This is a genomic window from Janibacter sp. CoH_79_TC_3, assembly GCF_058197955.1.
Genome location: NZ_JBXWIV010000018.1, coordinates 1 through 54,808 on the forward strand (window position 1 = coordinate 1; position 54,808 = coordinate 54,808).

Annotated in this window: 42 protein-coding genes; 15 read left to right on the forward strand and 27 right to left on the reverse strand. The window is 41.1% G+C overall.

Going from position 1 to position 54,808, the window contains the following annotated elements:
* Positions 1 to 182: 182 nt before the first annotated feature.
* The 6 genes from AC2FA3_RS12375 to AC2FA3_RS12400 form a co-directional block, all read right to left on the reverse strand.
* Complete coding sequence (locus AC2FA3_RS12375) at positions 183 to 3,329, reverse strand: tyrosine-type recombinase/integrase (protein WP_413501490.1); 3,147 nt, start codon at positions 3,327 to 3,329, stop codon at positions 183 to 185.
* Positions 3,322 to 5,640: a hypothetical protein gene (locus AC2FA3_RS12380; RefSeq protein WP_200663534.1), complete on the reverse strand. Its 2,319-nt coding sequence runs from the start codon at positions 5,638 to 5,640 to the stop codon at positions 3,322 to 3,324. The genes AC2FA3_RS12375 and AC2FA3_RS12380 overlap by 8 nt, the downstream gene beginning before the upstream one ends.
* 2 nt (positions 5,641 to 5,642) lie before the next feature.
* Positions 5,643 to 6,248 (reverse strand): hypothetical protein, encoded by a 606-nt coding sequence (locus AC2FA3_RS12385; RefSeq protein ID WP_413501489.1) that lies wholly within the window; start codon positions 6,246 to 6,248, stop codon positions 5,643 to 5,645.
* Positions 6,249 to 6,335: 87 nt separating this feature from the next.
* Positions 6,336 to 7,643, reverse strand: coding sequence for a replicative DNA helicase (gene dnaB / locus AC2FA3_RS12390; RefSeq protein WP_200663530.1), 1,308 nt, complete (start codon positions 7,641 to 7,643; stop codon positions 6,336 to 6,338).
* A complete protein-coding gene (locus tag AC2FA3_RS12395) occupies positions 7,643 to 8,545 on the reverse strand; it encodes a hypothetical protein (protein ID WP_413501488.1) in 903 nt (300 codons plus the stop codon). Before AC2FA3_RS12395 ends, dnaB begins: the two co-directional genes overlap by 1 nt.
* A gap of 119 nt (positions 8,546 to 8,664) precedes the next feature.
* On the reverse strand, positions 8,665 to 8,934 hold the full coding sequence (locus AC2FA3_RS12400) for a hypothetical protein (RefSeq protein WP_413501487.1): 270 nt from the start codon (positions 8,932 to 8,934) through the stop codon (positions 8,665 to 8,667).
* Between the two features lie 237 nt (positions 8,935 to 9,171).
* Here AC2FA3_RS12400 and AC2FA3_RS12405 point away from each other — a divergent pair, with 237 nt between their 5' ends.
* On the forward strand, positions 9,172 to 10,071 hold the full coding sequence (locus tag AC2FA3_RS12405) for an XRE family transcriptional regulator (RefSeq protein ID WP_413501486.1): 900 nt from the start codon (positions 9,172 to 9,174) through the stop codon (positions 10,069 to 10,071).
* 61 nt (positions 10,072 to 10,132) lie between these two features.
* Here the strand turns inward: AC2FA3_RS12405 and AC2FA3_RS12410 are convergent, their stop codons facing one another.
* The 11 genes from AC2FA3_RS12410 to hppD all read right to left on the reverse strand — a co-directional run bounded on the left by AC2FA3_RS12410 (position 10,133) and on the right by hppD (position 20,893).
* Positions 10,133 to 10,654 carry an IS630 family transposase gene (locus AC2FA3_RS12410; RefSeq protein WP_201541241.1) on the reverse strand — a complete coding sequence of 174 codons (522 nt, stop codon included), beginning with the start codon at positions 10,652 to 10,654 and terminating at the stop codon, positions 10,133 to 10,135.
* A gap of 29 nt (positions 10,655 to 10,683) precedes the next feature.
* A complete protein-coding gene (locus AC2FA3_RS12415) occupies positions 10,684 to 11,169 on the reverse strand; it encodes an IS630 family transposase (RefSeq protein ID WP_490509829.1) in 486 nt (161 codons plus the stop codon).
* 331 nt (positions 11,170 to 11,500) lie between these two features.
* Complete coding sequence (locus tag AC2FA3_RS12420) at positions 11,501 to 11,650, reverse strand: lycopene cyclase family protein (protein ID WP_490509830.1); 150 nt, start codon at positions 11,648 to 11,650, stop codon at positions 11,501 to 11,503.
* 109 nt (positions 11,651 to 11,759) lie between these two features.
* Entirely contained in the window at positions 11,760 to 12,092 is a 333-nt protein-coding gene (locus AC2FA3_RS12425; RefSeq protein ID WP_068408108.1) for a DUF779 domain-containing protein, read from the reverse strand.
* Between the two features lie 176 nt (positions 12,093 to 12,268).
* On the reverse strand, positions 12,269 to 13,297 hold the full coding sequence (gene adhP, locus AC2FA3_RS12430; protein ID WP_197488903.1) for an alcohol dehydrogenase AdhP: 1,029 nt from the start codon (positions 13,295 to 13,297) through the stop codon (positions 12,269 to 12,271).
* Positions 13,298 to 13,435: 138 nt separating this feature from the next.
* Positions 13,436 to 14,962, reverse strand: coding sequence for an acetaldehyde dehydrogenase ExaC (gene exaC, locus AC2FA3_RS12435; protein ID WP_490509831.1), 1,527 nt, complete (start codon positions 14,960 to 14,962; stop codon positions 13,436 to 13,438).
* 783 nt (positions 14,963 to 15,745) lie between these two features.
* A complete protein-coding gene (locus AC2FA3_RS12440) occupies positions 15,746 to 16,444 on the reverse strand; it encodes a hypothetical protein (protein WP_490509832.1) in 699 nt (232 codons plus the stop codon).
* A gap of 250 nt (positions 16,445 to 16,694) precedes the next feature.
* Positions 16,695 to 18,119 carry a Na+/H+ antiporter NhaC gene (nhaC, locus tag AC2FA3_RS12445; protein ID WP_490509833.1) on the reverse strand — a complete coding sequence of 475 codons (1,425 nt, stop codon included), beginning with the start codon at positions 18,117 to 18,119 and terminating at the stop codon, positions 16,695 to 16,697.
* A gap of 96 nt (positions 18,120 to 18,215) precedes the next feature.
* Entirely contained in the window at positions 18,216 to 18,557 is a 342-nt protein-coding gene (locus AC2FA3_RS12450; RefSeq protein ID WP_490509834.1) for a 4a-hydroxytetrahydrobiopterin dehydratase, read from the reverse strand.
* Positions 18,558 to 18,677: 120 nt separating this feature from the next.
* Positions 18,678 to 19,616, reverse strand: coding sequence for a phenylalanine 4-monooxygenase (phhA, locus tag AC2FA3_RS12455; RefSeq protein ID WP_490509835.1), 939 nt, complete (start codon positions 19,614 to 19,616; stop codon positions 18,678 to 18,680).
* Between the two features lie 164 nt (positions 19,617 to 19,780).
* On the reverse strand, positions 19,781 to 20,893 hold the full coding sequence (hppD, locus tag AC2FA3_RS12460; RefSeq protein ID WP_490509836.1) for a 4-hydroxyphenylpyruvate dioxygenase: 1,113 nt from the start codon (positions 20,891 to 20,893) through the stop codon (positions 19,781 to 19,783).
* A 154-nt stretch (positions 20,894 to 21,047) separates the two neighbouring features.
* On the opposite strand from hppD, the gene AC2FA3_RS12465 reads away from it, so the two are divergent.
* From AC2FA3_RS12465 to AC2FA3_RS12480, 4 genes are all read left to right on the forward strand, one after another.
* Positions 21,048 to 21,977, forward strand: coding sequence for a LysR family transcriptional regulator (locus tag AC2FA3_RS12465; RefSeq protein WP_490509838.1), 930 nt, complete (start codon positions 21,048 to 21,050; stop codon positions 21,975 to 21,977).
* Between the two features lie 188 nt (positions 21,978 to 22,165).
* Positions 22,166 to 23,362, forward strand: a complete 1,197-nt coding sequence (locus tag AC2FA3_RS12470; protein ID WP_490509839.1) for an amino acid aminotransferase — start codon at positions 22,166 to 22,168, stop codon at positions 23,360 to 23,362.
* Positions 23,363 to 23,628: 266 nt separating this feature from the next.
* Positions 23,629 to 24,918 carry a fumarylacetoacetase gene (gene fahA / locus AC2FA3_RS12475; protein ID WP_490509840.1) on the forward strand — a complete coding sequence of 430 codons (1,290 nt, stop codon included), beginning with the start codon at positions 23,629 to 23,631 and terminating at the stop codon, positions 24,916 to 24,918.
* Positions 24,919 to 25,034: 116 nt separating this feature from the next.
* The gene (locus tag AC2FA3_RS12480; RefSeq protein ID WP_490509841.1) at positions 25,035 to 25,610 is read left to right on the forward strand and encodes a VOC family protein; all 576 of its coding nucleotides are present in this window, start codon (positions 25,035 to 25,037) and stop codon (positions 25,608 to 25,610) included.
* Positions 25,611 to 25,690: 80 nt separating this feature from the next.
* Here AC2FA3_RS12480 and AC2FA3_RS12485 read toward each other — a convergent pair whose 3' ends face one another.
* Entirely contained in the window at positions 25,691 to 26,572 is an 882-nt protein-coding gene (locus tag AC2FA3_RS12485; protein WP_490509842.1) for an IclR family transcriptional regulator, read from the reverse strand.
* A gap of 120 nt (positions 26,573 to 26,692) precedes the next feature.
* On the opposite strand from AC2FA3_RS12485, the gene maiA reads away from it, so the two are divergent.
* On the forward strand, positions 26,693 to 27,334 hold the full coding sequence (gene maiA / locus AC2FA3_RS12490) for a maleylacetoacetate isomerase (RefSeq protein ID WP_490509843.1): 642 nt from the start codon (positions 26,693 to 26,695) through the stop codon (positions 27,332 to 27,334).
* An 86-nt stretch (positions 27,335 to 27,420) separates the two neighbouring features.
* On the opposite strand, the gene AC2FA3_RS12495 is transcribed toward maiA, so the two are convergent.
* Positions 27,421 to 27,810 (reverse strand): hypothetical protein, encoded by a 390-nt coding sequence (locus tag AC2FA3_RS12495; protein WP_490509845.1) that lies wholly within the window; start codon positions 27,808 to 27,810, stop codon positions 27,421 to 27,423.
* A 312-nt stretch (positions 27,811 to 28,122) separates the two neighbouring features.
* Here AC2FA3_RS12495 and dinB point away from each other — a divergent pair, with 312 nt between their 5' ends.
* The 7 genes from dinB to infA all read left to right on the forward strand — a co-directional run bounded on the left by dinB (position 28,123) and on the right by infA (position 36,480).
* Entirely contained in the window at positions 28,123 to 29,208 is a 1,086-nt protein-coding gene (dinB, locus tag AC2FA3_RS12500; RefSeq protein ID WP_490509846.1) for a DNA polymerase IV, read from the forward strand.
* Between the two features lie 175 nt (positions 29,209 to 29,383).
* Complete coding sequence (queA, locus tag AC2FA3_RS12505; RefSeq protein WP_490509847.1) at positions 29,384 to 30,634, forward strand: tRNA preQ1(34) S-adenosylmethionine ribosyltransferase-isomerase QueA; 1,251 nt, start codon at positions 29,384 to 29,386, stop codon at positions 30,632 to 30,634.
* Positions 30,635 to 30,745: 111 nt separating this feature from the next.
* Positions 30,746 to 32,338, forward strand: a complete 1,593-nt coding sequence (locus AC2FA3_RS12510) for a type IV pilus assembly protein FimV (protein WP_490509848.1) — start codon at positions 30,746 to 30,748, stop codon at positions 32,336 to 32,338.
* A gap of 57 nt (positions 32,339 to 32,395) precedes the next feature.
* Entirely contained in the window at positions 32,396 to 33,907 is a 1,512-nt protein-coding gene (locus AC2FA3_RS12515) for a FimV/HubP family polar landmark protein (RefSeq protein WP_490509849.1), read from the forward strand.
* 193 nt (positions 33,908 to 34,100) lie between these two features.
* The gene (locus AC2FA3_RS12520) at positions 34,101 to 35,201 is read left to right on the forward strand and encodes an asparaginase (RefSeq protein ID WP_490509851.1); all 1,101 of its coding nucleotides are present in this window, start codon (positions 34,101 to 34,103) and stop codon (positions 35,199 to 35,201) included.
* Positions 35,202 to 35,294: 93 nt separating this feature from the next.
* Positions 35,295 to 36,134 (forward strand): tRNA pseudouridine(38-40) synthase TruA, encoded by an 840-nt coding sequence (truA, locus tag AC2FA3_RS12525; protein WP_490509852.1) that lies wholly within the window; start codon positions 35,295 to 35,297, stop codon positions 36,132 to 36,134.
* Positions 36,135 to 36,258: 124 nt separating this feature from the next.
* Positions 36,259 to 36,480, forward strand: a complete 222-nt coding sequence (infA, locus tag AC2FA3_RS12530) for a translation initiation factor IF-1 (protein ID WP_010199824.1) — start codon at positions 36,259 to 36,261, stop codon at positions 36,478 to 36,480.
* A 188-nt stretch (positions 36,481 to 36,668) separates the two neighbouring features.
* Here infA and AC2FA3_RS12535 read toward each other — a convergent pair whose 3' ends face one another.
* From AC2FA3_RS12535 to leuC, 5 genes are all read right to left on the reverse strand, one after another.
* Positions 36,669 to 37,790: a L,D-transpeptidase family protein gene (locus tag AC2FA3_RS12535; RefSeq protein ID WP_490509853.1), complete on the reverse strand. Its 1,122-nt coding sequence runs from the start codon at positions 37,788 to 37,790 to the stop codon at positions 36,669 to 36,671.
* A 421-nt stretch (positions 37,791 to 38,211) separates the two neighbouring features.
* Positions 38,212 to 39,315: a 3-isopropylmalate dehydrogenase gene (gene leuB / locus AC2FA3_RS12540; RefSeq protein ID WP_490509854.1), complete on the reverse strand. Its 1,104-nt coding sequence runs from the start codon at positions 39,313 to 39,315 to the stop codon at positions 38,212 to 38,214.
* A 183-nt stretch (positions 39,316 to 39,498) separates the two neighbouring features.
* Positions 39,499 to 40,266 carry a hypothetical protein gene (locus AC2FA3_RS12545; protein WP_490509855.1) on the reverse strand — a complete coding sequence of 256 codons (768 nt, stop codon included), beginning with the start codon at positions 40,264 to 40,266 and terminating at the stop codon, positions 39,499 to 39,501.
* A gap of 243 nt (positions 40,267 to 40,509) precedes the next feature.
* Positions 40,510 to 41,160, reverse strand: a complete 651-nt coding sequence (gene leuD, locus AC2FA3_RS12550; RefSeq protein ID WP_490509856.1) for a 3-isopropylmalate dehydratase small subunit — start codon at positions 41,158 to 41,160, stop codon at positions 40,510 to 40,512.
* 54 nt (positions 41,161 to 41,214) lie between these two features.
* Positions 41,215 to 42,633, reverse strand: a complete 1,419-nt coding sequence (leuC, locus tag AC2FA3_RS12555) for a 3-isopropylmalate dehydratase large subunit (protein WP_490509857.1) — start codon at positions 42,631 to 42,633, stop codon at positions 41,215 to 41,217.
* A 373-nt stretch (positions 42,634 to 43,006) separates the two neighbouring features.
* On the opposite strand from leuC, the gene AC2FA3_RS12560 reads away from it, so the two are divergent.
* Together AC2FA3_RS12560 and putP are read left to right on the forward strand one after the other, a co-directional pair.
* On the forward strand, positions 43,007 to 43,879 hold the full coding sequence (locus AC2FA3_RS12560) for a LysR family transcriptional regulator (RefSeq protein WP_201612550.1): 873 nt from the start codon (positions 43,007 to 43,009) through the stop codon (positions 43,877 to 43,879).
* Between the two features lie 517 nt (positions 43,880 to 44,396).
* A complete protein-coding gene (gene putP, locus AC2FA3_RS12565) occupies positions 44,397 to 45,896 on the forward strand; it encodes a sodium/proline symporter PutP (RefSeq protein ID WP_490509858.1) in 1,500 nt (499 codons plus the stop codon).
* 89 nt (positions 45,897 to 45,985) lie between these two features.
* Here the strand turns inward: putP and AC2FA3_RS12570 are convergent, their stop codons facing one another.
* From AC2FA3_RS12570 to AC2FA3_RS12580, 3 genes are all read right to left on the reverse strand, one after another.
* Positions 45,986 to 47,539 carry a surface lipoprotein assembly modifier gene (locus AC2FA3_RS12570; RefSeq protein ID WP_490509859.1) on the reverse strand — a complete coding sequence of 518 codons (1,554 nt, stop codon included), beginning with the start codon at positions 47,537 to 47,539 and terminating at the stop codon, positions 45,986 to 45,988.
* Positions 47,540 to 47,678: 139 nt separating this feature from the next.
* Positions 47,679 to 52,280 carry a transferrin-binding protein-like solute binding protein gene (locus AC2FA3_RS12575; protein ID WP_490509860.1) on the reverse strand — a complete coding sequence of 1,534 codons (4,602 nt, stop codon included), beginning with the start codon at positions 52,278 to 52,280 and terminating at the stop codon, positions 47,679 to 47,681.
* Positions 52,281 to 53,066: 786 nt separating this feature from the next.
* Positions 53,067 to 54,808, reverse strand: a 1,742-nt coding sequence (locus tag AC2FA3_RS12580; RefSeq protein WP_490509861.1) for a transferrin-binding protein-like solute binding protein, incomplete at its 5' end; no start/stop codon positions are given.

Here is a 54,808-nt window from a genome sequence, read left to right on the forward strand (position 1 = left end):
TGCTTTGTTTATACCAACTTAGTTTACTCTTTCTCATAGTGCTATCCTAAATAATTTTACTTATCTAGGACAGCCCCTTAATTTATTTCCTAATTCTACATAGGAATTAAGCTTGACTAAAATTTTTTAGTTATAATATGCTTTCAAATTATTCAAGTTAATTTAGAGTAGTTAAAGCTAAATTACTCTATATAAATCAGCACACTCAATAAATATCCAAGATACTTCAGCACACCTGATGAAGCATAATAATTCTCAGATATAGCCATATTCTTATCTGATCGTTTGATTTTTTTCTGTACTACCCTGAGCTCATAGCCATGAAAATTTTGACGACTTCCAGTACGTATCTGACTATCTAGCTTCAAACATCGTTTTAGTTGAGTTACTTCGTTTTCACTTGAAGCTCTAATTTGCCAGTGTGGTGCATTAATAAGTTTACATCCTATCTCTAAGAACTGCTCTAACATTTTTTTCTGACTAGATTTAATCCCAAAATGGATAGATGATGTTTTTATATTCTGTTTCGCTGCAAATATTTCAACAAACATTTTTAGTTGATCGGGTTCATGAATAGACATCTGGTATGCCTTTTCTAAAGCTCTAACTAATAACTCTTGATTCTTACTACCATTCGGTGAGCTTAATAACAGTTTCTCATCGCTAGTAAAAACCTGACTTGCATTGTCATATAACTGTCTAGCTTCGACTATATTAATGCCATGTCTTATAGCAACCTCAGGTAGTAATATATCCCGCTTTTCTAAGTTAAGTCTCTGTAGCTCTTCTAAATAGGCAATCACATCAGAATACTTTTGATGAATGAAAATAGATTGTGATGCTAATCTATCAGATTCTATGATTGGCGAATTTGTAGAAACATTAAGACTATCAACAAATAGAGGGTTCTTACTAGTTACTAAGCTTTTAACTAGATACGATCTTAGCAGACCAAGTCTCACCTTTTTAGACTTTGCATCGTAAGCGTCTCTGTTTTGTCTATGTATAGTCTGATACTTTAAACCTGTAATTTGCTGAAAAACTGTATAAGGAAGTTGTAACTTAGCATCAGCTAACTGTATTCCTGTCTGCAGGTGGGCAGTATGAATGTAGTGCTCAAACGTCGTATCAGGTGTCAAATGCCCTGCAAAACTTGCCAGCCCAAACCATGTTCCTTGTGCTTTATGATAGCCAAGGATACCCTCAATAATAGTCTCGCGCTGCTTAGCATCATAATCTGTCATTATTGATGCTAATGAAGACTTACCTAGCACTAAAGCCAGTTGGCTTATGGCTGTATGTCTAAAGCTATGAAAAGTAAAGTCATGCTCTCCAAGCAATCTATCCCAAATTAACTTCATCATATTACTAAAGAACGTACTCGGTAATGGCTGTTTACCTGAACCTTGTGAGAACAAGTACTTCCGTTTCAATCGTTTTTGATGCTTAAAAAGCTCGATAAACAAATCCATCTCATCTTTTTTTAGAAGGCAGTTAATAGGTATTACACGACTTGCACTGCTACTTTTAAGCCTACGATAACGATTTGGTCTTATCCAAATCTTAGGCTCATTAATCTCTTGGTTATAATTATCAGTATAAATATCTACAATATCTGAAACTTTAATACCAATGAGCTCTTTTATCCGTAGCCCTGTTCTATAGGCAAGACTCAGAACCACTAAACAAATTATTTTCTGCTCAAGCTGTAACTTTGATTCGTCAATGTATACTTTCATAGCACGATAAATGCGAGGAGAGATGATATTAGCTTTGACGACTTGCCTATTATGATGCCACGAAAAATATACATAGGGTGCATCATGACACTCACGCTGGTAATCATGAAAAGCTCTCAAACGACCATACGTAAACCCTTGACCATCTTTAAGCTTATTCATGTACGAACGATCATTACTACCTATTAGCTTGTCATCGAAATTAGAGTCTTTATTTATGACTGATTTTTTTCGACCATCACTAGTTTTGCTCTGAATAATTTGCTCATAAATAATCTCAAAATCTTCGCCGTCCCATTTATCTATATTCTCACCGATTGTCAGCATCAACCAATCACGGCCTATACAGCCCACATACTTGCTTATGCTCTCTTGGTTTATACTTTTATCATCTAATAACTGACGTACCCATCCTAGTATGCGCTGTGCGTTTGGTTGAGGAAATTCATTCTGTAACTGCTCCATACCATCTATGGCATTTACTCTAGTATTTTTGAGTTCTTCCTGAATTGCTCTAATTAGATTTTTACTAAACGCAGGATAACTTATACTTTCTCTATTTGCATTTATAGGCTTAGAATAATCAAGTTCAAAGAACTCATCCCATTGAAGTTGTTTAACATTAGAGTTAATTTTTTCTCTGTTGTAATTAAGCAGCTTATTCTTAGGTAGGCCTGTAGTTTTAATCCTACCTTGTCTAATTGTAGCTAATGCATTGTCGATATTAGTGCCTTCTAATTGCCTCCAATGATAGTTGGCGTATTTGATCAGGTGTGAGAGGTATGGCTTTGTTTTATCTTTATTTTTCAGTGTGAGCCTTTTACTAATATCATTAATTAATGTATCAAACGATTTAGTAAGTCCCTTTTTAACAATTTCATCTTTTAGTGCGTATAAAAAGCATAGCGTCATGTCATCTGGAACATACTCAACATAGCGTTTTAATTCGCTGTCAGGAGTATCACTTGAATTTCTACTAGATGACTCCCAACACCCGTAACTATTATCGTTAATAACTAATATAATAATCGGTACACTCTCAACACCTACCGTATTACCTTCACTAGGTAAATCTATTCTATAGACTACGCGTTCGGTCAAAAGCCATTCGTAAAATGCTTTTAATACTTCAATATCATTAAGGCCACCGTAGACAATGCTACAAAATATCGCTGATTCGACCAAATCATTGGTAGTGAACCTTATCTTTCTTTGCCATATTTCTATAATTTCTCGGCTGGCTTGACTAACTTTTGACCCCTGTACGAACCAATCATAACCAATGCTCAAGCTGTCTCTTTCTGCTAAGACAGGAACAACTGGCTCATCAAGATAAACTTTATGATTTTTATTATATATACGAATAACTTCTAAGAATCCTTGACGTGCTAGCTGAAAACTAAGAGGGGTGTCGAAGTTGATTTCTAAAATGGTATTTATATCTTGGTAATAATCAAACAAATCTGTATCTTTATAGAGCGGATTCGAGTTCATATAAGACTCAACAAGGCTTATAGCTTTGTTCTTAATGCCTTCGTGAGCGCTATTACGATTCTCGGCTCTTAACTTATGTGCAACTAGATCAGCCATATACTGTTACCTCAACTTGTTTCAGATTGAGTTCACAAGCAATTTCATCCAAACAGCCACTTATCCCCTTCAGCTCATTAATTGATAGTGAGGACATTGGATGCATCGCCTCCTGATCAGGATGTTCATGACCGTAAAGAGCGCATATCAAGTGCTCTGGCGCTCTATCTACTAGCATTGATCGCAGCTGATGTCTTAACCAATTATCTTGATGACTAAAAAAGCTCTTTAACTGGTAGCGAACCCTACTAGGTGTAATGCCTGAAAACTCCTTAGGGTTTTTACTAAAGGTTTGAATAAGAGGCTGGCGAGAGTTTAAAATTTCATCTATGGGAAACTGCTCAGAGGGATATATAACGTTATGCAGTGAAGCAAATTCTTTTATATATTCAATATAATTTTGTATCGCTATAATCAAAAATTTGCTTAAAGGTATGAGTCTTCCCTGCTCTTGTCCTTGACGCTCTTCTTTATCAGAAACCCAAAATAACCCTGCTATAAAATCAAACTGGTTTAACATACCTGGCGCATGTACAACAGGTCTTATACCTGTCTGAATCATGATAATATGCCATAACCAAATACCATAGGCATTAAACTGCTCTATATAACGATCCTTTCGAATACTTAAGTTTCGCTCAAGGCGTCCATTAAAACTATCGGCTCCATTCGCTAGTTCTGAAAAGAACTTTTGACATGTCAGCTTATTTAAAGTCATCTCACTACCGATGTAACTCTGGTGCTCTATATTTTCTGATTTAGGTTTGTAGTCTTGACGAAGCTGTGAGCGGATATAAAAATGGCAATGTTTGCTCATTAACAAAATAGCACTTCTATATGTATTCTCAATACTATTAGCATCAATGCTTGTGTAGTAAAGAGGCGAGCTATGTTTAACGTCAACACCAGTGATTAAATCAGCGTGCAATGGCTCATTTAATTCATTTTTTATGATGAGATATAGAGCTGAATTTATGTGTTGATAACTGAGTGCAGGCAGGTCTAATTGTTCTTGTAGGTCTTTTAGTATTTCAGATATATCTGTATTTTCGATATTGACTGTGTTTTCTATAATGGAATATAACTGAGTAGGTAAAAGAAGTATAAATCCGTTATCAACGCTCTTACGATGTTGTAATAGATGGCTTCTACGATTCATAGTGACATTTATTATAATACTCAAAGCGTAGTATCTCCCACCTACCCCTTTCATATTACTTAGCCATGTTCGCTGGCTTTTCTCTCTACCAAGTTCATTAATGACTTCTTGAACCTTACGTCCACTAAGCAATGACATTAAGATAACTACATAGCCAAAACGACTATCATCATCCGTAACCATTGAAAGTTGCCAGACTCTATCAAACAATATTTGAATACTCAGTAAACTTAGCTGCCGCAAACTTGTTGGAAAGCCAAATTGATTGCGCCTAGTGTGACGAAAGTTATTTTTAAGTTTCCATTGCTGTAGCTCAGCAGACTTAGCAGTATACTTAGAGGGTTTAAAGTCATTATCTAAAAGCTTCTCTGGGTCATCATCAGCTAAATTTTCATTGGAAGACACATTATCGTTTTGGTGACTTATCCCAAATATAGTGGCTCTAAGTGGTTCATCATCACTATCAAGAAAAACCTTGTTTAAACCAACACTATTATTGTCAGTATCATCAGACTTGGAGTAAGTCTTGCTAATAAACGTCTTATCTTTCGCCACAACTTCATAAGCGAGTCTAATGCGACCAATCTTTCCTGCTAACTTTTTATTGACAACCTTACTTGAGGCTTCTGACTGCTTAGTTAAAACCTCATACTGGCGAATAGCATGTAGTACACTTTCTAATGAACTCTGCTGGGCATGTATACCAATAAGCTCCTTTACTATTTCAGATTGTGGATTGTTCGCATTTAACCCCATTCTGACTCTAACACCTAACTGACTCACCTTAGCAAGATGACCATCTCCACGCATTGTGATTCTTACAATGATCTGTAGATATATGCTCATAAACTGCCAGGCAATGCTTTTTCTATCTACCTCACCATACTTCTGATAAAAAAGTATCAGCATATAAGAGACAGCCCATTCTTCAATTTTCTGCTCTTTAATAATTCTAGTTGCTATGTCAGAGCATTCACCTTCTGTAAAATTAACCTCAAATACATCTATAGCGAAGTTTATATTCAAAGCAAAATTTGGTCTAAAGCCCAAAACGTAAATAATCAAATCTTGTATTCTTACAACATCAGGAGACCCTTCAGGTACTAGCTTATCAAGAACTATATCCAACTCATTCTTATTTAAATTCATCATAATTAGTTCACCAGCCAATCCATGTTTTTTGGAATACCTATCACATTGTTCTGAATAGCTTTTCTACATTGTTGATACTCAAAGTTTGCCTTTTTAATACCGGCAAATTTACAATACGACTCAACGGATAAAATATCTATGCGCATCAATTTACAAATAACTGAGCTGGGCGCTTTCTGCTTAAGCGCCTTAAATAAGTCAGGGTGATTAATATTTTTTAGGTTGACGAGTTGCACTACCTCAGCCCATGCCAGCATTTGAATATCTTTAATACTTTCTGGTGTAACAAGACATGGATAACTGTCCACGTCTCTTACTCTTAATAAGTCATTAACTCTCTCAAAATCATTAATGAAATAATATGTATCACTACTGTTTTTGATCACCCTAATAGGTGGACAATAAAACTTATCTAGATGGCTAACACTCATAGAAGATGAGCTAAGCCTAAGTTTTTGCCAAACTATTAAAGCTTGCTCAGCTTGCGGATGTACAAGCAATTTGTCTCTATTCAAATTAATGAGCTTTTGATTCGGTTTTAAGTTTGTAGTTCCCATTGTTGACTTCATTCCATAAGTTTGATTTATTATTCCTGTCTGTTCAGCCATAAATTTTGAGTGCTTGTTGATAAAGTAATATATTCCTCACCATTTTCAGAATTAATCGTAAATAGGTTAAAACGAATTTTCATAACACTAGCTTGAAGCAAAATCAGCGAAACGACTGTATTCTCCCTCAAACTTAACTTTGATAGTACCAATCGAGCCGTTACGCTGTTTGCCAATAATCAACTCAGCAATGCCTTTTTGAACTGATCCTTCGTTATAAACCTCGTCACGATAGATAAAGATTATATGATCAGCATCTTGCTCAATAGAGCCTGAATCCCGTAAGTCGCTCATAATCGGACGTTTGTCAGTTCGGTTCTCTAAACTACGATTAAGCTGCGATAGCGCAAGCATTGGACAATCAAATTCTTTAGCGAATCCTTTTAAAGCTGATGATATATCTCTAATCTGCCCTTCTCGATTGTCTTTTAGATTAGTGGCCTGGATTAACTGAATGTAATCTACTATGATTGCCGATATTCTGCCGTGTTTTTGGCGTATTCTGTTTAATGTGGCTCGCATCTGTCCTGTAGTGATGCCACTACGGTCATCAAAAATCATCGGCAACGCCTCGATACGCTTTTTGTTACTCATGATACTTTCCCAATCTTGTGCATCTAGATTTTGTCCACTAAACACTTTGCTCATATGTATGTTAGCCATACTGCTTACTAAACGCTTAACAATACTAGCTTTTGGCATCTCAAGGCTAAAGAATACAACGACACCGTCTTCATTTTGAGAAATGTTTATAGCGATGTTCTGCCCTAAAGTGGTTTTACCCATTGAGGGACGAGCTGCAATAACAACCATCTCACCATTCATAATCATTGTTTTATTATCGAGCTCGACTAACCCTGTCTTAATGTTTGGTGCAACGCCTGCAGTGGCATCGTGCTTTAAATCCTCTAAAAATTTTTCTATGAGTTGGTCAATGCTTGAGTAACCCTCACTGACTATTCCCTGCATTACTGCATTAACATCTTCAGCCGTTAAGCTCCAAGAATCGATAGGCGCTAAATCAAAATTAGAAATTCTAAGTTTTGCTCTTTCATAACATTCACTGATTTTTCTACGTTGCGATAAATCAATTAAGCGTTCTATGTAGCTTTCAATATTAAAAATCGATGGTGCAATTGTTTGCAGCTCATTCGATATATATTCGATAATAGCCTTATCTCTCTTATCGGCTAATAATTTATCGATAATCATTACTCTGTCGTATGGCTGCCCAGATGTAGCTAGTGACTCGATAGACTCATATATTAGTCGATGCGCACCTGCATAAAAGTCATCAGCTTTTACTTTTCCTACAACCTTGTCGTAGGCATTATCTGTTGAGATAAGCGTAGAAATTACAGATTGCTCAAGACCTGTGTTATATAAATGATTCATTATTTCCTCTCAATTTTTGTTTCAGCGGCAGCAATCATGGCAGCTATACTTTTAGGGTCATGCTGTTTTTTGGCTGTTGAGATTGTTTCAACAGGTATATGACTAGGGTGTAATGGAGTATGCTCATCAAGGTTGGTTTTAAATTTGTTGATTCGCTTTTTATCCATTTTCTGAAATAGGTTGACTAGCTTAGCAATGCGTACCGACTCACTAAGATTTTTTTCAAACCAGTATGAATGAAAACCATAAAGTTCTAATCTTAATTCTTGCGCATTGATGAATCCAGATAGGGGTAATACACCTGCCGCCTGTAAATGCGTTTTGTATATTTCATATTGACTATCAAAATCATCGAAAGAGGCGACAACGCTTTCTTCTGTATTTTCTTTATTAGTCTCTTCTTTATTCTCTTTAACATCACGACAGTCTGTCGCTATGATAGATGGTGCCAAGTTGACGTTATCCGCATCGTCAATCTGTCGAGATCCATCATGACAATCTGTCGTATTGGATTTAGACAATTTGTCGTTATGCTTATTTTCGGTACTTTCAAGCGGTTTTTTACCTAAGTCTGCACTAATCCTATTTAATTCTTCATAATTAATCGTATAAAAATTAACTCGGTTTTGTTTGTTGTCCGCTAGTTTTTCTACTAATAGTAAACCCATGTCAGTTAAATTTTTAAATATACGCTCAATTGTTCTTTTACTCCAAAACTTAAAATCTTGCTCACGCCATCGTTCAAACGTTTTGTAAATCCACATTTTCCCATCATATTTTGTCTTAGCGTGAGCAAGCCAGTAATGTACTTGTTGCAAAACAATCGCTTCATTAAGCCCTATCTTATTGGCAAGTGAGGGCAATACTTGTAATGGCGGTTCGTTTATCAGTAGATTACTCATATTTCCACCTAGCCTGATCTAATGATTTTAACTATAAGCTATTGAAAGTTATCGGATATTTTCTAAAACACTCCATTTTCAACCTCTTAAACTTATATTTTTATAAATCGATTGCATATCTAATAACTGCTTGTAGATGATTGTTCACAGTTATCAAGATACTCATCTAGATGTCTTTTACGATATAGAACATGTCTGCCCGCTTTACTATATGTAATAGCTTGGGATTGGTGACAGCGCATATGCTGCAATGTGTGCAATGATTTGCCAATATAAGCGGCGGCGAATTCAGGTGGAAAAGGAGTTTCTGGGGCCGCTTCAATAACTTTTTGTTTTAAAATCTCTTTTTCATCATCTGTATATTCTGACCAAGTTTTTTTGCGATACATAACTTCTTTCCTTGTCGATATAGATTATTACTTCTAAATACTAGTAAGTATAGTTTACTCTCGAAACTACCAAAATCAATCGAAACCTAAATTATTATTGTTAAGTAATGTAACTTTCATGTATAGCAGGGTACAAGTAGCTATGGCATAAGAAATCACTATTTTATGCTATTTCTTTTAAAAGTTTCTCGTGATAAAATAAATACAAGAAACTTTTTATGAGTTAAGGGGAAATTTGTGAGTGAAGATCTAAAACAGATGGCTAATAGAATTAAAGAGTGCATGAAGGCGAAAGGACTTAAACAAGTAGATATTGTTAAAACTACGGGGGTTTCTAAAGGAAGCATATCAAAATGGTTAGCTGGTAAAGCCAAACCAAGTGGCGAATATTTACTCCGCCTTTCACAGGTTCTAGGTGAATCAGAATATTGGTTATTGAATGGTGAATATCCTTATAGTTCTTATGAAGATATTGAGGACGCTATGGACTATATGAACGCTTACGAAGAAAGTATGAGGGATCATTACATTACAGAGCTCGGTTTAGAACCTAGACTTCCGTATAGTATTAGATTTTTAAAAGAAGAGTTTGAGAATAAGATTTTTAGTGAGCATGAAGAGTTTGAAAAACGATACGAGCCTTCTGCTGAACAAGAGCGTCAAATCGAAGAGTATGAAGAGTGGCTAGAATGGGAGGAAAGAGCGGATGATTTTATTGAAAATAGGTCGACCTTAGAACAGATAAAGAAATATCCCAATTTAAGTGTTTTTATAGAAAATTTTAAACATGTAGAACAACCATTAAGGTCGCAATCTGAAATTGCTGAACGGACGAACAGTGACTTAAGTAAGACCCTATTCTATAATCAAGAAGACCATAGCATGCAGCCGATAATCACTATTGGTGCACAGTGCTCAGTAGATTTAACTAAACGCACTATAAAAAACGGCAAGTTTTACTTGATAAGAACGGATAGCTTTTACGGGGTAAGAGCACTATTTAGTCAGTCTGATGGTGGCCTGCTACTACAATGTAAGAACAAGGAATATCCAGATGAGAAAATTTCTAAATCCAAAACAGACAGCTTAGAGGTTCTCGGTTATGTTTATGCTTGGACTAATATGGATCCTTGGTAAAGAAATGTCTTAACGTGACCTTAAAGCTACTTATGAAGAGTACTAATACCAAACCCAACAATTAAAGTTGCGCCCAAGCACGAGCAGTTAACGACCGAATTCTTTGTGGCTGTTTAAGTAAATTATTCCAAGCCAAGCAAGTGGCATCGACAATAGCCTCATAACTGTCATAACAACGATTAGATAGCTCATTTTGCTTAAGGTACTGCCATACTCTCTCAGAGGGATTGAGCTCAGGTGAATAAGGCGGTAGTTTAAGCATAGTGACATTAGCCTGATTCAAGCTTGGTTGATGCCATAATGCGCCGTCCATCACCACCACCGCATGACGTCCTTTTGGTACGGCTTTACTAATCTCTTGCATATGCAATAACATAGTATGTTTATTCACTGAAGGCAGTACTAAGCCGACCGCCTTCTTTGTCGCTGGACAAAAGGCACCAAACAGATAAGCGGAATGAAACTGTTGCTGTTTGATCAGTCGAGGTCGCCCACCGCGGTAATGCCAAACTCTGGTCAATGAGCCTTGTTGTCCTATTCGAGTTTCATCTTGAAACCAGATGTCCACTTGATCTAAGCTCACATCAGTAGGCAGTGACGCCTTAACCTGTGCTATAAAGTTTTTTTAAAAGCGTCTTGAGCTTGTGGGTCGGCTTTTGGATGCTGACTACGAGCACTTATCCAACTCATACCAATACGCTTGAGTAGCTCGTAGATACCGTTAACGGTGTAGTGAGCGTTGTAGTGTTCTTTAGCCAATTGCTGAACGTCTTTGCCTGTTAGACGACCGCCTGCTCGCTTGGCTTGTTCAGAGACTATCATGGCTTTAAAAGCGGCTGTGTCTGCTTCTGCAAGCTTGCTGTGACGGCCTCGACGATGACGATCGTAGAGACTTTCAAGTCCTCGTTCATGATATCGCTTCAATGTACGTCTGGCAGTTTCAGGATGTATGCAGAGGTCTTTGGCAATATCTTTAGTGGCTTTGCCCATACTGTATTGGTATAAGATGAGCAGGCGTAGTCGGGCTCTGGGATTGCGCTCAGTCTTTGAGTGTTTGCCAAAGTCATGGTCTTCTAGGTTATGTATTGGTATGGTCATCAGTAGACTATACTATATATTTTGGGTTTGGTATAAATATTAAAAAAAGGTCATCTGCACCTTTAGGAAGCATAAGCAAATAATAAGCTCGACTATCCAAACGCGCTAAATCAATAGTTTAATGACAATCGCTCGAATCTGAAGAGGATCAGTGATATTAAATGCATTTGGACTACTAAGGACTGCTTGTATCTAATGTATAATAAAGAGTTATGTACTAGAGAGCTTATTGGCTAAGCAATAAATAAATGTACGCAGCTGATTCGATATGCTGCGCATTCAATGTAATAATTAGGGATAAACGGTTGGGTCAAAGTTTAATTATTACAATCTATACGCGAATAGCAAGATCTTTGCCCTCATCGCCGTACTCTAACAAGCAAACACTGATGTCGGGGTTTTCTGTCAGCCGGCTAGCGAGCACACAACCTGCAGAACCGCCACCAACGATGACGTAATCAAATTTTGCGTCAAATTCCATTTTTATATTCCTTATAGCTTCCATGCCAATCAAACTGGAGAGCTAGCTTTCCAGTATATAGGTCATTGATTAGTATAGACCTAACAGAATACTGACGCTAGGCATTCATTCAATCTTCAATGGCGCATATTTCAGAGCGCACAATAAAGCGTTTGCCTTCAGGTATTTCCAGTGAAAAACTCGCACCACGACCATCGACTACATCGATAGTTAAATCAGTATGTTGCCAGAGTTTATACTGGGCTTTACCCATATAAAATGGACAACCAGCAAGCTCACCGACGAGTACGTCTTGACCACCAACTTTGAACTCACCCAGCGGATAACACATCGGTGAGCTGCCATCGCAGCAGCCGCCAGATTGATGGAACATCAGGTCACCGTGTTTGGACTTTAATAGCTCAATTAACGCAACGCAGGCTTCTGTCGCTTCAAGTTTCATAACGTGCTCCTTATTTTTATATTTTACCCAAACTAATCGGTAAAATATAAAAGGTCGTATCATCTTCACTCACATCATTCATAGCATGTGGCTGAAAACGATACGACCTAGCTAGCGTTAGTGATTAAGTGATGTTTTGTGACTAAACGTACCAATCACTGAGACAGTTGCAATGTCTACATAGCGTAGTCAATCACGATACGTCCCTCAATCTTGCCATCACGCATACGATCAAGAATATCATTGATATTCTCAAGCGGCTCAGCGGCAACGGTCGCTTTTACTTTACCTTCCGCTGCCATATCTAGCGACTCTTGTAGGTCTAGACGTGTACCAACGATTGAGCCACGAATGGTAATACCATTTAGTACCGTATCAAAGATAGAAACAGGGAAGTCGCCTGTTGGTAGACCATTACAGACCAAAGTACCACCGCGGCGCAGCATGGTCAGCGCTTGATCAAAGGCCTTAGAGGAGACGGCTGTCACTAGCACACCATGAGCACCGCCGATCTCTTCTTGCAGATACTCACCAGGATCGGTGTTTTTGGCATTGACGGTGACTTTTGCCCCCAGTTTTTTGGCAAAATCGAGCTTTTCATCGTCAATATCGACGGCAGCAACGTTCAGTCCCATGGCAATGGCGTACTGTACCGCCATGTGACCAAGTCCACCGATACCTGAAATGACGACCCAATCACCTGGTTTGGTGTCTGTCATTTTCAGACCTTTATATACCGTCACACCCGCACATAGAACTGGTGCAATCTCAACAGAGTCAACGCTCTCAGGAATAATGCCAACATAGTCAGCATCTGCCAATACGTATTCTGCAAAGCTACCATTCACTGAATAACCAGAGTTCTCTTGACTTAGGCACAGGGTTTCCCAGCCACCTAGACAGTGCGTACAGTGACCACAGGCAGAGTAGAGCCAAGGCACACCGACACGGTCGCCTTCTTTAACATGCTTAACACCTTCACCCACAGCAGTGATCAGGCCGACACCTTCATGACCAGGGATAAACGGGGGGCTTGGTTTGACTGGCCAATCGCCTTCGACAGCGTGCAGGTCGGTATGACAGACACCTGATGCCTGCATTTTTACTACAATTTGACCAGGACCTGGGGTAGGGATATCAACTTCTTCAATCTGCAGAGGTTGGTTGAACTCATGCAGAACCGCAGCTTTCATTTTATTAGCCATGTTACTTTCTCCTTATTACTAGCAGTCACTAATGCTCGACTTAGTCTTTTAAACTGCCAATTATTTTACATGTAGATGCTTAGTAAGCATCGAGTTTGCACCTTACGCTTCCTTGTAAGGTGCTTTAGCAAATAGTGTTTAAAAGAACCCCATCGCTTTTGGACTATACGATACCAGCATGTTTTTGGTTTGCTGATAATGATCAAGCATCATTAGATGGTTTTCGCGGCCGATACCCGATTGCTTGTAGCCACCAAATGCAGAATGCGAAGGATAGATGTGGTAGCAGTTGGTCCACACGCGACCTGCTTGGATGCCACGTCCGAAGCGATAGGCTTTGTGTACACTGCGTGTCCAGACTCCAGCACCAAGACCATATAAGGTATCATTGGCAATGCTCATGGCCTCTTCGTCGTCTTTAAATTTCGTGACGGCAAGTACTGGTCCAAAGATTTCCTCTTGGAACACGCGCATATCATTGGTGCCTTCAAAGATGGTCGGTTTCACATAATAACCGTCGCCAAGCTCGCCATCGTGTTTGGCTTGCTCGCCGCCAACCAAGACTTTCGCGCCTTCTTTTTTACCGATATCCAGATAAGATAAGATTTTTTCTAACTGGTCTGAGCTGGCTTGTGCACCAATCATGGTGTCAGTGTCTAATGGATTGCCCATTTTGATGGCTTCAACACGCTCGACACAGCGTTTGATAAATTCATCATAAATACTCTCATGTACCAGCGCACGCGACGGACAGGTACAAACCTCACCTTGGTTTAAGGCAAACATGACCAAACCTTCAACGGCTTTATCCAAGAAATTATCGTCTTCATCCATGATATCGGCAAAGAAAATGTTTGGACTTTTACCACCAAGCTCTAGGGTAACTGGAATGATGTTTTCACTGGCGTACTGCATGATTAGGCGACCAGTAGTCGTCTCACCAGTAAAGGCAACTTTATTGATACGTGGATTGGAGGCAAGCGGCTTACCAGCTTCAACTCCGAAACCGTTGACCACGTTGAGGACACCTTTTGGTAAGATATCAGCAATCCCGATCGTCTCTAGCATAAATAGGATAGAGGCAGGCGTTTGCTCTGCAGGCTTGAGTACTATACAGTTACCAGCAGCAAGCGCAGGGGCTAGCTTCCATACTGCCATGAGGATCGGAAAGTTCCATGGGATAATTTGGCCGACGACACCAAGTGGCTCATGGAAGTGATAAGCAACCGTGTCATCATCAATTTGACTGAGGCCGCCTTCTTGTGCACGAATGGCACTGGCAAAATAGCGAAAGTGATCGACAGCTAATGGAATGTCTGCTGCTAGGGTTTCACGTACAGGCTTGCCGTTTTCATACGTTTCGGCAATGGCGATGGCTTCTAAATTGGCTTCCATCTTATCTGCAATTTTGAGCAGTAGATTGGCACGTTCAGCGACACTGGTTTTGCCCCAAGCGTCTTTGGCAGCATGAGCAGCGTCTAAGGCTTTTTCAATATCCGCTTCTTTTGAACGGGCGACTTGGCAGATGACTTTACCGTCAATGGGGCTGGTGTTGTCAAAGTATTCTCCATCGGCTGGTGCGACCCACTCACCATTGATAAAGTTGTCATATTTTTCGCGGAATTGGACGGGGCTGTTTTCTGTATTGGGATAGGCGTGTAGCATTAACGACTCCTTGTTGTATTAATTTATAAAGCAAATAAACGTTCAAGCCTTTGATATATGATCTTTTGAGGTCATATCTATAAAGTCACTTGCACGGTTTTGCTGGATCTTCCTGATCAAGTTGACAGTCTATCCTACTGAACTTTTATACATAAAGATACCCCATTCTCAACTTATTTTTCTAAGGTATTGGTTTACTTAGTTTTTAAAATTACAGTTAAAACAATTAGGATTTTAAATTCTATAAAAATCAAAAACCTACGATAAGTTGAGATTGGCGTAATCTATATAATTTAATATTTTGTACAATCTGCTGATAACTTTTTTGGTACTCTTAACTGAATCGAAGTCCGTTACATAAATGCGTTTCATCATATTAAAATTAACGACGAGATCTAAAACTAGTTAAACAAACCAATTTTTAAAAGTAATTTTGATACTTATTTGATACTTGAAAAATATTGTTACATCTTTTTAGTTATAGCTAAATATAGTTAACTTAACCCTAAGTCATTGTTTATAAATATATTTTATCTCTACTCATTGCTTATTATCGTTAAGTATATCTAGTTATTTGAGATAGCCAAAGGATTCAAAATCCGTTGCCTTTAAAAGCGTGTCGGTTCAAGTCCGACCACCGGTACCATATACGAAACCCTCGCAATCTATCAATTGTTAGGGTTTTTTATTGCTTGCTGTTTAAAAATATTCTTTTTATCAAAAAAACGACCACGCTAATTAGCTTAGCGTAGTCGTTTTTAACAATGGACAGTATATTCAATTCTACTCGGCTTCATCCAATAGCTTGTTAACCGCATCTGCCATGGCGTCATCTATGATGCTGTCTTCTATATAGTCCACTAGCTCATGAATAGTATTCAGATCCATGTCCCGAATACCCAAGCTTGCCAGCTTCTCATTAATAGATGCCAAGCTCTCAGTATCTTCAGGATTATCTAATAACTGCTCATCAAAACTGTCACTGACAAACCAGTACATTTTTTCTAACACGCTCTCTCTTTTAGTCAAGGTAGAATAATTATCGCCATGAATAAATAAATTAAAATGATAAGGCATTTCTATCTCATTAATAAAAAAAGTACGCTTACATTCTAGGGTATAGGCTTGTACTTGTTTCTCTTGAGTGTCTTCTTCATCACTTTCCTTTTCTGCAATATCTTCTTTTACCAAGCCTTCTAATATCTGATAACGCCCGACTTTGACTTTGTGATTATAAATAATGCAAGAGTCAGCAATAGCATCGAAAATCACAGCACTGATATCTAAGGTATGGTCGTCGATATCATAAAAAGCTTTTAAAAAAGGTAAGAACTCTGTAAGTTTGTCTTCTGGCACTTCGGTCAGAAACTGCTGCTCGTAAATCGTAATCATGTCTTCAGGCGAATAGGTATTAGCAGTATTGGTCTCATTTCTGCCCGTAGGTCGCAAGGGTATGAGATTATATGGATTATTATTAGTCATGCAGGACTGCCTTTTTATTTAAGTAAAGTGTATGAAATTTCTGCTATTAAAAAACGCTAGTAGCATCTAAAACCACGCTTTCTATACGTCTTTTGTGGGCGGAAATCTATGTTATCTATTATCTCTTATTCAGCTACTTTTAGATATATCGTTTACTGGTTCAAATTAACCAAAAAAACCACCCTAATCAGCTTAGAGTGGTTTTTGGTTCAACTAATAGTATCTGAGTTTATTTTAAAATAGTCTCTTGTTAATTAGCCATTTGTACTTTATGTTGCTTACGAATGCTGGACCCATCTTTGCAACTGATAGTGATACCTGTGAATCCAAATAGTATCGTGAGCAATAGCGATAAATAACAGAAGAAGGCATAAGGCAAATAATCAAGTACGGGAACGCCTAATGCTTGGCTGATAAACACACCGCACACGCTCCAAGGTACTAATGGATTGATAACCGTGCCCGCATCTTCAATAGTACGCGATAGGTTTTTAGGGTGTAAATTTAAACGCTCGAACGTCGGGCGAAACGCAGTTCCTGATAATAAAATACTCAAATACTGCTCACCGATCAGCACGTTAATGCTTAGAGCCGCCATCGCCGCGGCAAAGATAGCACGACCTGAGCTTGTCAGCATATGTCTAATACCCAACAATAACGCTGGCAAGATGCCCAAGGCACGTAATAAACCGCCCAAACTTAACGCCAATATCACAATAGTCTGCGTAAAGAACATACTTTGCATACCACCACGTGAAATCATACCTGCCACTTCGCCTAGCTCTAAGTTTTCGGCAGGCGTATAACCAGCAAATAGATAGCCGCCTAGCTGACCAATACTTGGGCTACTGTGCAGATAAGTAATCACTAAAGCGGTCGCAATCGTACAAATGATGGTATAGATGGCGTTGACTCGGCATAACGCTAACACCACTAGCACGACAAACGGCAGCACGGCATAACCATGCACTAAGCCACTATCGACCAATTGCGATTGCAATAAGGTCACTTGACCCAAATCGCCGGTACCCGTCTGCCCAGAGAAATACCAAAATAGCCCCGCTGTAATGAGCCACGCTGGTACCGTGGTATACATCATATTGCGAATATGCTCGAATAAATCGATACCGACGACAGAAGAAGCAAGCGTACAAGTATCTGACAAAGGCGACATTTTATCGGCAAAAAAGGCGCCCGAAACCACCGCGCCAGCAGCAATGGCGACGTTGGCATCAAAGGCATTGCTCATACCAATAAAGGCCACACCTAGCGTCGCGGCTGTGGTCAAACTACTGCCTAAAGCCACACCAATAATAGAAGTCAGAACAAAAGCAGAAATATAATAATACTGCGGCGAGATAAGATCGAAACCATAATACATAATGGTAGGAATAGCGCCTGACATCATCAGCGCTGCGACCAGCAAACCAATAAAAAATAATAAATAAATAGCACCGATACCACTGACAACGCCCGATGACATCTGCTCTTGCATCTTCTCAAAGCTTAGACCTTTATACATACCAAGGCCTAATAAAACAACGATAGCAAGCATCAATGACAGATGCGGAACCCAGCCAAAGCCGATCATGGTCACACCCATAATCGCGATGACAACGCTAGCAATGATAAAAGCTACCTTAGGAGATAGCTCGGTAAGTACTTGTGGAGGCATAACACATCCTTATGGTGCCATCATATATATTCTGGCGTTAGGGTTGGTTTTGGGTAGGACAAGTTTAATGAGTTGCAATGCTTATTGCCACCCTCATCACTTACCCGTTAGGGTATCGGTCTTGGCTGCCATGACAAAATCATTGCGATGCAGACCTTTAATGCTATGTGACCACCAAGTGACGGTCACCTTGCCCCACTCTACCAAAATACCCGGATGATGCCCTTCTGCTTCAGCGATGTCTGCAAGCTCGTTGGCAAATGCCATTGCTGTAACGAAATTCTTGAATTTATATTGACGCTGTAATTGCTTGATGCCGTCGACTTCGATGAGCGACCAATCAGGGATTTGTTGTAATAGCTCGCGTGCCTCTGTGTCATCGACGGTTGGAGCGCCGATACGGCAGGCTTCACAGCTGGCTTGTGATAATGTCGTCATTATAATGTCCTTTTAAGTTAACTATTATTTTTTTAATACCGTTACGTCCGTGTTAATGCTGTTTTTTGCAGCATGATTTTTTACCACATCGTTCATTCAACAATGCAGGTTTTTTATTCATTAAGAGTTTTTTGGCGCATAAGTCGGTTCAAACAATCCTAGTGACATCGCTTGTTTGACCATGCGCATGATGTCGCTATCGACGATATCGAACAGCGTATCCAAATCATCAATGACATAATAAATCGGCTGAATATGATCAATGCGATAAGGCGTACGTAACACGTCAAGCAAATCAAATGGACGGTGTTCTGGCTGATTTTGGGGTTGCTGCTGATGCTTAGATTGGTGTAATTTCTCGCTACCACTAAGCGCATAAACCGTTTCAGAAGGCGAGCTTAAAATACCGCCGCCATAGATTCGGCGATTTTCAGGACGACTACCAACCAAACCAAACTCGATGGTAAACCAATAAAGCCGTGCTAAAAACCATCTTTCCTCTTTACTGGCATTCAAGCCCAGCTTGCCATACGTCTCATTAAAAGCCGCAAAGGCAGGATGGGTCAGTAGCGGACAATGGCCAACGATTTCATGAAAGATATCAGGCTCTTCTATATAGTCCATGTCTTCAAAGCGACGAATAAAAGTCGCCACAGGAAAGGATTTATTTGCTAAGAGTTTGAAAAACTTACCAAAGCTGATAAGCGCAGGAACGGCAGCGGTTTGCCAGCCGGTAGTGGCTTGCAGGATTTCGTCAATGTCATGTAGCTGCGGGATATGCGTCAATGGCAGGTTTAGCTTTTCTAAGCCTTCTAGATAAGCTGAGCAGGCACGGTTGGGTATTTGCGTGGCTTGACGTTCAAGCAGCGCCTGCCACATAGCATTTTCATCAGCACTATAATGAATATGACCCTGACTGTCTGGCTGATGCGAGACATAAAGGTGCTTTTTAGCAGGTGAATCGGTATAGCTAGAACCATTAGCGCCGAGAGCTTTAGAAGTAACACTCTTGGCACTAAGAGCTTGATGGATAGAATTGTTAGCTTGTAGGCGTTCCATGCCTGTGTTCCTTTTATTAGCGTTAGCACATTTACTTTTCGTCAGTAAACCCTAAATCTAGGTGTTTTGGACTTACCCTCTTAAGCCATACTTTGCTTATTAAGGACAAGACAAATTCCTTTTGCCCTGCCCATTTATCGTACTTATAAACTATGAATCAAAAACTATGGCGTTTCAGTCTCTGGCTGACCAACCTTACCGCGACGAACTTGATCACGCTCGATAGATTCAAACAGCGCTTTAAAGTTACCTTCACCAAAACCATCCTCGTAATCACCTTTACGTTGGATAAACTCAAAGAAAACTGGACTACCCAGAATAGTTTCAGAGAAAATCTGTAGCAATAAACGTGGTTTGCCGCCTTCAGTCGTACCATCTAACAAGATGCCGCGCATCTGTAGCTCAGAAATATTCTCGCCATGGTTTGGTAAACGCTCGCTTAGCATGTCATAGTAAGCCGCATTTGGTGCAGTCATTAATGGAATACCGGCAGCTTTTAGCTTATCGATACTGGCGAATAAATCATCACTGGCTAAGGCAATATGCTGGATACCTTCACCATTAAAGTGCATCAAATATTCTTCGATTTGTCCGCCGCCTTGCTTGGACTCTTCATTTAACGGGATACGGATTTTACCATCAGGAGCGGTCATCGCTTTACTGGTCAGTCCGGTATACTCGCCTTTGATATCGAAATAACGGATTTCGCGGAAGTTAAAGATACGCTCATAAAAGTTTGCCCAATAAGCCATGCGACCACGGTAAACGTTATGGGTTAAATGATCGATGACCTTAAAGCCATAGCCGATAGGGTTTCTGTCTACATCGGCAAAAAATTCAAAGTCGACGTCATAGATAGATTCGCCATCTTGATAGCGGTCAATTAAGTAGATAAGAGAACCACCGATACCTTTGATAGCAGGCAGTCTTAATTCCATCACCCCTGTTGGTACATCTACTGGCTGCGCACCTTTTTCAATCGCCAGCTCATAGGCTTTTTTGGAATCCTTGACACGAAAACCCATGCTGCAAGCACCAGCGCCATGCTCTTCAACGAAGTAACTGGCTTGGCTTTTTGGCTCACGGTTGATGATAAGGTTGATATCACCTTGACGGTATAAAGCCACGTCTTTTGAGCGGTGATTGGCCACATGGGTAAAACCCAGCTGCTCAAATAATTCTGCGACGGCTTGTGGTTGAGGTGAGGCGAACTCGACAAAATCAAACCCTTGCAATCCCATTGGGTTTTCAAATAAATCTGCCTTTAACTCTGACATTGTCATCATCCTTAATTTCAATTGGTGGTATAAATCGCTAAAAATTAGCAAAAAATAAGTTTCATCAAGTATTCCTATTGACGAGTGAGTTATATTAGATTAGCTTGATTTATAAGACTAATCGTTTTTTTTGATTTATTTATCAGGTTTACTTATGAATATCAGTATTCGCCAATTGACCGCTTTCGTCAGCGTCGCCGACAATGGCAGTTTTACCCGTGCCAGTGAGCAGATGCATTTAACCCAATCTGCCGTCAGTGGTTTGATTAAAGAGCTCGAATCTAGCCTCGGTATCGTGTTGTTTGACCGAACCACACGCCAGCTGTCTTTATCCGTCGTCGGGCATCATTTACTGCCACAAGCGCGGCGTATCTTAAATGAGATGCAGCTATTTGAAAATGAGGCTAGTAGCTTGACAAGTTTAGCGCAAGGTCAAGTCAGGCTTGCCGTCTCGCAGTTTGCCGCATCTTCCATGCCAGCGGTCATTGCCCAATTTGCTAAAGTCTATCCCGATATCAGCGTATCTTTGCTTGATTGTTCGGCAGAAAATGTCTTAGAGCACATTCAAAACATCGAGGTAGATTTAGGCGTCGGAACTGAGCGTGGTTTTATGGAGTCTGAGGATGACATCAGCGCTGATTTGTTATATCAGCTACCGTTTTGTGTGGTGATTCCTGATAGCCACGCACTGGCGCAACAATCAGAAGTTGTCTGGCAAGACTTGGTAGACATTCCACTTATTACCTTACAAGGTCCCTTTATTGAGCAAGTAACTGCCGAGCTTGATGAGAATATCGCCAACCACATCCAGCAAGCGCGCTATAAAGTCAACTTTATGTCCACCGCCCTTGAGATGACCCGCCAAGGTTTTGGTATTACCTTGTGCTTGCCTTATATGCCAGAGGTGATAGATTGGGTCAGCGCCAACGGCTTGCAAATGCGCCCATTGGCACAACCAGTCAAAATGCGCCGTTTTTTTATTTACCAACGCTCCTCACGAGGATTATCGCCGGCCAGTATTGCCTTTAAGAAATTTTTGCAGGCTTACTTCGCCAGTCATTTTGATGATTTGCAAAGTGTTTAAGTGTATTCAAGACTCCTTTAACCAAATCATTACTTAAGTTTAGCAAAGACCAAAATTCAGCAAAAAACTTGCCAATAAACAAAAAAATGCGTTAATTAATCAGTATCACTGAATCTAACGTTGAGTTAATCGCCAAACTGGTTTATGCTTTTTAACGCCTTAACTCATCTCCCTTGTAAGGAAAAAAAATGTTTGAACGTATCGATTATTATGCCGGTGACCCGATCTTAGGATTGATGGACAAATTTGCCGCCGACACCAACCCAGATAAAGTCAATTTAGGCGTGGGCGTTTATTATGATGAGGATGGCAAATTGCCAGTCCTTGAGTGTGTCAAAACGGCTGAAGAGCGTATCGCCGACCCAATCTCTCCTCGTCCTTACTTACCAATGGCCGGTTTACCAGGACACCGTAAAGGCTGTCAGGAATTGCTGTTTGGTAAAGACGCTCAAATCTTACAAGACGGTTTGGTGGCAACCATCGCCACTATCGGTGGTTCTGGTGCCTTAAAAGTGGGCGCAGAATTTATCCATGAATGGTTCCCGCAGTCTAAGTGCTATGTCAGCGACCCAACGTGGGGCAACCACATTGCCATCTTTGAGGGCTCGGACGTCGAAGTTGGTAAATATCCGTACTACGACAAAGCCAGCAGTAGCATCAAATTTGATGAGATGATTGCTTTTTTTGAAACCTTGAACAAAAACGATGTAGTCTTACTGCACCCTTGTTGCCATAACCCAACCGGTATGGATTTAACCCGTGAGCAGTGGGATACCGTGCTAAATGTCATTCAAGCGCGTGAGCTGATTCCATTTATGGACATCGCTTATCAAGGCTTTGGCGAAGATATGGACGGCGACGCTTACGCTATCCGTAAAGCGGTCGAAATGGGTCTACCAGTATTTGTCAGTAACTCATTCTCTAAAAACTTATCGCTATATGGCGAGCGTGTCGGCGGCCTATCAGTCGTTTGCCCAACAGTAGACGAAACTGAGCGCGTCTTTGGTCAGCTGAACTCTACGGTACGTCGTATCTACTCAAGCCCACCATCACACGGTGGTCGCGTGGTCGATATCGTTATGAACGACGAAGCACTACATGAGCAGTGGGTTAGCGAAGTATATGCGATGCGTGACCGTATCAAGTCTATGCGCTCAAAGCTCAAATCGGTATTGGAAGAAAAAATTCCTGGTCGCAACTTTAATTACTTAACTGAGCAAAACGGCATGTTTAGCTTCACGGGTCTAACGCCTGAACAAGTCGAGCAACTACAAAGCAAGTTTGGCATCTACATGGTATCGAACTCACGTATGTGTGTTGCCGGCCTAAACAGCAGTAATATCGATTATGTTGCTAATGCGATGGCCGACGTCTTAAAAGATTAATTATCTGACGCGATTAAATAAAAAACTAATTAAGAAAAAGGCTGAGTTATTTCTCAGCCTTTTTTTATGCCTTAAATTCATGTTGTCTAATATTGAAAACAGCCGTAATAGATACGCTATCTCTAGTAAGAGAGGACAGTATAAGATTCAGCCTTATAAAAAATACTGCACAAAAAAACCTTGCAATCTATTTGGCTATAAATTACATTATACGTAAGTAGTTAATTATAACGTAATTCAATACATACTTTAGCAAGGAGCTCCCTATGTCAACGATTGACAAAAACCTCACTTCATTTATCGATATCGCCGCTGATTCTGACTTCTCTATCCATAACCTGCCTTATGGCATCTTTAGCGATACTGTCGATGGCAAACGCCGCGCTGGTGTTGCTATTGGTGAGCAAGTATTAGACTTATCGGTACTTGAAGCTGAAAGGCTATTGAGTTTGGAGGGCGGCCCGTATTTTGATCAACCAACGTTAAATGCCTTTATTGATTCTGGTCGAGATAACTGGACCAAAGCACGTAAAACTATTCAAACGCTACTCTCTAGCGACTGCGATACTTTACGTGATAACGAAGACTTGCAGAAAAAAGCCCTATTTAAGCAAGCAGATATCACCATGCATCTACCTGTTCAAGTACCTGGCTTTACCGACTTTTACTCTTCTAAAGAGCATGCGACCAACGTCGGCACCATGTTCCGTGACCCAAATAACGCCTTACTCCCTAATTGGACTGAAATGCCAGTCGGCTATAACGGACGCGCCAGTACCGTTATCGTTAGTGGCACTGATGTGATACGCCCATCTGGTCAGCTGAAACCCAATGCTGATGAACGCCCTATTTTCTCCCCTTGTAAGCGTTTGGATTTTGAGCTTGAAACCGCGTTTGTCGTTGGTAAAGGCAATAATATTGGTCAACCGATTGCAGTCAATGAAGCCGCGGATCATATCTTTGGCATGGTATTACTCAACGATTGGTCAGCCCGCGATATTCAAAAATGGGAATACGTACCTTTAGGTCCATTTAATGCTAAAACGTTTGCCTCTGAAGTATCGCCTTGGATTGTGACCATGGATGCCTTAGCACCCTTTAAAACCTCATGCCCAACGCAAGAGCCAAAACCACTGGCTTACTTAAATGAAAAAGCCTCTGATAGCAGCTTTGATATTACTCTATCGGTTGAGTTATTGCCTGAAAATGCTGACGTAGCAACGGTGGTTTGTGAGACCAACTTTAAATATATGTATTGGTCAATGGCGCAGCAGCTAACTCACCATACCATCACGGGTTGTAAAGTAGAAGTCGGCGATATGATGGGCTCAGGTACGATTTCAGGACCGACGCCAGACTCTTATGGCTCGATGTTAGAGATTGCGTGGAATGCGACCAAGCCCGTCACCCTTAAAGGCGGCGAGACGCGCAGTTTTATCGAAGATGGCGATACCGTGATTATGAAAGGCTATAGTGAAAAAGACGGAATCCGTGTCGGCTTTGGTGAAGTGCGTGGCAAAGTACTGCCTGCGCTGACATTTGATTTTGACAAATAGCAGTCGAATATAAACTGGGCGTACAAACAAACGGAACACACTGTCAGATAATTATTACCTGTTAATGATGCTCTGACAGTCTATTAAATCGCACGCTTTATCAAAAGGACATTGATATGAGTTTTAAAATAGAAAAAATCCATCATGTGGCCTATCGCTGCAAAGATGCTAAAGAAACCGTTGAATGGTATAAAAAATACCTAAATATGGATTTTATCTTAGCATTTGCTGAAGATCATGTGCCTTCGACCAAAGCCTTTGACCCTTATATGCATGTGTTTTTAGATGCTGGTAATGGCAATGTCTTGGCGTTTTTTGAAGTACCCAATCAACCGGAAATGGGCTTTGACCCTAATACACCAAACTGGGTGCAACATTTAGCCATGAAGGTAAAAGACCGCGATGCCTTAATGGCGGCAAAAAAGCATTTAGAAGAAAATGGTATCGACGTGGTCGGCGTGACCAATCACGGTATTTTTCATTCTATCTATTTCTTCGATCCTAATGGACATCGTATGGAACTCACCTACGATGATACTACCTCGGAAGAAAAAGTCTCGATGATTACTGAAGAGATGAAGTATGAAATGCTAGATGAATGGTCACGTACTAAAAGGGCACCTGCTCACACTCAGTTTTTACATGCAGAAGAACTGGCTGAAGCACGAGAAGTCGCGCCTGCTGGTGAGTAATAGCGTTAATTTATTGGATGGTTAAATTTTACTTTATTAGGTAGCGAAATTAAGTAGCTAAGTTAAGTAGCGAGTCTTGGCTACGCTATTTGATAACGCTGCGCGATTGCTAGTATTTGCTCAACCACGTTATATTGATCACTCATTGGTAACTGTTCTGTGGTGCCAATAATAGTAATGGCATATTCTAATGGCAAATTATCAAAAGATGATTTGTTATTATTAGATAGCTTGTTATCGACAGTCGCAGTGTTGGCCAGTTGAGGCACAATCACTGGAATGGTAATGGCATTAATCCCCATCAGCATATCGCCGCTGACCGTGGCATAGCCTTGGGTACGAATCTTTGCTTGCAGCTGGTTAAAGTCCTGCCATTTTTCTGCGAGAACTGCTTTATCTTCTATACGCCATTCAGCTTTCACCAATGACTCGATAACGGCATCTGGCTGATAGCTAGCAAATAATTGCCCTGTTGCTGACGTCGTCAGCGGCATACGGGAGCCAATTCGAGTAATAATGCTTATAGGGCTATCCGGTTCGACCGATTGAATGATAATCGGACCTTCACTAAACCATTTGGCAATCTGCACGCCGCAATTTAGCGTATCTTTAATCTCATTGGCAATATGGGTTAGCCGCTCCAAAATATTGTTTTGATTAAATCCAGTATGCCCAAGCGCATTGACTCTGTCACCTAATCCATAACGCCCATCGCTGAGCTGGCGCGCATAACTTTTTCGGATAAGACTGACCAAATAGCGATGACACTTGGCTGGATGCATTTGTATCGCTTGAGCAATATCTTTTAGCATCATAGGTTCATTGTGATCGATAAGGACGTCTAATACTGATAATCCAATTTCAAGTGACTGTACGCCACCTTGGTTTTTAGTAGTTGTCATAGAATGGTCTGTCAGGTTTTCAGATACTGGCATGTTTTGCTCAATCAATGGTTTACTCACGGAAATTTCATAATAATACGACTTAATAATACTTATCTTTGATTATATAACATAAGCGTGCTATCAATAATTATAACCACTTATGACACCAACAACCTACCATTATAAAGGGAATTGATAATGATGAAGTTATACAGCTACTTTCGCAGCGGAACATCACATCGCACTCGTATCGCGTTAAACCTTAAAGGTTTAGCGTATGAATATATCGCTGTCAATTTGGCAAAAGATCAGCAGCTTGAATCAGCATTTAAAGCTATTAATCCACAAGGGTTGGTGCCTGTATTAAAAGCAGATGATTTGCTGCTATTTCAGAGCCCCGCTATCTTAGAGTGGTTGGAAGAGGTTTATCCTGAGACGCCGCTATTGCCTAAAGACGCCGCTGGTCGTATGAAGGTACGCGCGCTAAGTGCCATGATTGGCTGTGATATCCATCCCATTAATAATCGTCGTATTTTACAATATCTGCGTAATGAGCTGTCGGTAGACGAAGATGAAGTTATAAAATGGTGTAATCGCTGGATAAATGAGGGTTTTGCAGTGTTAGAAAAACGCTTGGCACAAGATAACAGCCGTGGGAAATTTTGCTATGGCGACAGCCCTACTTTTGCAGATTGCTATTTGATTCCGCAAATCTCATCGGCAAGGCGCTTTAAAGTAGATTTAAGTATTTATCCCAATATCGCCCAAATTGATGCACATTGCCGCACACTTAAAGCCTTTGCAGATGCTGACCCTATGGCTCAACCCGATGCAACCTAATGCACTAAGCGCTTAATATTGACAAAAAAATAGCCCCTATATTAGGAGGCTATTTTTTATAAATGAGTGCTTGTGTAAGATTCTTATCAAATTTTCATCTCATGCTGCGTAACTGCACTTATTTTAATCGGTACCGCAAATAGCCAAGTTGTGCCGCAACTACAATAAAAGCAGCCATTTTTAAAAGAAACGATATAAGCTGTAAAATCGTTACCACAATGATCCATCATTGCTTGCTCATCACTTTCATCATCTACCGCACACCAGACTTGTTTATCACCACGCTCAAGTAGCGCACGCGTCAGATCGCTTCCTGTTATCTCACCATTCATGCCGAGCTCCTTAACTATATGCACCATCGCTAAACCAACTGGCTTTTTGATAGTGGCTTTTATCCCTGCTCGCTTCCTGAGCATGATATGAGCTATAAAAATCTTTTTTCTGCCGACAAATAAAAGCAAAAAAATATTACCCATTTATTTAACCGATATTGACTTCATTGGATACAGTATTGTAAAACGATAGCAGCAAAACTGTAACATAAAAAATCTTTAATCCCGATAGACGGTATGGATATACCGATGAACGGTAAAAAACCTTTATTCAAACTACAAATAAAATATTAATAATACTGAATTCATTAGTTGACAAGGTTTACCTTATTTTCAAAAATATTTCCATAAACCATTTTAAACGTACTGAAAGACACTAATACCACAGATGATAAAATTAAAGGATTGAAATCAAAGCACTAAAAACAAGCTATAAAATCAGGTAAAATAGTGGCTATGACTGCTCCCACTCAACCTAGCCTTCGTAAAATCATTCATATAGACATGGATGCGTTTTATGCCAGTGTAGAACAGCGCGACTTTCCTGAGCTGCGCGGTAAGCCCTTAGTCGTCGGTGGCGACCCAAATGGTCGCGGGGTGGTTGCGGCGGCCAGTTATGAAGTACGTAAATTTGGTGTACGCTCCGCTATGTCGTGTTATGAAGCACGCAAACGTTGTCCAGAGGTTATATTCGTGAGACCACGCTTTGATGTCTACCGCGCGGTCAGTCAAGATATACGACGAATTATGCACAATTTAACCCCGCATGTTGAACCTTTATCGTTAGACGAAGCCTATCTCGATGTGACAGGACTAAGCGCGCATCACGGCTCAGCCACGCTAATGGCAAATTGGCTACGAGCGCAAATTTTGGCGCAGACAGGACTTAATGCCTCTGCGGGCGTGTCCTTTAATAAAATGCTGGCCAAGATTGCCTCTGATATCAATAAACCCAATGGCACGGCAGTGATCACGCCAGCAGATGCCGATGCTTTTATTAGTACACTGCCCATTGAGCGTTTTCATGGGATTGGCAAGGCGACTACTAGGCGCTTACATGCGATGGGTATCAGTAACGGTGCTGACCTGAGGCGCACGCCTGCTGCAGTATTGGTCAATGAATTTGGTAAGCGTGGACAGTTTTATCATGACATTGCGCATGGTCGTGACGAACGCCACGTTAAATCGCAGCGTATTCATAAGTCGGTTGGTTCCGAGACCACTTTTAGAGACAATTTAAGCCGCGATGATGAGCTACGTCTACAAATCTATGAGCAAAACGCCGATGCCTTTAATCAGTTGAATAAAAAACAGCTCATCGCTTATACGATTACCCTTAAAATCAAATACGCCGACTTTACCCAAGTCACGCGCTCACATACCTTATCTACTGCTTTTGATAGTGCCGAATCTGCCCACTACTGGCTTGATAAGCTGTTTTTAGATATTCCGCGACTGTTACCTATCAGGCTAGTCGGTGTGACTTTCTCTTCGTTAACGCCCGCTACTCAAATTTTGCCTCAGCTAAATTTATTTGAATAAAGTCGTTCAACCTTTCTAAGCAACGCCACGACTTTTCCAGATTCCAAATATTTTACTTAGGCTATTTTGATTAGTTGTCTTTATTTATGAATGGTAAGCGCTTAGGAAACCGTTATCTCATATCCACATTTCTGCTACAATTACCTCAAAACTCCTATCTATTGAAAGACCGACTATGACTGACTCTCAACCTATAAGCTTAGATGTTAATCTTGATAATACGGTTAATAACAGCACTGATAAAAGCCTGAATAACGATATTAATAAGAACGATGACGTTTTAGACTATCTTAGCGTTGATGATTACGATTATGAGCTACCAGACAGCTTAATCGCTCGTTATCCACTAGCGCAGCGTTCAGCATCAAAGTTGCTATATTTAGCTAAAAATACGCAAAAAAATAATGACAGTCAGATTTTAGACAAACAATTTTCTGAGCTCCCCGACTTGTTAAATACGGGTGATTTAATCGTCTTTAATGATACTAAAGTCATGAAAGCCCGCTTGTTTGGGCAAAAAGATACCGGCGGTAAGATAGAAGTGCTTATTGAGCGTTTGGTTGATTTCTCAAACTTAGATAGGGCGGCTCTGCATTTACAAACGACAAATGGCGAAATCGTCAACCAAGAGCACATCGCCCTTTGTCATATTAAAGCCAGTAAAGCACCCAAACTTGGGCAAAGGTTGCAGATTGCCGATGGTCAGATGCACGCTGTGATGATTGGTCGCCAAGAAAATTTATTTATCTTGGCTTTTGAGGCGTCTATTTTGCCTGATTTAGAGCGTTATGGTGAGCTGCCTATTCCGCCCTACTTTGAGCGCCACGCCGATGCGACTGACAATACCCGCTATCAGACGGTTTTTCATGACCCAGCCAAACTTGCCAGCGTCGCTGCACCTACAGCCAGCTTACATTTCGATGAGCTCATATTAGATAAGCTTACCGCCAAAGGTATTCATACTGCTTTTGTTACCCTACATGTTGGTGCTGGTACCTTTGCCCCTGTAAAAACAGACAATTTGCTCAATCACAACATGCATAGCGAATATGCTCACCTGCCCCAAGCCACCGCTGACCTCATTAACCAAACACACGCCAATGGTAAGCAAGTAATTGCGATTGGAACAACGGTCACTCGCGTCCTTGAAACTGCTTATCAAAAAACAGCGGTCAATGGTCAAGCGCTTTCTAGCTGGGCGGGTGATACCGATATCTTTATTTACCCGGGGTTTAAGTTTGGTGTGATAGATAAATTGCTCACAAATTTTCATCTACCAAAGTCTACGTTGCTGATGTTAGTCTCAGCCTTTGCAGGTAAAGCAGCGATTGAACAAGCATATCAACATGCCATTAACACCCAGTATCGCTTTTTTAGTTATGGTGATGCCATGCTGCTAGATAAAAAAGTAAACTTGCAAATATAAACATTAAGTAAACAATTCATATATTGTTGACAACACCGGTGAAATAAACTGGTAAACTAAACGCTATTTTGATATAACAACACAGATAACTCTCATTTTAAAGGGCTGCAAATGTCTTGTCATTTATCTCATCGTTTGACTACGGTACATCGCGCGGTATCAATGGCATTACTTTATTCAGTCGGCTATGCAGCTGTTATGTCTAACGCACAAGCAGCCACTATTGGTAAGACAGTCATTACTTCGGCGCAGCACGAACCTTTAGCCGCTAGTATTATGGTCACTGACATTAAGACCGCTGATTTTTCAGCAAGTTTGGCGAACTCTAGCATCTATCAGCAAATGGGCTTGACACCAACTGACTCAATGACAGTTCGTTTCCAACCAACGTCAGCCACTAGCGGACAAGTTTTTATCACGACCACCAAACCTATCTCTCAGCCTTTTGCAGATGTCGTTTTAGCGATTAATGATGGTACTCAGCGTAATGTTATTCCTAAGACGTTATTAATGCCTCTGAAAGACAGCTTACTAGTTACACCTCAAGATACCGTTACTGCAGCAAAAAAACCTAACTTACCTGTGGTTTCTACGACTAATGCACAACCATTAATTGTTAAAAAGGGCACGCCTCCACCGTTGCTATTAGCACCTACAGTTGTCATTACACCCGCCATACAGAGTAATACGACGGTATATTCTCCTAATCGCTTAGACAACAACCCCTTAAATAACGATGCTAATAACTATGCAACAGGGAGTCTAGGTAGTAATGAATCTTCTACTAGTTTTACGAGTCCGAAATTCGATACATTAAATATTAATATTACCCGTCAGATACAGCCTAACAAAGCAAGCAACACTAATATGATCGCTGCTACACCTATGGCAACAATAGCAGCCAATCCTTTGTTGACGTCGACTACTAAAAACGCTTCCAATGAAGCCGCTACCTATGGCAATACCTCATCGAATAAAATCACCTCAGAGCAAAATGTATCATCTAGCAATCTATCTACGCTAGGTTCCAATGATAAAGGAGTTATGAATCCTGACAATAACAGCAGTGGCTCAGACTTCAATTACACAGTACAGCGTAATGATAATTTATGGATTATTGCTCAGCAAATCGCAGATAAAAATAACCTTGATGTACAAATCGTGATGAATGAGATTCAAACACAAAACCCCAACGCATTTATTAATAAAAATGCGGATCAGCTAAAAGCCGATGCTCAGTTAAGTCTACCCAAATATGATGTCGTGCCATCACAAAAAAAGCTACAGGCCGCTATCAGTGAGCAAAGAAACAATCATAGAAAAGCAAATACACCTATCGTCAAGAAAACCACAACAGCAAAAGCTGCACCTAAAGCAAAAACTGAAAGCGCGCAAGCGAAAGGAACTGAGAAACCAGCTGTAAAGAAAACGCAGACACTACCAACCGCTCAGTTTTCTGTTCTCGCTCCTGGTCATGACGGTAGCGCAGATGGCACTAAAACTAAAGCAGGTATGCAAACGGGCAATGGACTTAGCACAGATGTGTTAGATATCCTGAAGTCATCTCGACAAAGTACCGCCGACCAAGCACAGCGTTTATCAAAGACCAACAGTACACTTGGCAGTTATACTAAAAAGCTGCAATTACAAAACCAAAAACTGGCGGAGCTACAAGCTCGTCTCGAAAAACTACGCAATCAATAATTGCCTGATCGATCAATGCCTTATGTTGCACTATTGATCTTAGGCGTGGGAGTAACTATGGACAACATGCTATATATTATCGCCGGCTTGGTACTTATTGTACTGATAGCGGTGTTGGTCATGCGCAAAAAAAAAGCGCAAAAACCATTAGAACAGCCACGTATAAATGCTGAAAAAAGCACGCTTAAAGAAGCCTCTACTTTAGCAGAAACCACTACTGACAAAAAATTTAACCACATTGAGATTGCGCAACGCTTCATGGATCAACAGCGTTACGATAAAGCCATTGAAACACTTAACCGCGGTCTCACTGAAACACCTAATGACAGCCAATTATCCCTTAAGCTGCTTGCCATATATGCCACGATAGATCAATCTGATAACTTTAATAAAGTCTATGATTCTATTAAAACTCATGCTGACGCAAAAAGCATTGCTCAAGCTGATGAATTAAAAGCCTTGTTGACTGAAGAACAAAATCAAGCAGCTATACGCGCTTTGCCAGCTGATAATGACCAAGACGCGGGCTTTGAAAGTATTGATTTTGATATACCGGCAAATAAAGTTGAAAATCAACACTCATCTGTCGATGTCGATTTTGAAAAAGATGCTAGTCAGTCTACTACTTATAGCCCGGACTTGGCTGACAGCTCTGACAACACTTTAGCGACTTCTAATAATTTCGATAATATTGAGCAAGTTTTTGAGCTTAGTCTGGATGACTTAGAAGAAGATAGTAGCGAGCCAGCCGCTACTATCATGACATCTATTACTGAGCTAGCTATCACTGATGAAGAATCTCTATCAACTTCTAATGCTAAAGAGGTAAATAGTAGCGAAAGTGCCAGTGACTCCGATTTTGATTTTGATTTCGACTTAGCGGAATCGCATGATACTTCTTCAGAAGCGCCCATCACAACTTTGTCTAATGATTATTCTAACGATATTACATTAGATAATAATGAAGACTTTGTCTTAGATTTAGCGGATTTAGAAATTCAAACTATTGATGAAAACGTCAATGTAGAGCAGGAAGATTTTACATTATCTCTCGATCCTAATGATAGCAGTGATGCTATCGATATCTTTGCTGTAGCAGAGACAACGCCTTCAAGTGAAACCCCTGTTCTTATCGCAGACGATTTTGAAGATTTTAGTTTTGACGACAATGAAGCGCAAGAGACGAATGAAGCGATCCGTGAAACACCAACCACTGTAGTGTTCGATGACAATACCTTAATCGATGATGATTTTGACTTTGGTTCTTTGTCAGATGCTCCAACAGCGACGACGCCAGTTGACCTTGCAAGTGAAATTGAAAGCAACGTTGATAGTGAAGTTATTGCTGACACCGAGATTGAAAGCGCAGAAGATTTCTCATCACGCTTTGCCGCTGACTTTGATTTTGTCAAAACGTTAGACAGCAATCAAGTGACTTTAGACTTAGCCGGTCAGTACGTACAGCTAGGCGAATATGACAGCGCCAAACGCTTACTTAATGAAGTTATAAGTCAAGGTACGAGCGAGCAACAAAGCCAAGCGCAAGCATTATTAGATCGCACTGCGTAAAGAGTAACATTTTCTCTTATCAGCAAGTATTCTATTATTATAAGAATACTTGCTGATTTTTTTTGCATTGAACCTTTATACTATTTAATATTAAGTTATTATTAAGCGTCCTATCATTACTCATTACTTTTGCTAGAACGCCCTAAGACTTAGCCTCATTTTCTTCTCCAATTCTCTTTAATGCGCCTATACTATGCCTCCCTCTGCTATGATAAAAACACTCTCAGACCCTATTCGACTCATTTATGCTGGTGGTACTTTTGGTAGCTACGGGCGACCTTTGGCACCATTATCAGCAGATATTTTTTTACCGACCTTACAGCAACTACTGGCTGAGCCAGATAATGCTAATAATCTGCCTCAGGTTTTATTGCTTGATAATGCTTTAATTAAAGACAGCAGCCAACTTACCCCTAACGACTTTATACATTTTTATCAGCTTTTGCTGACCGCTTATGCAGAAGGCGACAGACGTTTTGTGCTTATTACTGGCACGGACACCCTAAGCTATTTGGGTGCGTTTTTAGCAGAGGCTTTTTCGGGTAGTGATATTTGCGTGGTCGTTACAGGTAGTATGCGCCCATTATTAGATAGTGAGATATTACATTCCTACGCGATTGACACTCATAGCGACGCTTGGGATAACCTTACCGACTCATTAAAACTGGCAGCAGCTGGTAAGTCAGGCGTAAAGATTAGTTTCAGCGGTGAGTCTTGGCCTGCGCAAACAGTACAAAAAATCCATAGCCACGATTTAATGGCATTTACCGGTCACTCTCGAGCGGCATATCCTGCCAATAGTTATATCAAAAGCTTACCAGATACCCGTCGCCAACATTGGCTAGATGATCAGCAAGAATGGGTTAGCAATATTGAAGCTCGCGCTAAGCACGCGCGCATTCATGCTTTATATTGCTTACCTAATGATACTGAGGTAATGAGCAATCAGTTACAGGCATTATTATCACAGCCGCCTTGTGGGATTATCTTATTGGGTTTCGGCGCCGGCAACGTTCCTTATTCGCCAGCGCTAGCAAAGTCATTAGAGCTTGCTTATGAAAATGGCCACATGGTGGTATGCGCTAGCCAGTCGCCATTTGGCGGGGTCAGTGATAATTATGCGGCGGGAAGTTGGCAATATGATTATCACGTGATTAGTGGCGGACGTTTAACGATTCCTGCTATCTATGCAAGGCTATTATGGTTATTACTGCGTTATGATAGTCCTGCAAGACGTCGTCAGCGTTGGCTCAATAATGTCAATCAAGCTGGCACTACTATCAAAAAACGCTAGATGTTCATTAATCAGTCTTTATGTATCAGCGCTAATACTAGAATATAAGTGCCAATACTGTAATATCCAATATTATCCATGTCTGAGATTAACATGTCCGAGATTAACAGCATCGAAGCTCAAACTCCTCCAACCTACACCTTAGCAATTGCCATTGAGTTTTTAGGTACAAACTATCATGGCTGGCAGCGACAACGAGAAGTATTGGGCGTACAAGCAGCGTTAGAAACGGCCATCAGTAAGGTCGCCAATGAAACAGTAGAGGTCATCGCCGCCGGTCGTACCGATGCAAGCGTCCATGCCAGCAATATGATTGCCCATTTTACGACGTACGCCTATCGTCCCCCTAATAACTGGCTGCGCGGCGTCAATAGCTTATTGCCTGATGACATTGCTCTACGCTGGATACAGCCGATGCCTGATGACTTTCATGCTCGTTTCGGTGCTATTGCCCGTCGTTATCGATATATCACGCTTAACCAAGCCCAGCGCCCTGCTATTTTAAATCATCAAGTGACTCACATTTATGAGCCGCTTGATTTAGCAGCGATGCAACTGGCTGCTGCCGACATAGTAGGTACTCACGATTTTAGCAGCTACCGTGCCGCTGCCTGTCAGTCTAATCAGCCCATACGTAACGTCAGTCATGCAAGGCTATTTGCCCATGGTCAATTTATTGTGTTTGATATTCAAGCTGATGGATTTTTGCATCATATGGTCCGTAACCTGATGGGAACGCTATATGCGATTGGACGACATGAATTGCCGCCAGAAGCATTTTTGGATATTTTAGCTAAAAAGGATCGCACGATAGCGCCGCCTACCGCTTCTGGTGATGGGCTTTACTTTATTAACGCCTATTATCCTGAGCATTTTCAAACCTTATTGCCCAATGCGCCGCTTACTCCTATTTGGCTAAACCTCCTCGACTAAATCAGCATGAACTGATATACATATCAGTTAAAGGCTGTCAAGTAAAAATCAGGTTCTGTATTGCTTTAATCTGCTAACTTACGTATAATATGGGCTTATTTTAAATTGATTGATGACACAAATTATGGCAAAAGACGAGATTATTGAATTTGAAGGCGAAGTCATTGACACCCTTCCAAATACATTGTTTAAAGTTCGTTTAGAAAACGGACACGAAATTATTGCGCATATCTCAGGTAAGATGCGTAAGCACTACATTCGCATTTTGACTGGCGATAAAGTTAAGGTCGAGATGACGCCTTACGACTTATCAAAAGGTCGCATTACTTACCGTGGTAAAAACTAAATTCTTATTGGCTAAAATGGTTATAAAAGCATGCTTATAATGCTTGAGTGGTTTAACTGATAATAATAATGATACTGCTAACCTACTCATTATTGCCTATCATATTTTAGCCTAATAATTTTTTTTGCTTTTATCATAAAAAATACCGCTAACTATCAGCGGTATTTTTTATGTCTAAAATTTATTGATTATTTAAATTCAACGCTTGCCCCATTTTGTATCACACCCAGCAGCGCAAGCGCATCCCAGTTCGTTAAACGTATACAACCTGCCGATGCTTGGCGGCTGATACGAGCAGGGTCAGGTGAGCCATGAATGCCGTATGATGGCTTACTGAGACCTATCCATACTAATCCTACTGGATTATTAGGACCCGGCGGCAAAATAGACTTGCTGCCATTTTCTGCTGTATAAGTATAATTAGGTTCATGCACCTTTACTTCTACCGTATGCGTCCCTGTTGGTGATGGCGTTGCCGTACTGCCTACCGTGGTCGGATAACTGGCAACTAAGTTATTTTTATCATCATAAGCGTATAACGTTTCAGTAGCTTTATCAGCAACGACTCGGCTCACAGGCTTGGTATTAGGATTGCCTGGATTATAAACGGTAATGGTTTCGCCTACCGCAAATTTAGCGTTTGGATTGAGTGCTTTAAGATAGTTTTCACTGATATGAAACTTTTCTGCTAAGCCTTCCATCACGCTTTCATAATACATGCCATCGAGTTTGGCTTTGGCTTCTGCGCCTGCTGGAATGGTTGTGGTTTTGATATTAATGTCAGCATCAGTAAGCTGATAGCTCACTAACACTGGTTGCTGCATCAATTTATCGTTTTTGGTCAATGCTTGCCAGGTCTCAGTATTTAACGTATCAGTCACTGCCAACCCATTTGCCATTTGAAAAGCTTGCATCGCTTTACGAGAATTCTTGCCCCAAGAGCCATCAACTGCACCAACGCCGTTTTGCTGCCAGTTTAATAGCGCTTGCAGCTTGGTAGTAGTATCACGATCTCTCTTCATACCTTGTTTCCAAGTAGCACTATTTACCTTTTGCGCCTGCACTGGCAGATTTTCAGTGGTATATTTAATAGTAGGTAACAGCTTATTCAAAGATACAGCCGTCTTGCTTTTACCGGTAACCTGTTGACTCACACCATTAGTCACTGGACTTATATCACTAGTATTGCTAGCTGTAGTTTTATTGGCGACATTTGCGTTGTCAGTCGCAGCAATACTTAGATTCATAAACAAAACTGTTGATAAACCAATCGCTGCTATTGCCGCGCTGATTTTCGTTAATTGATACATGTAACACTCCTAATTTTTAAATGATATTTTTATTACTCTTAAATTTTTATAATTTTCGAAAACATTATTTACTCAAATGACTACTTTTACAGGTCGATATTTAGATAAATATAAATACCTATATATCTTTAATTAGCTAGGTTATTCATCTCAATTACAAGTGACCTATGTTGCCACACGCTTTTGTAGGCTTATAACGGCATTGTGTTAATAAGCGTCTTACAATGCAGCGTCTGTGTTAAAACAAAGGTCTTTATACAGCTTTATAGTGAAAAGCGTTAACAATAATTTTGTATAATAGCAAGATGTATAATAAAGAGCACATAAAAACCCATAAATTGCTCGGCAACTTATGGGTATATAATGGTAGGTTTACTATTGTCAATATTTAATAAGGCAGCTCATGTTAAGTCGATATCAATTAGAGCAGTTTTGCCAGTACCGCCTGCCCCATTTCTTGACAGCCTACTTGTTTGAGACCAGTTTCGCTGCGATCTAGGATATCGATGGTACGTAAACCATCGTCAAGCACGTCACTGACCGCTTGCTCAATCGCTTGCGCAGCTTCTTCTTTCTTAAAGGTATAACGTAGCATCATCGCCACAGATAAAATGGTCGCCAATGGATTGGCTTTGTCTTGACCAGCGATATCAGGCGCTGAACCATGGCAAGGCTCATACATACCTTTACCGGCCTCATCTAGGCTCGCAGATGGCAACATACCGATAGAACCGGTCAGCATCGCCGCTTCATCAGATAAAATATCACCAAACATGTTGCCGGTGACCATCACATCAAACTGCTTAGGGTCTTTGATAAGCTGCATACAAGCATTGTCCGCATACATGTGCGATAACGCCACATCGTTATAGTCTGCTTGCTGCAGCTCAATCATGGTCTGCTTCCACAGCTCAGTGACTTCTAAGACATTGGCTTTATCGATTGAGCAAACCTTAGCTGGCGTACCTGCTGCTTGCGCGCGCGTTTTTGCCAATTCAAAAGCGACTTTACCGATACGCTGAATCTCACTGGTGCTATAAACCATGGTGTTATAGCCTTGCTGCTCGCCATTTTCTAACGTACGAATGCCGCGCGGCTCGCCGAAATAAATACCGCCAGTTAATTCACGCACAATCAGCAAGTCCAAACCCGAGATAATCTCAGGCTTGATGCTTGAAGCATTAACAAGCTGCGGGTAAAGTTTTGCCACACGCAGATTGGCAAATAAACCAAGCTCACTACGAATTTTAAGCAAGCCGCGCTCAGGACGTTTGCTACGCTCAATACTGTCCCATTTAGGACCACCAACCGCACCTAATAACACGGCATCCGCTGCACGCGCACGTTGTAGCGTTTCGTCTGGTAGTGGTTCACCGGTTGCATCAACTGCCACGCCGCCGATTAATCCAGATTCAAGGGTTAAGCCTAATTCAAACTTATTATTGACCGCTTCGAGCACATCGATGGCTTGAGTCATGATTTCAGGGCCGATGCCATCGCCTGCTAATGTTAAAATCGTTGCCATACTAATCCTTGTGGGTAAATGGGTAAGTAAGTTGTTGTTTATGGTATTGCTAGTTATATTATTGCTAGAAAGGCTTTTAATAGCCTGTTAAAAAACAACTTCTTGGGCAATGAGCTGCACAAGAAGTCGTGGTCTATCCATCTAAATGAGTTTTAAGTTGTCAATATTTTAGAAATCTATTTATCAAGCTTTCGTTTTTACTTTGTTTTTTGCTGGTAGCTTTGATGGCGACTGAGCAGGTTTAGGTTTAACCACACGGGCTTCTACAAACTCTCCTTCATGCTCAGTTCCGACCTCTTTACAAAAACGGCGTTGGACATTATTGCCTTGATATAACTCAACACATAACGGCTCTGGTGAAGCACTATCAAGCAAACTACCTGAGTTTGCGCTAGATTTTTTTTGATAAGCACGTAGCTGATACGTACCTGCTTCAGCAAAGTCATGAATCATCGCAAACCGCTCGACATAGCCCAAATTATTTTCTGGATAGAAATTTACTTGCACTTCACGTTTTGCAGGTTTTACCCGCGCATAATAATTGGTTAGCCCAGGCATAGCAGACGCCGACAAAGGGACAATTTTAATCGCGTTTTTATGAATGAGCGGTGTCATGTCCATACTCATTGCCGCTGTCGCATGCTTATTAATAGTGCGACTTTTACTGTCTGTATTCACGTTTTGCATCGCTACCAACATGGCAGGATTGATAGGTTCATGACTATCACTACCTATAATGCGCGTCTGATCAATGCGAGCAATTTCGCAGTGATAAGTCCCCACGCAGGCAATATTTACTTCACCGGCGATAGGAGTAATTTTTCCTGTCCATACCTTGGCATTTTGCGCTGTTTCTATTTGTTGATAACCCGTCAATGCCTGACAGCCAGATAATAATAAGCTTGCGGCAATAGCGGTGCTTGTCCATACAGCAAAACGTGTTTTATTCATAATGGCGGCTACTATTTATAAGGTAAAAAATACGATAAGGTAAAAAATGGATTACCATTCATTTTAGCCACTTAATTGCCATAACTCAACGCCGTATTAGCGCTGAGCACTTTTATATATTGAATAAGTTTATGTTGAATACGATTTTCCTATTAAAGATTTTTATCAACCTTATTTTCAAGGCTCTTATGATTCATAAACTTTGCTGTAAAAGGCTTTGTTGTCAAAAGCTTTTTTTAAATATCAGGCTCTAACATCATTAAATATCCAAGGTGTTTTTTGCATCATTTTATGCTCATAGTCTTTGATAGCATCGCTTTGCTGCAAAGTCAGCCCGATATCATCAAGACCATTCAGCAAACAGTGCTTACGAAACTCATCGACTTCAAAAGCGTACTCTTCACCAGTTGGGGTAATGACCACTTGGCGCTCAAGATCGGCGGTCAACTCATAGCCTTCATTGGCAAGCGTCGCTTTCATCAAGGTATCAACGATGGATTCATCCAAGACGATTGGCAGCATGCCATTTTTAAAACAGTTATTATAAAAAATATCAGCAAAGCTTGGCGCAATGATAGTACGAAAGCCATATTCTGAAAGCGCCCAAGGGGCATGCTCACGGCTCGAGCCACAACCAAAGTTTCTGCGTGCCAGCAATATAGTCGCGCCTTGATAACGGGGTTTATTCAAGATAAAATCTGGGTTAATGACGCGGGTGCTATTGTCTTGACCCGGATAACCTTCGTCGAGGTAACGCCAGTCATCAAATAAATTGACGCCAAAACCAGTACGTTTAATGGATTTCAAAAACTGTTTGGCAATAATTTGGTCGGTATCGACGTTTGCGCGATCGAGCGGACAAACGATACCGGTTTGAGTGTTATAAGCTTGCATAAGATTTCCTATCAAATATATTTATTATTGATAAATAAAGCATAAGGTCAAAGATTAGAACGTGCGCACATCAACAAAGTGACCGGCTAAAGCGGCAGCAGCTGCCATCGCTGGGCTCACCAAATGCGTACGACCGCCATTACCTTGACGACCTTCAAAGTTACGGTTAGATGTTGAGGCACAATGCTCTTGCGGCTCAAGTTTATCGGCATTCATCGCAAGGCACATAGAACAACCCGGCTCACGCCATTCAAAACCAGCATCCGTAAACAAAGCATCTAAGCCTTCTGCTTCCGCCTGTAATTTCACTTGCCCAGAACCGGCTACGACAATCGCTTCTTTAATATTATCGGCAACTTTACGACCTTTAATCACTGCCGCCGCGTCACGTAAATCTTCGATACGTGAGTTGGTACACGAACCAATAAAAATACGATCAAGCTGAATATCGGTAATTTTTTGCCCAGCTTCTAAACCCATATAGGTATAAGCGCGTAACCAGCCTTCTTCTTGCGCTTCATCAACTGCTTGATCTGGTGTTGGCACCGACTGAGTAATATCCACGACCATTTCAGGAGAAGTACCCCAAGATACTTGCGGCGCGATCTCGCTACCATCCATCTCAATCACGGTATCAAATACGGCATCATCATCTGAATAAAAAGTGCGCCAGTAATCTTCCGCTTGCTGCCACTGTTCTTCAGTCGGCGCATAAGGACGACCTTTGACGTAATCAATAGTCGTATCGTCGACAGCAACCATGCCGACGCGCGCACCCGCTTCAATCGCCATATTACAGACGGTCATACGACCTTCCATGCTCATGTCTTCAAATACTTGCCCAGCAAATTCAATCGCATGCCCGGTGCCGCCAGCAGTGCCAATTTTGGCAATAATAGCAAGTACCACATCTTTTGACGTCACGCCAGCACCGAGTCTACCGGTGACCCGGATTTGCATATTTTTTGATTTCTTTTGAATCAAACACTGAGTTGCCAATACATGCTCAACTTCTGAGGTACCGATACCGTGTGCCAAGCAACCCAATGCACCATGGGTAGCGGTATGTGAATCACCGCAAACGACGGTCATACCAGGCAATACTAAACCTTGTTCAGGACCCACTACATGCAAGATACCTTGACGCGCATCATTAATGGTAAATTCAGCGATATCAAACTTGGCACAGTTTTCATCCAAGGTTAATACCTGCAGGCGCGATACCTTATCTTTAATACCAGCCACGCCTTCTGAGCGCTCTTTAGTCACCGTTGGTACGTTATGGTCTGGGCTTGCGATATTAGCCGACAGACGCCACGGCGCACGATTGGCAAGCTCCAAGCCTTCAAACGCTTGCGGACTTGTCACTTCGTGCAGCAAATGGCGGTCGATATAAATCAGGCTCGAACCATCATCACGCTTGGTGACTTCGTGAGCATTCCAAAGTTTGTCATATAACGTTTGACCGGCCATACTGCTATCCTTTTTAGTTGCTAATGACTTAATATTTCACTGGCTTACTCGGTGTAAGCAAAAATTTTGTTCAATATTTGATTATATCTACGTCTAATTATCTATATTCTGACTATATATACAGTTGTGCATTCGCCTCATGCTTAGATATTTATTGTTGCAATGAGCTTTTAAAACAAGGGTGATGCTACTGATTACCAAATTAATAAAATAAATATGTCACAATACGTCTTGATGTCTTGTGATTATAGCAGGCTAATCCTATAATAATAATTGATGATTTTTGCATAGTCACAAACTTTTATTTCTAATTCATTATGATTAGGCTAGCCAACTTTTATTTATAGCTCGCTACGTAGCTAAGGACATCGGTGTGAATACCACAAATTTGACGACATTTGTCACTGTTATGCAAACAGGCAGTATTTCAGGTGCAGCAGAAAAACTGTTTATTACTCAGCCTGCGGTCAGTAAACGCATCAAAAACTTAGAAGATGAATTTAACATCACTCTATTTGATACAGTCGGACGCGGTATTGTACCGACCCAAGCCGCCAGTGAGATGTTACCTCACGCCAAACGCTGGCTTGAAGATTATGAAAACTTTAAAATAAACCTCCAGCATTCGAAGCATATCGTATCTGGTAAACTCGTTATCGGCACCAGCCATCATATCGGCTTGCACCACCTCGCCCCTGTGCTCAAGCATTTTATCCAAGCCTATCCTGCTGTACAACTAGAAGTGCATTTTGTCGATTCAGAAACGGCTCATAAAGCGGTACTCGATGGCGATTTGTCATTGGCATTTTTAACCTTGCCGCCCGTCTATGATAAGCGTTTGACCTATCATACCTTATGGTCAGATCCACTGTATTTTATGACCGGTACTTTATCACCTTTGGCAACTAAGTCTAATGTGACGCTCGAGCAATTGGCGCGCTACCCTGCTATTTTGCCGTCTGCCAATACTTTTACCAGTCAGATTACCTTAGCGGAATTTGCTAAGCATAATCTAAAACCCTATGCCACCATGAGTACCAACCCATTAGAATCTATCCGGATGTTGGTTTCTGTGGGACTTGGCTGGTCAGTACTACCGCAAACCATGGTCAGCCAAGATTTAGAACGTATCGATATGGCAGATAATATTGAATTGCAACGTTATTTGGGCGTGGTTATCAACCCAAAACTTACCCAATCAAGCAGCGTGACGGCATTGTTAGATTTGCTTGCTCCAATTGATTAAACATTGAGCAAGCGATTTTAAATTATTTGCTAATAGAGATATTTATTCGACAAATTAGCGCGTTCGCATTTGTGCTACTCATACGTTATAATACGGCTGACGTTGTTTAGATAACATTAATTTACCTTAACCACACTGATAATCATATATTGAAGACTTCTAGTAATATATGATAGTAAGCAGTAGGTTGAATGGTTTTAAATGATTGGTTATATAAACGACTAATATTTATAGATGATGAGCAGATGCGAGCAATGAAGATGTGAAATTGAACTATGTACTGCCGTTTGTGTTTCATCATGATTTTATAAGTATCAGTCCTAGAACAGCATCAATCATATAAAACTAATAGAAGCATTTGAATAAAAGCCATTATGTCCTACTTAATGGCTTTTTTCGTCTTCAGATTTTTATCTTAAAATATTTTGAGATATGGTTTTTAAGCAACGTCTTGTAAGACTTAATTTTTCTCGTTAAAAATAATGACAGCCAACTATGTTGGTTAAGGACAGTTTATATGAACGGAGTTTCTAGTGGCGTGCTGATATCACTCGGCGCCTATTTCTTAGTGATGATTGGTATTGGAATTTACGCTTATTTTAAGCAAGCCAATGATACCGAAGGCTACATGTTAGGAGGACGTAGCTTAGGACCAGCAGTAACTGCTCTTTCGGCAGGTGCCTCAGATATGTCAGGTTGGCTATTACTTGGTCTACCTGGTTACATGTATGCTGATGGTGTGGTCAGTATATGGATTGCACTAGGTTTGACCTTGGGTGCCTTTTTAAATTATATCATCGTAGCGCCGCGTCTTCGTGTTTATACCGAGGTCGCTGACAATGCCATCACTTTACCTGATTATTTCGCCAACCGCTTTGAAGATAAATCACACATGCTGCGGGTTATTTCAGCCGTGGTTATCATTTTATTCTTTACCGTCTATACCGCAGCAAGTTTAGTCGGTGGCGGTAAACTTTTCGAAAGCTCGCTTAACCTTTCTTATAGCACTGGTTTATGGGTTACCGCTGGTGTGGTCGTCGCTTATACGCTATTCGGTGGTTTCTTAGCCGTCTCAATGACGGATTTCGTACAGGGTATCATCATGCTGTTTGCGATGGTTATCGTACCTGTCGTTGCCTTTACTGATCTTGGCGGCATTTCAGCTACGACTGAGGCGGTCAGAAACATCGATCCAAGTTTACTTAATGTCACCAGTGGCATGACCGTCCTTGGCATTGTCTCATTGATGGCTTGGGGCTTGGGATACTTTGGTCAGCCGCATATTATCGTGCGCTTTATGGCTATTCGCTCAGTTAAAGATATACCAACGGCACGTAACATCGGTATGAGTTGGATGATTGTAAGTTTAATTGGTGCATTGATGACTGGCTTTGCGGGTCGTGCTTATGTACAAAAAACAGCGATGACCTTAGAGGACCCTGAAACCATCTTCTTAGTATTTACACAGTTTCTGTTCACACCTCTCGTTTCAGGTTTCTTATTAGCCGCTATTTTAGCCGCGATCATGAGTACGATTTCCTCACAACTACTCGTCGTATCAAGCTCATTGACTAAAGATGTTTATAAGTTGTTCTTTGATAGAGACGCGCCAGAAGCACGCCAAGTATTGGTCGGTCGCCTTTCAGTTATCGTGGTCGCAGTCATTGCCATTTTATTGGCTTCAAACCCAGAAAGCTCGGTACTGAGCTTAGTATCTAACGCTTGGGCAGGATTTGGTGCTGCATTTGGACCCTTGGTTATCTTCAGTCTTACATGGCGTCGTATGAACCGTAATGGTGCTGTTGCTGGTATGGTTGTGGGTGCATTGACTGTCATCTTATGGATTTATGGTCCTTTCCAAATGAATGGTGTCGCGTTAAACAGCTGGTTATATGCGATTGTTCCAGGCTTTATCCTAAGCACCATCGCTATCTTTGCGGTAAGTATCATGACTGGCGGTCCAAAATCTTCAGTATCTGCAAAATTCAAAGAGATGGAAATGAACTTAGACAAATAAGCACTGTTTATTTACTATTTTATTACTAAAAAAACCTCGCTAATTGGCGAGGTTTTTTATTATCACTGTATGGCAATAAGCTTATTACATTAAAAGGTTTTGGTTAATAATACTGTCGCTGATTTTTCATCACGATCGTCATAATAAGCAAAATTACTAGAAGTTGTTTCATAATCAAATACCAATCTTGGCGTTAATCCAAGTACAGTAAAATCGCGCTTCCATACTTGTAGACCTAGCGAGGTAGTTTTGTCTTCTCTTCTGGAACCTGGCTCTCCGCCTACAGCATTATAATAACCTTTCCATGCGCCACTACCTGCTGGATAAGCATCAGCAGGGTCTCCATATTTTTTAATGCCATAACCAGCTGTCGTTAGGGTTGAGATACCGCGTTTCCATTCACGTCCCCAGCCACCGTTAATCGAGTTACGGTCATAGCTGATAATGCTTGATTTGGGCACATCATTTTGATAATTACCTAAACCACCGTAAAAATACTCTTTGGCATCTTTAATATAAAAGGCATTTAAACCCAAAAACTGACCATCTGTCTCACGATTTTGGTTGTCATCGTCTTCAAAGGTTTCATTGGATAAGATACCTGTAGCCGTTAGCTTTAGTTTCGGTTTTACCCAACGTGAGCCACTAACAGTCACGCCTTTTCGTAAGCTATATGCCTCTTCATCATAATACCGTTTAGTTACAAACGGCGTCAGAGAGAGATCATTTTTGGCATCGTCATAACCAACGCCAGCGGAGGCGGTAAATAGATAATCGTTGTAGTCAGTTTCGTCCCAATAGCCTTTCAAAGAGGCATTGCCACCTACAGTTGCATAAAAGTTATCAGGTAAATTAAAGCGCTTGTTTGCGCTGCCAGATACTTGAATACCGTTGGCTGACTTTTGCTCAATCGAGCGTCCTAAATCAGATTGAATAGACTTAGATGGTGCGTCATTAATATTATTATCTCTGACATAGCTTGCTGAAGCATTAAATTGCCATTTCTCTGAACTATTGATTTGGGCTAACGAGTTTTGAACTCTGGCCATCACAGGTGCTGGCAGGTCAACCGACTGCAGCTTAAGAAATTGCTCTTTTGCAGCCGCATACTGCTTATCTGCTTGCATCGCAATTGCCATGTTTAAACGCACAGGATGAAAGTCTGGGTCTGCCGCTAACATACCGCGATAGATTTCAATCGCTTGTTTGTTTTTAGCTTCACTGCGATATATCAAGGCGTCAGCGAATTTGATCAGCATAGGATCATTGGTCTCTAACGCCTTATAGTGGGGCAATATCTGCTTCACTGTCACCATATCTTGCGCGGCTAAGGCATCATTTAAGAACTTGCTAAATGCAGCTGGGTTGGCTTTTAAAGCTGCTAAATTATAAGCGGTGGCGGCAGCAAGTTGCTGACGACTTCTGATAGCACGTTGTGCTTCTGTGTCAGTGACAGTAGTGGAAGGCGCTGTAGGGTCTGCTACAGCAGTTTGACTCTCACGTCTTAAGAGCTCATCAGCTTGGTTAAGCTCGGGCTCTATACCTGGTAGATCGTCTGGTGCAGCCATTGATGGTAGAGAAAACGCCATCATGGATAGCAAAATAGAAGCGGTGATAGGTTTGCGCATATATTGATTATTCATGGGTATCCTTACCTAAGTACGATCACTAGTTTTCTAAACATTTTTTCAACTTCAATTATCCTAAGGGATTTTAATAGTTTAAGCGAGCAAAAAAGCGCCCTAGGACGCTTTTTTGTTTGTTTTGTACAGTCATATTACTTTATTGCTTTTCGGCACCAAAGGTTCCTTGGAAAGTTGTACCAGTACCTGGATCAGTACCAGTACCTGGAACACTACTGTCAGGTCTAGCTTCTTGATAGATTCCGCCTAAGAATTTAGCATCTTCACCATAAAAACCACCTGCCGTCGCAACATTGTTAGCCGCATTGGTACCTACAAAGGTGTTGCCTGTAATATTAGCATTAATGCCAATATTCTTATCACCAGCAAAGGCTAAGTTACCCGTTAGCGATTCATTGACAAAGTTAACATCAAATGTAGAAGTACCATTCAGGACTAAACCCATTGGACCACCTGCTGCAAGATGCAAGTTATCTGCATAGGTCGCAACACCAGCATACTGTACTATGCCATCATTCATGCCATTAGCAACGTCATACCGAGCTTGAGCTTTTAGGTAATCCATATCTTCTTGGGCAGTACTATTACCCACAACATAGACGTTGGCATAGCGTGATTTGATACCTGAAGCTATACCGCTACGCTTGTCTAAATCGCCATACACATGACCAATCTGCATCTGAGAATCGAAATTCTTATAGACAGATTGATAAGGAAGTGTTAAATCAGCAGTTGGAGATACAGATACGCCTGTATTTACATCTTTCCATAACACTTCAGTTGCTTTTGATGATTTTTTAAAGCCGTCAGTGTTCGCAACAGCGACGTCATCTGCTCTAACCGTAGTGAGTGTAAAGTCCTGTTTGGCAGTATTGAACTTATTAGGCTTAACAATGTCGAGACGCGCCTCTATAGCATTGTAAGTTAGGTTATCAACTTTACTATCTTTAATAATTATTGGCGCCTCATCTTCACCACTACCTCTTGTCGTCTTATAGGTTTCATTGTCTGTAATGAACTTACGGAATCCAATAGCATTACTGGTTCCTAAACCTGCTTGACTACTTAAAGTGTTGCTCATGATACCAGTAGCATCTGAATTAGCGGCAGCATCTGGATTAACAGGAACAACAGTTGGATCGAATGGTTCTTCGGCTGCTGGCAATACTTTAGTAGCACCATAGGTTCCTTTACCTGAGCCGTCTTGATAGACCCCACCTAACAACCCTGCGTCTTCACCAAAGAAACCACCCTTAGTATCAAGACCGTTCCAATTACCTGCAAAGGTATTACCAGTAATTTCTGCTTTGACCTTTTTGACACCGACATCAGTGAATGACAATGTACCATCGACCTGCTGATCAACAAAATCGACACTGAATTTAGAAGTACCTACAGATGGATCATTACCAATTACTTGGTCATTTTTGAGATAAGTAGTGTTGCCTTCATACTTCACCTTGCCATCATTAATACCATTATCAATATTGTACTGTGATAACGTCTTCATGTACTGCATATCTTCAGCGTTTGTACCATTGCCCTGAACATAGACATTAGATAGTGTATCTAGTCGAGTACCATTGTTTGAAGTCTTAAGATCACCGTACAAATGACCTATCTGCATTTGATCATCATAGTTTTTATAGACTGAGGTGTACTTAAAAGTCCTATTTAAATACCCTGCTGGCAGTGAGTAGAGAGAACTCTTTTTGAAACCGTTTAGATAATCTTGATCAGCTACATTGCGCAGAGCAAACTCAGTGGTGGTTTTATTATCATAACGTCCAGAACCAGTTTCTACTAAAAGAACTTTAAGTTTATCGTAACTACTCGAATTATTGGCATTAATAGCACTATTGTCGCTGCCCGAAATAGTATTCTGGAAACCACTGAGTTTTGTATTCACAGGTGCCTGTGGATTAGCCGGTGCTGGCGGTAGCTCTTTCTCTGCAGCTAAGGCATCTTCGGCAGCTTGCGCTCTATCTTCTGCTTCTTCAGCGCGAGTTTTAGCATCAGCAGCGGCAGTTTTTGCTTTTTCAGCACGTACTTCAGCATCAGCCGCTTGGGCTCTTGCATCAGCAGCTTGTTGATTGGCTGTTGCTACTTTCTTGTCCGCTTCTATTTTCGCTTCACCAATAGCTTTGTCTGCTGCTACTTGCGCTGCAGTGGCTGCAGCTTCTGCTGAAGATTGGGCTAACAATGCAGCTTCTTTGGCAGTTTCTGCTTTGCTTGCAGCTTCTAAAGCAGCAGCTTGAGCCGCTTCTGCTAAGGCGGCACGCTCTAACGCTAATGCTAACTGATCTTGCCCATTACCTGCATTTGCTAGGGCGTCTTCAGCCGCAGCTAAGGCTTCTTGGGCTTTAGTAGCATCCGCTTGGGCTTTAGTAGCCGCAGCTTGTGCTTTATCTGCAGCAGCTTGAACCGCAGCGATAGCAGCATTGGCTTTATCAGCATCCGCTTGCGCTTTCACAGCCGCTTGCTCTGCTGCGGTTTGCTTGTTGCTCTTGGCACCATAAGTACCTTGAGCGCCATTACCTTCGTAAACACCACCTAAGTATTGAGCATCACCACCATAGAATCCACCATCAGCGTTATAACCGTCTTTGCTTCCTGAGAACTGGTTGCCTAAAATAGCAGCTTCTAAACCAATGGTCTTATTACTAAAGGTCAAATCACCTTTTAGGTTCTTGGCAACAAAGTCAGCGGTAAATACTGAGGTGCCAAATTGGATGTCTTTTCCTAAACCGATCTCACGATAGGTGGCATCACCTGTATAGCCAACTTTACCTTCTGTTGGCATGTTGATAACTTGGGTTGCGTTACCCACTACTGCAACACCATTGACGGGTAATAGACCAGCAGCGGTGCCATCAATATGAGCGACTCTTAAATCATCACCGAAATCTTTATAGGTTGAGGTATAAACTAAGTCTTGTTCACCTAATGATGCGGTCACTACTTTGGTGGTGTTTTCGAATGATTTAAATCCATTAGAGCCTGCTACTGCTGCATCATTGGCTCCGCTGACTTTAAGTGCTACAGGGTCTGAGACTAGACCTCCAGAAGCGATATCCGCACGAGCTTGTACTTGTGTTGCATCGGTAATCCCGAAGTCACGAGTGGTGGTTGTCAATGCGCCTTGGCCTAAACCTGAAGCGTCGATACTGACATGCTGCACCCCAGTCTTCTTAGTTTCCGGTGCATTCTTGATTTGCGAGGCGGCTAAGGCATCTTTGGCATCTTTGGCGGCTTGATTGGCTACTGCCACTTGTGCATCTGCTGCGGCAGTCGCTGCTGCTTGTGCTTGCTCGGCTGCAGTGGCTTTAGCGTTCGCTGCGTCAAGGGCTGCTTGACGACGATCCACCTCTGCTTGAAGGGCTTCTGGATTACCTCCATTTGCTAGTGCATCCGCTAAATCTTTCTCAGCTTTAGCAAGTGCTACTTCGGCAGTCTCTAAGTCCGCTTTAGCTTTTTCGGCTAATTGTTTAGAATCTGCTGCTTCTTTATTTGCTTTTACCGCTTCATCTCTAGCTTTTAATGCTTCTGCCTTCGCTTCTTCAGCTTGCTCTATCGCTTGTTCCTTTTGTGAAGCCTCTAAGTCTGCTCTATCAGCCTCTGATTTAGCTTTAGCTTCTGCTTGCTCTACAAGTTTTTGAGCAGTAGCGGCATCCTTAGCTGCCTTTTCAGCACGTGCCTGAGCAGCTACAGCTTCTTGCTTCGCAGCAGTAATTTCTTTTTCTGAGGCAGTTTTGACCGCTTCAAGTTTTGCTGCCGCTTCTTTAGCTGCGGCTTCTGCTGCATCGGTAGCCGCTTTTGCTGCCGCTTTTGCTGCCGCTTTTGCTTGCGTTTCTGCAGTTTTAAGCGCGTCTTTAGCCTCTTTTGCTTCTTTTTCAGCTACAGCAACTTCACTAGCTGTTGCTTTTTCTAAAGCTGCAATTTTCTTCTCAGCTTCAGCTTTAGCGGCCGTAACGGCTTCAATGGCGGCGGCGGCCTTTTCCTCTGCTGTTTTAACTTTGTCCTGAGCTTTTTTAGTCTCAGCTTCGGCTGCTTTGGTTTTGGCTTCGGCTGCTTCTTTTGCAGCTACTTCAGCTTTCAGTGACTCCGCTACTTCATTAGCTTTAGTCTCTGCTGCACTGGCGCGAGCTTCAGCAGCCTTTACTTTTTCTTCAACGGCTTTTACTTTTGCTACAGCATCCTTAGCCGCTGCTTCTTTCGCAGCCTTAATCTTTCCTTCAGCTTCTTTCGCGGCTGCTTCAATCTTTGCTACCGCCTCTACTCTGGCTGCTTCTGCTGCAGTTTTTGCTTTTACCGCCTCGAATTTTGCCGCATCAATTGCTTCTTGCGATGCTGCAGCTGCTTTTTCTGATTGCTTACCAAATCCTTCTTCTGCAACTTTTAGAGCGTCTTCGGCAGCTTTAGTCCTTGCCTCTGCTATTTTTAGTGCATCTTCTGCAACTTTAGTTTTGGCCTCTGCAGCTTTAATAGCTTTTTCGGCTTCGTTTGTAGTACCAACTCCTCCTCCGGCAGTCCCATTACCACTGGTTCCACTACCACTGGTCCCACCCGCATCCGATGTTGGCAAAATAGGTGATGGTTTTGGGGTTACGGTATCATCACCACCGTCTGTTGCACACGACGACAAAATAATAGCGGTTAAGAGAACCACACTCGCTTTAAGCGGGGTATTTAATTTTTTTACTGTCGATACAGCTGAGATTGAATGACGGTTAGGTGACATTCGTCTTCCTCCATGAAGAGTTTATGATATTTTGGTATCTAATCCATTAGGTAGAACATTTATCTAGTAGATTGTATAGATAAACAAATTAGATACAAAAAGTCAAATTATATTAATGAAATATTGTTTACTGTAACATCTAGTTACCAATAATATTCATTAAAAAGAATATTCATAGAATAATACGAATTATCAAAAGGGCTGATATGTGGATAGGACCAATCTTTTATTGCTTTGTGTATGAGCAAAACTGAATCAATAAATGTTTTTGTATGAGAAACTTATGGATATTCTGATGTAAAGAGTATAAGTCAACTGTATTTCTACTGAATAATTGAATTAAACAAGGTATGGTTAAGTATTGCTTATCAGGTAGTTATAATATTGAAGTTATGAGCATTCTTTATCAGAGAAGTACCAAATGGAATGTACTTCAATGACTTTAAGAATACCTATCGAGACTTGCATAGTAGAAGGGTTGTATAGCAAATCGCTAAGATACTAGGCGTTTAGCTAAATGTAAAAATTGAAAGGCTTATTGATCAAAAACTAAATCTGTTGCTATATACGTAATTATTAAAAATTAATTCTCTATTGAATAGACAGATAATAGTTCATTTTTATTATGATATGATGACAAGCCTTTAAAGACTACTTATTTTTCAAATGGACATTAGTTAATGTATAAAACACATATAAAGTAATAATAGTTATTTTTCTTTATTATATTGAACAAAAAAAGCACCCTAAGGCGCTTTTTTATTTAAGATTATTTATTTCATAAATTTATTGCTTCTCAGCACCAAAGGTACCTTGGAAAGTGGTACCCGTTCCTGGAGTTGTGCCCGTTCCTGGTACGTCGCTACCCAGACTATTCAGTGCTTGTTGATAGATACCACCTAAGAACTTAGCATCTTCACCATAGAATCCGCCAGCAGTTGCAACGTCGTTATCTGCATTGGTACCTGCAAAGGTATTGCCACTGATGTCAGCGGTAATGGCGATGTTCCTGTCAGTGAATTTCAAATCACCTTTTAGTGAATTATCGACAAAGTCAACATTGAATTCGGAACTACCGTTTAATACTAGACCCATTAGACCGCCAACTGATAGATGCAAGTTATCTGCATAAGTGGCTACCCCTTTGTAATTTACTGTACCTTCTGTTGGCATATTCTCAGTCGCATTACCTACCACATAGACGTTGGCATAACGTGACTTGATGCCTGATGCTATACCTGAACGCTTATCTAGATCACCATAGATATGACCAATCTGCATCTGTGAGTCAAAGTTCTTGTACACAGATTGATATGGAAGAGTTAAGTCTGCTTCCGTAGGAAGAGGAGAAGATAGTCCTGTTTTTACGCCTTCCAATAAAACTTCGTTTGCTTGCGCAGACTTCATGAAGCCATCAGTGTTCGCAACTTCAACATCGTTGTCTCTCACAGTAGTCAGTGTGAGGTCTTGTCTGCCAGTATTAAACTTATTAGGCTTAACGATGTCAAGACGCGCTTCGATAGTGTTATAGGTCAGGTTATCAATATTAATGTCTTCGATAATAGTAGGTGTTTCATCCTCTCCACTACCTGTAGTTTCTGTATAAGTTTCATTATCTGTGACAAATTGACGGAAGCCAATTGCATCTAACGTGCCAAGTCCTTTTGCACTACTAATAGTATTGCTCATAACACCCGTTACGGCTTTAGGCTCAGTGATAACCTCATCACCTTTAGTTGCACCATAAGTACCTTGAGCACCATTACCTTCGTAAACACCGCCTAGATACTGGCCTTTGTCCCCGTAGAATCCACCTTCAGTGTTGTAGCCTACATTATCTGCTGCTGCACCTGAGAAATGATTACCTGTGATGCCACCCGTTAGACCAATGTCACCTGCAGTTACAAAGCTTAATGTACCTTCTAGGTTGCTGTTGACAAAGTCAGCTGTAAATACTGATGTGCCGTATTCAATCGCGTTACCCATACCATTGGTACGATGAGTTGCATCACCGGCATAGCTAAAGACGCCTTCCGTTGGCATGTTGGCAGTCGCATTACCAATGACAGCTACACCATCTACAGCTAAGTCAGCTCCAAGTATGGCTGCTGTACTTGCTACACCATTGATGTGACCGACACGCATGTCACCATCAAAGTCTTTGTAAATTGAGGTATAGGTTAATGGAATTTTAGCGTTACCTACATCTTCACTACCTTGAATAATCGCTGAGTCATCAACGTTGCTCTTGTAACCGTTCACAAGATCAACATCAGCATCGCCTGAGACAAAGATTGGAACGATTGGTAAGGCACCTTCTGATGCTGAATCCGCTCTGGCATCTAGGTTGTTACCGTTGTCATAAACGTCAAAGACGCGAGTGCTAGTGACAAAGGTGTCACCAATGTTGATGGTCTGAGCACCGGTTTTATTCGATATCTCACCGCGCTCAGGCGTAGGCGTAGGCGTAGGCGTAGGCGTAGGCGTAGGCGTAGGCGTAGGCGTAGGCGTAGGCGTAGGCGTAGGCG

Bases quoted from the DNA above. Each gene is read 5' to 3' on its own strand.
- leuC (WP_490509857.1), bottom strand. From the start codon at position 42,633: ATGGCCGGTCAAACGTTATATGACAAACTTTGGAATGCTCACGAAGTC.
- dinB (WP_490509846.1), top strand. From the start codon at position 28,123: ATGACTGCTCCCACTCAACCTAGCCTTCGTAAAATCATTCATATAGAC.
- AC2FA3_RS12535 (WP_490509853.1), bottom strand. From the start codon at position 37,790: ATGTATCAATTAACGAAAATCAGCGCGGCAATAGCAGCGATTGGTTTA.
- AC2FA3_RS12415 (WP_490509829.1), bottom strand. From the start codon at position 11,169: ATGACCATACCAATACATAACCTAGAAGACCATGACTTTGGCAAACAC.
- fahA (WP_490509840.1), top strand. From the start codon at position 23,629: ATGTCAACGATTGACAAAAACCTCACTTCATTTATCGATATCGCCGCT.
- AC2FA3_RS12570 (WP_490509859.1), bottom strand. From the start codon at position 47,539: ATGAATAATCAATATATGCGCAAACCTATCACCGCTTCTATTTTGCTA.
- AC2FA3_RS12510 (WP_490509848.1), top strand. From the start codon at position 30,746: ATGTCTTGTCATTTATCTCATCGTTTGACTACGGTACATCGCGCGGTA.
- AC2FA3_RS12450 (WP_490509834.1), bottom strand. From the start codon at position 18,557: ATGACGACATTATCACAAGCCAGCTGTGAAGCCTGCCGTATCGGCGCT.
- leuB (WP_490509854.1), bottom strand. From the start codon at position 39,315: ATGGCAACGATTTTAACATTAGCAGGCGATGGCATCGGCCCTGAAATC.
- queA (WP_490509847.1), top strand. From the start codon at position 29,384: ATGACTGACTCTCAACCTATAAGCTTAGATGTTAATCTTGATAATACG.
- AC2FA3_RS12375 (WP_413501490.1), bottom strand. From the start codon at position 3,329: ATGGCTGATCTAGTTGCACATAAGTTAAGAGCCGAGAATCGTAATAGC.
- AC2FA3_RS12380 (WP_200663534.1), bottom strand. From the start codon at position 5,640: ATGATGAATTTAAATAAGAATGAGTTGGATATAGTTCTTGATAAGCTA.
- AC2FA3_RS12545 (WP_490509855.1), bottom strand. From the start codon at position 40,266: ATGAATAAAACACGTTTTGCTGTATGGACAAGCACCGCTATTGCCGCA.
- AC2FA3_RS12395 (WP_413501488.1), bottom strand. From the start codon at position 8,545: ATGAGTAATCTACTGATAAACGAACCGCCATTACAAGTATTGCCCTCA.
- dnaB (WP_200663530.1), bottom strand. From the start codon at position 7,643: ATGAATCATTTATATAACACAGGTCTTGAGCAATCTGTAATTTCTACG.
- AC2FA3_RS12400 (WP_413501487.1), bottom strand. From the start codon at position 8,934: ATGTATCGCAAAAAAACTTGGTCAGAATATACAGATGATGAAAAAGAG.
- nhaC (WP_490509833.1), bottom strand. From the start codon at position 18,119: ATGCCTCCACAAGTACTTACCGAGCTATCTCCTAAGGTAGCTTTTATC.
- AC2FA3_RS12520 (WP_490509851.1), top strand. From the start codon at position 34,101: ATGCCTCCCTCTGCTATGATAAAAACACTCTCAGACCCTATTCGACTC.
- AC2FA3_RS12465 (WP_490509838.1), top strand. From the start codon at position 21,048: ATGAATATCAGTATTCGCCAATTGACCGCTTTCGTCAGCGTCGCCGAC.
- maiA (WP_490509843.1), top strand. From the start codon at position 26,693: ATGATGAAGTTATACAGCTACTTTCGCAGCGGAACATCACATCGCACT.
- AC2FA3_RS12480 (WP_490509841.1), top strand. From the start codon at position 25,035: ATGAGTTTTAAAATAGAAAAAATCCATCATGTGGCCTATCGCTGCAAA.
- infA (WP_010199824.1), top strand. From the start codon at position 36,259: ATGGCAAAAGACGAGATTATTGAATTTGAAGGCGAAGTCATTGACACC.
- AC2FA3_RS12575 (WP_490509860.1), bottom strand. From the start codon at position 52,280: ATGTCACCTAACCGTCATTCAATCTCAGCTGTATCGACAGTAAAAAAA.
- AC2FA3_RS12385 (WP_413501489.1), bottom strand. From the start codon at position 6,248: ATGGCTGAACAGACAGGAATAATAAATCAAACTTATGGAATGAAGTCA.
- AC2FA3_RS12515 (WP_490509849.1), top strand. From the start codon at position 32,396: ATGGACAACATGCTATATATTATCGCCGGCTTGGTACTTATTGTACTG.
- AC2FA3_RS12420 (WP_490509830.1), bottom strand. From the start codon at position 11,650: ATGGAATTTGACGCAAAATTTGATTACGTCATCGTTGGTGGCGGTTCT.
- exaC (WP_490509831.1), bottom strand. From the start codon at position 14,962: ATGCTACACGCCTATCCCAATACAGAAAACAGCCCCGTCCAATTCCGC.
- AC2FA3_RS12425 (WP_068408108.1), bottom strand. From the start codon at position 12,092: ATGAAACTTGAAGCGACAGAAGCCTGCGTTGCGTTAATTGAGCTATTA.
- phhA (WP_490509835.1), bottom strand. From the start codon at position 19,616: ATGGAACGCCTACAAGCTAACAATTCTATCCATCAAGCTCTTAGTGCC.
- adhP (WP_197488903.1), bottom strand. From the start codon at position 13,297: ATGGCTAATAAAATGAAAGCTGCGGTTCTGCATGAGTTCAACCAACCT.
- hppD (WP_490509836.1), bottom strand. From the start codon at position 20,893: ATGTCAGAGTTAAAGGCAGATTTATTTGAAAACCCAATGGGATTGCAA.
- AC2FA3_RS12470 (WP_490509839.1), top strand. From the start codon at position 22,166: ATGTTTGAACGTATCGATTATTATGCCGGTGACCCGATCTTAGGATTG.
- putP (WP_490509858.1), top strand. From the start codon at position 44,397: ATGAACGGAGTTTCTAGTGGCGTGCTGATATCACTCGGCGCCTATTTC.
- leuD (WP_490509856.1), bottom strand. From the start codon at position 41,160: ATGCAAGCTTATAACACTCAAACCGGTATCGTTTGTCCGCTCGATCGC.
- AC2FA3_RS12495 (WP_490509845.1), bottom strand. From the start codon at position 27,810: ATGGGTAATATTTTTTTGCTTTTATTTGTCGGCAGAAAAAAGATTTTT.
- truA (WP_490509852.1), top strand. From the start codon at position 35,295: ATGTCCGAGATTAACAGCATCGAAGCTCAAACTCCTCCAACCTACACC.
- AC2FA3_RS12440 (WP_490509832.1), bottom strand. From the start codon at position 16,444: ATGACTAATAATAATCCATATAATCTCATACCCTTGCGACCTACGGGC.